A 57,671-nucleotide genomic window follows, 5' to 3' on the forward strand; every position below is an offset into this window, starting at 1 on the left:
GCATCGACGGCCATCACACACGCGCGCAGCAGCCACGCAGCGGTGGTGTGTGCGCTTCGGTATTAGACCACTGCGGCTTCTACCGCGACGGTGGAGAGCACCAGCCATGTCACCATGGCTGCAGGCAGCATGCCGTCGAGGCGATCCATCAGTCCCCCATGACCGGGCAGAAGCGTAGACATGTCCTTGATGCCGAGTTCGCGTTTGAATTGGGATTCGACGAGATCACCAAGCGTTGCGCAGATAACGAGCCCGAAGCCTAGGAGAATGCCGGCCCAGATCGAACCGGAGAGCAGCAGGGTGACGCAGAGGGCACCGGTGATCGTGCCGAGGACGATCGAGCCGGCGAAGCCTTCCCAGGACTTCTTGGGGCTCACCGCCGGCGCCATGGGATGCGAGCCGAAGAATACGCCGGCGGCGAAACCACCGACATCGGAGGCGACCACGCACAGCATGAAGGTGACCACGTACCACTTGGGGTCCGCCGGCCCATCGTTGAGTCTGGAGATGAGCGCGGCGAAGGTGCCGAACATGGGGATCCAGGTGAGCACGAAGATGCCCATGCTCATATCCCGGAGATAGTTCTGGGGGGCGGTGCTGCGGCCACGGTGAAAAAGCCGGCCAAACATCAGCGCGAGCACCGTGGTGACATAGGCGGCGGCCATCCCGTCAACCCCGAAGGGCCAGGACAGCCAGACCATCCCTTGGCCACCGATGATCAGCACCCAGTGCGGGACCACATAGCCGTGCTCGCGGAGGCGGTGCACCACTTCCCAGGTTCCGCCGGCGACGGCGAGCGCCACGAGTGGATACCAGCCATAAGGGATGAGGAAGATGCAGGCGAGCACGAGGGCACCGAGGCCCACTCCCACACCGATGGCGGTTTTGAGGTCACGGCCCGCCTTGTTTTTCGGCTTCGGCAGGTGCTCCCCGCTGAGACCAAGGGGATTTTTGATCAGCTCGCCCCGGTTCTTCTCTTCCACTGCCCCTCCAAAGTGTGCAGTTAACGCGCTGAGCGCCACGCACTACCCGCCGGTAGGGCCGCAACGCTCAACAGGAGGACACACCGGCGCTGCACTGGCCTCTTAGCGTGGCGGCGACTCGGCGATAAAGCGCTTCGGGGTGCCCTCAGGATTGTCCTGCGAGGTGAAGGCCTAAACCTCCATCAGCTCGCTTTCCTTGCGCTCGACGTGCTCGTCCACCTTGGCCACGTGCTTCTGGGTGATCTTATCCAGCTGCTGCTCCGCGGATTTCACTTCATCCTCGCCGGCGTCGCCATCTTTTTGAATCTTCTTCAGGTGCTGGTTGCCATCGCGGCGGATATTGCGGATGGCGATCTTGGCGTCCTCGCCCTTGGATTTAGCCAACTTCACCATGTCGCGGCGGCGCTCCTCGGTCAGCTGCGGAATGGTCACGCGCAGCACCTGGCCGTCGTTGGTGGGGTTTACGCCCAGATCGGAGTTGCGGATGGCGTTTTCAATCTCGCTCATCAGGCTCTGCTCATAGGGCTTGATCAGCAGCATGCGCGGCTCCGGAACGGAAATGGTAGCCATCTGGGTAATGGGGGTCATCGCCCCGTAATACTCGGCCATCACGCCGTTGAACATTGCGGGGTTCGCGCGACCGGTGCGGATAGTGGTGAGGTCCTCGCGGACATACTCCACAGATTGCTCCATACGGCCTTCGGCGTCGAAGAGGATCTCGTCGATCATCTCACTCATGGTGTAGTTCTCACTTCTCTATATGTGGGTGCGCGGACGTCCGCGCGGTGGGCGTTCACTAGAGCGAGCAACAGACCGACCCCGGCGCCGCGGCAGCTGAGGCGGTCTGCTACTCACAGGTTCATCGTCCCAATCTATCAGGATTGGACGAGAGTTCCGATGGACTCGCCCTTGATGGCGCGGGCGATATTGCCCTCCTGCAGCAGATTGAACACGAGAATCGGCATGTTGTTGTCCATACACAGGCTAAACGCGGTGGCATCGGCCACCTTCAGGCCACGCTCGATCACTTCGCGCGGGGTGATCTGAGTAAAGAGTTCGGCGTCGGGGTTGGTGCGGGGATCATCCGAGTACACTCCGTCCACGGCCTTGGCCATGAGCAGCACCTCGCAGTCGATCTCCAGGGCTCGTTGCGCGGCGGTGGTGTCGGTGGAGAAGTACGGCAGACCCATGCCGGCGCCGAAGATCACCACACGGCCCTTGTCCAGGTGGCGCTTGGCGCGCAGCGGCAGGTAGGGCTCGGCCACCTGCGCCATGTTGATGGAGGTTTGCACGCGGCAGTCGATGCCGGCGCGCTCCAGGAAGTCCTGCAGGGCGAGGCAGTTCATCACGGTGCCGAGCATGCCCATATAGTCCGAGCGGTTGCGGTCCAGGCCGCGCTGTTGCAGCTGGGCGCCACGGAAGAAGTTGCCGCCGCCGATGACCACGGCAACCTCCGCCCCCTCGCGGGCGACACTCGCGATCTGCTGCGCCACGTTTTCCACCACATCGGGATCGATGCCCACGGTGCCACCGCCGAACATTTCACCCCCGAGCTTCAGCATGACGCGCTTATATCCCTCACGAGTGGCACCCTCGGCCATAGTTGTCACCTTTCGTCGACGCGGTTGGTTCGTTTGCGTATTCTACCCGCCGCCCCAATAACATGCTCCACGCACTCGGCTTATCGACGCCACCCTCGCTCTTCCTGCTCTAAGGACAAGAAAAAACCTGCACCCCGTGGCTACGGGATGCAGGTCTACTCGGCGCTCAGCGCCTAGAGATTAAGAGGAGTGCTGGCCAACCTCGAGGCGAGCGAAGCCGGTGAGCTTCACGCCTGCCTCGTCCATGACCTGCTTGACGGTCTTCTTGTTGTCAGAAACAGAAGCCTGGTCCTCCAGGACGACGTCCTTGTAGAAGCCGTTCATACGACCCTCCACGATCTTGGCGATAGCCTGCTCCGGCTTGCCCTCTTCGCGGGTGATCTTCTCCTGGGTAGCACGCTCGGACTCGACGATGTCGGCGGGGACCTCGTCGCGGTTGAGGTACTGCGCCTTCATGGCGGCAACCTGCATAGCGGCGGCGTGAGCGGCCTGCTCGGCAGCCTCGCCCTCGCCGGTATAAGCCACCAACACGCCCACTGCCGGCGGCAGGTCGGCTGCACGCTGGTGCTTGTAGACGGCGATGTTCTCGCCCTCGAGGGTGACAGCGCTGGACAGCAGCAGCTTCTCACCGATCTTGGCGGAGAGCTCCTGGATAGCCTCGCCGGCGGTGGAGCCGTCCAGCGGTGCGTTGTTGAGCTCCTCAGCGGAGTTAGCCTTCACAGCGGCAGCGGCGTCAGCCACCTTGGCTGCGAATTCCTTGAACTCGGCGTTCTTGGCCACGAAGTCGGTCTCAGAGTTGACCTCGATCATCGTGGAACCGGAGACGGCAATCAGGCCCTCGGCGGCGGTGCGCTCGGCGCGCTTGCCCACGTCCTTAGCACCCTTAATGCGCAGCAGCTCGACAGCCTTGTCGAAGTCGCCATCGGTCTCAGAAAGAGCCTTCTTGCAGTCCATCATTCCGGAGCCGGTGAGCTCGCGGAGCTTCTTAACGTCAGCGGCGCTGTAGTTCGCCATACGTGACGATCCTCCTTGGTTTTGTTGGATGTTTAGTTGTCCACAACACGTGCGTTGCGGTCCCGCAGTATTCACGGGCCATCGCCCACTAACCCTAGATGAGAGCATGCCGCTCTGCAGTGAAGTGGAGTGGGCGTCGATACGCACTGCGAATGATGTGGTGTTGTTCAGGGCGAATAACACAGCCCCCACCGCACAACCAACGACAGTGAAGTTGTATCGCAGTGCGAGTGAGGGCTCTGTGTGAGTGTGAGCTCGGTGAAGTTACTTCTCTTCAGCCGATGCATCGGCAGCTGCTTCAGCAGCCTCGGATGCCTCAACCTTCGGTGCAACCTCTTCGCCGGCCTCAGCCTTGGGGGCAGCGTCCTTGTCCCCAGCGGCTTCCTTGGCTGCGGCGAGCTCGCGCTCTTCGCGTGCCTGCTTACCAGCGATCACGGCCTCGGCCACGATCTTGGTAAGAACGTTGATGGAGCGGATGGCGTCATCGTTACCCGGAACCGGGAACTGGACCTCATCGGGATCGCAGTTGGTGTCCAGGATGGCAACGACCGGAATGTTGAGCTTCTTCGCCTCAGCAACGGCGATGTGCTCCTTGTTGGTGTCTACAACCCACATGGCAGAAGGGATCTTCTTCATGTCGGCGATACCAGTGAGCACGCGCTCCAGCTTCTGACGCTCACGGGTGAGCATCAGGATCTCGCGCTTGCCGCGGCCCTTGTAGCCGTCCTCGGCCTGGTCCATGGCCTGCAGTTCCTTCATGCGGTGCAGACGCTTGGACACGGTCTGGAAGTTGGTGAGCATACCGCCCAACCAGCGGTGGTTGACGTAGGGCATGCCAACGCGCTCGGCCTCGTTCTGCACAGCCTCCTGGGCCTGCTTCTTGGTACCGACGAACAGAATGCTGCCGCCGTGAGCCACAGTCTCCTTGACGAACTCGAAAGCCTCGTCAATGTAGGTCAGGGTCTGCTGCAGGTCGATGATGTAGATGCCGTTGCGCTCGGTGAAGATGAAGCGACGCATCTTCGGGTTCCAACGACGAGTCTGGTGGCCAAAGTGCACACCAGCATCGAGAAGCTCGCGCATGGTTACAACTGCCATGGGAATGCTCCTTTTCTGGGAAAATCTAGATTCGGTTAGTGTCAATTGTGCAGGTTTTTATCCTGCACCCTAGCGGCCACTTTTCGCCTCACTGCACCCCGCACCTCGCGGTGTGGGGACCATGCAGCTGTGGCGGCACCCTTTAAAGGCAAGGGCACACGCGACCGCGCGTAGTCAGTAGGCCCGTCGGTGCATACGCAGCCGATGGACACACTGCTGGCTAAACATTAGCCCACGATGTGCGTGGGAGCAATTCCGTCTTTCTTTGTCGCAATCATGCGTGTGCACAGCTCAGCGGCGAAATCGTCACATGCGCACCACCATGCACAGATCGCGCCCATTCGAGAGGCGATAGAGGGAATCTCTCGGGCGAATCCCCCACCCTCGTGAGCATGACTCGTTTTCTTGTTGTTCTGGCCGTGATCGCGCTGCAGGTTGTCACCGCACCGGTGGCCGTGGCCTATGTGGACCCCACTACGGGCCTAGCCCACGCCTCGCGCGTGACTCGGCCCTTTGCGAAGCCCGCCCAGAATTGGCTCCCGGGTCACCGCGGGGTAGATCTAGCTGCCGATATCGGCGCGGCAGTCCGGGCCGCCGATGAGGGCGTGGTGGCTTTCGCCGGGGTGGTGGCCCGCACCCCTACCGTCTCGATCGATCATCCAGATGGAGTGCGCACCACCTATCAGCCCGTGCACTACACGGTACGGCGCGGGGATCGGGTGCGCGCTGGGGAGATTATCGGCAGACTCGCCGCCCCCACCACCCACTATCCGGGACTGCAGTGGGGTGCACGCCGCGATGGCGAGTACATCAATCCTTTAAGCCTTCTCTCCCGGCCTACGATCCGGCTCAAGCCCATTCGCGGGACGACCCAGCCTTAGTCCGCCCGGGGATGGGCGTGGCGGAAGGCCTCGTGCAATCGCGGCGTGGAGACGTGGGTATAGATCTGCGTGGTCTGCAGGGAGGCGTGCCCCAGTAGTTCCTGTACTTCTCTTAAGTCCGCTCCCCCATCGAGCATGTGGGTGGCGGCGCTGTGCCTAAGCTCGTGCGGACTGAGCGGCGCCAGACCGGCCTCCAGGGTGAGCGCTTCGACGACGCGCCGCACTTGGCGCTGATCGATGCGCTTGCCACGCACGCCCACAAAGAGTGCCGTCTCCTTAGACTGGGCGAGCTGCGGGCGACCCCGCTCCAGCCACTCGCGGAGCGCGCGGCGCGCGGGCGCCCCAAAAGGCACCACCCGCTGCTTATTGCCCTTACCCGTCACCGTGGCCTTCCCCGCCGGGATATCCAGATTCTCTCTATCGAGTGCGCACAGCTCGGCCACGCGCATACCGGAGGCATAGAGCAGCTCCAGCAGCGCCCTATCGCGCAGCTGCACCGGGGTGTCGGTGGGCAAGTCGCTCAATAGCTCCTCGGCTTGGGCAACACTGGCGACCGTGGGTAAATGACGCCCCGGTTTCGGGGTGTGGAGCTTATGACCCACATCCGTCGAGATATAGCCAGCCTTGTAGGCCCAGGTAGAAAAGGAGCGCAGTGCGGCGGTGCGGCGGGCCATGCTTGCCCGCGAGAGTCCTTGCTCGAGCGCCTCGGCGAGCCATAGCCGCATGGTGCTGAGACTAAAGTCTGACCACGTGCGTAGTCGAGAAAGATAGCCCACAAGATCGGAGCGATAGCCACGGACGGTGGCGGGAGATCGATCACCGACATAGGAAAGGTGATCGCAGTAGTCGTCAAGAGCGACAGTGAATGCTGGAGTCATAGTATGAGAACACGCCAGCGGAGACGTCGCGACAGGAGTATTCGACGTCTCCGCTGAGCGCTGATGTTCACCCATAGTGCACAGCTTAGCTATTAGCGGGAGTCAGCCCGAACCCGCTAACTTCTAACTTAGGCTGCCCTTGTATCGTAAGTTAAGGCATACCTAATGCGCAACCCCTTGGCTAAAACTTTTTTATTTTATTTTTCCGGAAATCCTCTTTGCCCAGTTCACGCCGTCTCTATGGGCGAGTCCGCGGCGCTGCAACTCCACTAAAAGATGCACTGTCAGCGCCACACTGAGCCCAGCACTCTCCGCCACCTGGGCTGCCGTGCGGCTCTGATCGCTACGGCAAGGAAGGCTGTCATAGACCTTGAGTTCATTGCGGCTAAGTTGCTGGATCGGGTCGCTGGGAAAGTCCAGTTCGCACTGCCCATCCACATCGACCTCCCCGATCCTGCCCACCAGCCCCATGATGTCGGCCGCACTGACAACCAATTGCGCATCGCCGCGCTTGATCTTGTCATGGCAGCCAAGGGAGCCGGCCCCGGTGATGGGGCCGGGCACCGCCATGGCTACTGCCCCGAGCCCCTGTGCCCAAGCGAGTGTATTCAGCGCGCCGGAGCGCCAGCCGGCTTCGACCACCACAGTGCCCGCGCTCAGCGCTGCCACCAGCCGATTGCGGGTGAGGAAGCGATGCCGCGCCGGCGGGGTCAGCGGCGGGTATTCACTCACCCAGCAGCCACCGGAGTGCACGATGCGCTCGAGCAGAGCCTTATTTTTCGCCGGATAGCAGCGTCCCGCCCCGTGGGCGCCGACGGCGACGGTGCATCCCCCAGCGTCGAGGGCCGCGGTATGAGCGGCGGTGTCTACCCCCAGCGCGGCGCCGGAAATGATGGTCCAGTGTTGCTCGGCTAACTGGCGGCTGATCTCTTCACTCGCGCGCTGCCCATAGGAGCTCATGGCGCGGGTACCGACGATCGCCACCGAGCGTGCCACCGCCGCAGAGAGATCGCCGCCGCGCACCCATAGGCCATGGGGTGCGACAGCATCGGCCGCATAGCTTCGCAGATGCTCCGAGGTGCCGGAGGCGGCGAAGCCGAAGGCGCGATCGAGTTGTTCCCGGGGCCACTCCGGATCATCGGGGCAGATAAAGCGGGTCTGCAGCTGCTCAGCCTGCCGCAGTAGTGCGTGTTCTTCACAAAAGTGTGCGCGCCGCTCGGTGCTGCGGGAAAGCTCACCCACCCACTGCTCCCCGTGGCGAATGCCGGCCGCTATTTTTTCTGGGCTGTGCCCTGCTGTGAGCAGCGCGTGCAGGGGCCGAGAGGGGCCTTCGAGAACGTAGTTGAGATACACCCAGGCGTGGAGGCGTTCGGAGTTTGTCATCGCTGCAGTTTTCCTTCCTCGGTGCGCAGTTCTAGGGCGCGGGCCATGTGGTCGAGGGTGGGCCGCGCGGCGGCTCCGTGTCTGGCCTCGTCGAGGTCTCGGAGCGTCCACGCCAGCCGCAGGGCCTTATCCACCCCGCGTTGGGAGATCTCCCCCGCACTCAAAAAGGCCCCCACATAGGCCATGGCTTCTTCATCCGCGGCATAGTGTCGTCGCAGCAGCGGCGCGGGAATCACAGCATTTGTGCACCCGTGCGGGTTCACCGGGGCCCAGCGCCGGGCCGCGATCTCCCGCGCGGCGGCGACGCGCTGGCGCACGATATCGGAACTTTCGGAATTGTTATCGCTGAGCACCCCGCCCACCCGGTGGGTGCGGGCGATCACGTCGATGCGATCGCGGATGGGGCCGGAAATATTGTTCAGATACCGGGCGCGGGCGGCACCGCTGCAGGTACACGCGGAATCGCTATCCGCCCCGCAGGCGCAGGGGTTAGCGGCAAGGACGAGCTGGAACCTGGCGGGCAGGGTGACGACCTTGTCGCTGCGGTTGAGCACCACGGCGCCATTTTCCAGCGGCAGGCGGAGGCTATCCAGCACGGATGGGGCGATCGCATTGGCCTCATCGAGAAAGAGCACGCCGTTATGGCTTAAGGAGATGGCACCAAGTTTGACCTTGCCGGAGCCACCGCCGATCAATCCCGCGCTACTGATGCTGTGGTGCGGGGCGATCAGCGGCGGCTGGGTGATGATGTCCTCGCAGCCGTGGGTGGAGACAGAGTGCGCGGCCGTGGTCTCAATCTGTTGGTGCCGGCTCAAGGGCGGCAGGATCGAGGGCAGCGCTGCGGCAAGCATGGATTTGCCGGAGCCGGCCGGCCCCACGAGAAAAAGGTGGTGTCCCCCAGCGGCGGCCACCTCCACGGCGTGTTTCGCTTCCTTTTGGCCGGCGATATCCGCAAGATCGACCGCGGAGCGGCTCGGCTGTGCGGTGTGCTCGGTGGGGCTTATCCGCTCGAGCCCGCCGCTACCAGTGATCCAGTCATAGACCTCGCGGAGGGTATCGGCCACTAGCACCGTGGGGGTATCGATGAGTTCGGCCTCCCGTGCGTGGGCGCGGGGAATCACCACCGTTTTCACTCCTACCTCGGCGGCTGCGCGCAGCATGGGAAGGATGCCGCGGCAGGGTTTGAGCTGGCCATCGAGGCCGAGCTCGCCGAGGAACATGGTGTGTTCCAGTGGCGTGGCAGTGCGCGCTCCCAGTATCGCCATGGCGAGGGCGAGATCGCATTGGGCGCCGGACTTGCGCACATTCGCCGGTGAGAGATTCACGATAATCCGTGTCTTGGGCCATGGCAGATCGCTATTTTTCACGGCGGTGCGGATGCGGTCGCGGGCCTCGTTAATGGCCGCATCGCCTAGACCGACTATGTCTGTGCGCGGCAGGCCGGGGCCAATGTGGGCTTCCACCGTCACGCTAAAAGCCGTGACGCCATCGAGGGCGGCGGAGATCGTCTTAGCGAGCGCCATGGTCCACCCCGCTGAACAATTCCACGCCCGCGGGGCTGATGAGCACGACATCGAAGCGGATCGGGGTATAGGGTTTGCGCTCAAGCCAGCGCAGCGCCGCGCGCTGCATGCGGTGTAGTTTGCGGGCGGTTACGGCCTCCGCCCCACCGTAGTGAGTACTGGTGCGGGTTTTGACCTCCACAAACACGATGGTGCCGTCGAGATCTTCCACGATCAGATCGATCTCGCCGCATCGGTAGCGCACGTTACGGGCCACCACGCGGGCACCGGTGGATTCATAGAGACGTGCGGCGTGCTCTTCTCCGGTGCGGCCGATCCGCGCGTTGTGTGTGGAGGAGGCCGGGGCGGGCCGCGGCGGGCGCTGGTGTGGGTGTAAGGAGCCGTCGCTGGACGTAGCTAGTGTCATCGAATTCTGCCTTCAGGTGTAGATATCAGGGGCACAGGTCAAGGCATCGCCTCGTTGTTGCGAGGATGCGCCCCTAGTCTGATTCCCGATCGAGCACCTGGCAGAAAAAGAAGAAAGATAAGAAAAAATCTGTGGATAGCGGGGTTCGCTATCCACAGAGGGCAGTACTACTCGCGGCCGCCGAGGCTATGAGCACGGCGGCGGCTCAGCTGTTAATCGATCATCATCATCTCTGGCTTATCCAGCTCTTCGATATTGACGTCCTTGAAGGTGATAACGCGCACGAAGCGCACGAAACGAGCGGAGCGGTACATATCCCACACCCACGCATCGGACATGCGCACCTCGTAGTAGACCTCGGCGCCCTCGGTGTGCGGGATCAGCTCCACGGCATTGGCGAGGTAGAAGCGGCGTTCGGTTTCCACTACATAGGAGAACTGGCTCACCACATCGCGGTATTCGCGGTAGAGGCTCAGCTCTACTTCTGCTTCGTAGTTTTCCAGCTCTTCGGCGCTCATCGCGTTTCCTTCCACGTGCTACAAGCTTCCTGAATGTTTCTGTAACTATAGCGATGAACTGGGCTGGGTCCTTTGAGGCGCACCGCATCCATGTGGAGTTTCGTGCCATAGCCCTTATGCCCGGCCAGTCCATAGCCGGGATAGCGCTCATCGAGCTCGAGCATGAGGGTGTCTCGTTCATGCTTGGCCAATACGCTGGCCGCCGCGATGCAGCGCGCCGCGGCGTCGCCGCTGATCACGCGCAAGCTGGGCCGGGCGAGCCCGGGCACGCGGTAGCCGTCGATAAGCACAAATCCAGGGGCGATATCGAGGGCGTAGATGGCGCGCCGCATCCCGGAAATATTGGCATGCTGCAGGCCGCGGGCATCGATATCGGCGGCGGAAATGTGGATCACTGACCACGCCAGGGCGTGCTGTTTAATCAGCGGCGCTAGCTGGGCGCGGGCGGCCGGGGTGAGTTTCTTGGAATCGGTGACCTCCGCTAAGGGGCGCAGGGGCCGATCGGGGAGCACGCACGCAGCGATGGTGATCGGGCCGGCGCAGGCTCCCCTCCCCGCTTCGTCAACGCCTGCGACTGGACCAAGGCCGGCTGCGGTGAGCTCTGCCTCGTAGGTGCGCAGGTATTTCTTTTTCCGCACGCTGCTGTGGGGCGGTGGGCTAGTCGACGCCGCCGATGCGGGACAGTGGCAGGATGATGAAGCGCACCTTGCCGATGATGTTCTCCTCGGGCACCGTGCCCTGGTGCTGATCGCCGAGGTGATAGCGGGAGTCGGCCGAGTTGGTGCGGTTATCGCCCATCATGAAGTAGTGCCCCTCCGGTACTTCGACGGGGCCGAAGTAGGCGCCACCGCAGGCATCGGAGCCATTGGCGCTATCCACCGGATAGGTCGGGGGATCAAGCACATAGGGATCATCCACCTTCGTGCCGTCGACCATCACGCCGGGATCGCCTTCTTGGCAGGACACGGTCTGTCCACCGGTGGCAACGATGCGCTTGACCATGTCATTCTCATCTGGGGCGACCACGCCCACAAACGCACCGATATTCTGCAGGCCGCGGATGAGGGTATTCGACGAGCGGGAGGACACGAAGTTCTGGTTCCAGGACTCCGGGCCCTTAAACACCACCACATCGCCCTGTTCGGGCTTGGTGAAGTCATAGGTGAGCTTGTCCACCACGATGCGGTCCCCCGTGCACTCGGGGCAGCCGTGCAGGGTGGGCTCCATCGACGCCGAGGGAATGAGATACACCCGGCCCACGAAGGTCTGGAGCACGAAGACGATCACCAGGGTCACGGCGATGACGAGAGGAATCTCGATGTACCACGGCTTGCCGCCATCGTCTTCCTCATCCTCCGCGTCCTCCGCGGCAGCCGTGTCCGCCGCGGTGGTGTCCTCGGCGGCTGTGGCTGCTGCGGTGTCCTCGCCGTGTTGGGGCTGAGGCTGATCCGAGTGAGCGGAACTGCCGGCTGCGGCATCCTTCGACGCAGCCGGAGGCGTCGGCGAGTCGGAAGGGGTCGCGTCTAGCTCGTGATCGGGGCGCTCAGTCATAGGGATAAATACTAGCAGCCGGACGCGACAGCCCTAGCCACCACAATCCGGCGCTGCGCAGAGCCAAAAAATGCAGTCCGCACCCGCCCCATGGCCTGCTCCGCGCTGCCTTCTGCTGCGGGCACTGGGATAAAAACAGACCGGCCGCCGCCCACCACGAAGGGGGACGACGGCCGGTGTCAGAGGCGACGCGCTAGTACTAGCGGCGCTCCTTGATCTTGGCAGCCTTACCGCGCAGGTTGCGCAGGTAGTAGAGCTTCGCACGGCGGACCTTACCGCGGGTGATCACGTCGATGTGATCAATGTTCGGGGAGTGCACCGGGAAGGTACGCTCCACACCGATGCCGAAGGACACCTTGCGGACGGTGAAGGTCTCGCGGATGCCACCGCCCTGGCGACGGATCACAACGCCACGGAAGACCTGGACGCGCTGGTTGCCGCCCTCGATGATCTTCACGTGCACGTCCACGGTGTCACCGGGACGGAAAGTCGGGATATCGTCGCGCAGCGATGCTGCATCTACCTTGTCGAGAATGTTCATGAAACAATCCTTTGAATCTTGTGCTGAATAGAGGAACCTAGCGGCTTTTCCCCACGTGCCGGGGCGCTCGGCTGGTTCGTATCCGAGACAGTGACAGAAGCTGCCATCAATGAGGCAGACAACTTTCGAGATTATGCCATGCTCAGCCAGCAATAACAAATGATCGACACAGCGTATTCTCCATGCGTGGCGCGCCCGCCAGCCCCCTTTGCTCCTATACTTCTATGGCATGAGGTCCCAGCTGCCCCGTAGACCGTTCCTGATCGCCTATCTGCTGCTGCCGCTGGCAATTATGCTGCCGGGGCTGGCGTGGGTTCTGCTCGCGCTGCTGCCCGAGCTTCCCGCGACCATCGCCACACACTGGGGCCTGACCGGCCCGCCCAATAACTTTGGTTCTCCACTGTCGCTGATTCTTATTCTGGCGGGGCTCTTCGGCCCCCTCGCCCTGCTCTTGGGCGGACTAGCGGTCCGGCGACGGGTATGCGGCCTCGGCGGGGCGGCGGTGCTGTCCTCTGGTTTTATGCTGGCGCTGCTCCTCGATGTCCTGCTGCCCCAACGCGGTCTCGATGAGACAGAGCTCGCGACGGTGCACACGGCGTGGCTGCCGGGTGTGATCACGATGCTGCTCTCGGTGTTTCTCGCAGCACTACTCCACGGCTGGGTGCGCCGCCAGACAATCGCGGCGCTGCACGTCGAGTCTGCGCCCCGTGTCTGGGAAGACCCCACCCGCCGCATCCCCTGGGGAACACTCCTCCTCTTGCTGCCGTCCCTGCTGCTGGTGCTCATCTCCCCCGCCACCATGATCTTCGTCCTCGGGATCATCATCACCACCGCGTATCTCGGCAGCCGCACGCGCATCGAGCTTGACGACGCCGCCCTGATCCTCCGCTCCCCCGAACTCATGGTGTTTCCCTACTCGGAGATACAGCAGGTCGAGACTATCGACCACGTCGGCTTCTGGGATTGTGGCGGCTATGGAATCAACCAGAATGGCTCCGACCTCTACGTTATCCTCGGCCCCGGCAATGCGGTGCGCGTGCAGCTGCAGCAGCAGCGCGCGACCATCGTGGTACCCGAGGGGCAGGCCGCAGAGATCGCCGCAGAGATCAACGCTCGGCTGAGCGAAACGAGCAACGCGAGCGACTAGAGCGCGTACACTAATCCCCATGCGCGGGTGCCTCGTCGCCGCAGTGGCGAGAGGCTGAGAACACACCGCTAGAACCTGCTGTGGTTAGCACCGACGAAGGAAGCATGCCTATGGGCGACACCGTTGATTATCGCTGTTATCTGGTCACCGCCGCCGACGATCCCGTGCGGGTCGTGGACACGGCGGTGCGCTGCGCTCGCGCCGGCGCGGGCGTCGTGCAAGTGCGCTCGAAGCCTATTTCTGCCCGCGATCTCTTTCATCTTTCCTGCGCCGTGGCCCACGCTGTGCACGAGGTGGCACCGACAACGCGCACGCTCGTCGATGACCGCGTTGATGTGGCCCTGGCGGCCCGTGCCGCGGGCGCGCCGATCGCGGGAGTGCACCTCGGCCAAGCCGATATCCCCGTCCGCGCCGCCCGCGCCCTGCTTGGCCCCGACGCCATCATCGGGCTGACCACCGGCACCCGCGAGCTCGTCGCCGCCGCGAATGAGGTGGCCGAGGTGATTGATTACATCGGCTGCGGGCCTTTTCGGCCCAGCCCCACCAAGGATTCCGGTCGCGCCCCCATTGGTCTAGCGGGCTATCCGGAGCTGGTAGAGCTCTCCACCCTGCCCGTGGTGGCCATCGGCGATGTCCAGCCCAGCGATGCCGCCGATCTTGGCGCCACCGGGGTGGCCGGCGTCGCGCTGGTGCGCGCCCTGCACCATGCTCCCGATCCCGGCGCGGCCGTGCAGCAGGTGCTGCAGGGGTTGAGCCATGTCTAAGGTGACGATCATTGGCGCCGGCATTGTGGGCCTGAGCACCGCTTTTAGTCTTGCGCGCCGCGGCCATCAGGTGCGGCTTTTCGATCCCTCCCCCGCCTCGGGGGCCACCCATTATGCGGGCGGGATGCTGGCCCCGGTGGCGGAGGTGCAGTACCGCCAAGAGGCTCTCTTTCCGCTCATGAAGGATGCGGCCCGGTATTGGCCGGAGCTCGTGGCGGAGCTTTCCGCGCACACCGAGCTACCGCTGGGATTCGATGATGCCGGCACCCTAGTGGTGGCCGCCGATCACGCCGATGGCCAGCATGTGGAAGAGCTCGCGCTCTATCAACACGCCTTCGAGATGCGCGCCACCCGCATCACTACCCGCCAGGCCCGCAGCGAGGAGCCGGCGCTGAGTCCGCGCCTGACGGGCGCGGTGAGCATCCCTGGGGATTTTCAGATCTATCCTCGCGTCTGCGCCCGCGCCCTGCTTGATGCCTGTCGCACGCTCGGGGTGGAGCTTCATTCCGAGGCGGTGACGCATCTCGATGCCGCGGAGCGCGTGCAGGCTTTGCACACCAGCGCCGCCACCTATGCGGTAGAGGAAAACGAGCAGGTGATTCTTGCCGCCGGGCTGGGCGTGGGGGAAATCACCGGCTGGGACAATCCGGTGCAGCTGCGCCCGGTCTACGGCGATATTCTGCGGGTGCGTGTGCCTGCTCACCTGCAGCCGTTGTGCACCAAGGTGATACGCGGCTTCGTGGAGGATCGCCCCGTCTACATCATTCCGCGCGCCGTGGATCAGACCATCGCTATTGGCGCGAGCACCCGCGAGGATCATCTGCAAGAGCCCAAGGTGGGGGCGGTCTATGATTTGCTTCGCGACGCCATCCGCATCATGCCCGGACTGGAGGAATGCGAGCTTATCGAGGCAGCCACCGGCGCCCGGCCCGGCTCGCCGGATGATCTGCCCTATCTGGGCCGCGCCCGCATGGGAAATCTCATCGTCTCTACCGGCTATTTCCGGCACGGTATTTTGCTCAGCTCCTGGGCGGCGCGCCGCACGGTCGAGCTCGTGGAAGGCGGCGAGCCACAGGATCTCGAGCACTGCAATCCTTATCGGCACGAACGACCCAGCACGTTGTGAGGAGTACATCCACCCCTATGTTCACCCTGACCATCAATGATTCGCCCCAGCGCTTCTCCTCCCCGATCACCGTGGCCGAGGTAGTGCGGCAGCACACCGGCTCCGCAGAGACCGCGGGCATCGCCGTGGCCGTGGACGCCACCGTGGTGCCGGCCGCGGAGTGGGCCGAGCATACGCTCTCCGCCGATCACACCATTGATATCCTCACCGCCGCCCAAGGAGGCTAGTTTTTATGCTGCGTATTGGCCCACACGAGTTTTCCTCCCACCTGATCATGGGCACCGGCGGGGCCACCTCCCAGGACATACTGGAGCAGGCGCTTCTCGCCTCCGGCACGCAGGTGACCACGGTGGCTATGCGACGCCACGCTGGGCGCACCAACACCAGTGGGGAGTCCATTTTCGAGCTGCTTTCCCGACTGGGGATCGCCACCTTGCCCAATACGGCCGGGTGTCGCACCGCCCGTGATGCCGTGCTCACCGCACGCCTCGCCCGGGAGGCCCTGGGCACGGATCTGATCAAGGTGGAGGTGATCGCCGATGAGCACACCCTGCTGCCCGATGTGGTGGAAACCCTCGATGCCTGTGAGCAGTTGGTGCTCGATGACTTCACGGTGATGGCCTATACCTCGGACGATCCGGTGGTGGCCCAACGCTTAGAGGATGTGGGGGTGCATGCCGTGATGCCGCTGGGCTCCCCGATCGGCACGGGACTGGGCATTGTCAATGAGCACAATCTCGAGCTGATCTGCTCCCGCGCCCAGGTGCCGGTGCTGCTCGATGCGGGGGTGGGCACGGCCTCGGATGCCGCCCGCGCCATGGAACTGGGCTGCGCGGGGGTGCTCTTGGCCTCGGCGGTCAACCGCGCCCAGGATCCGGTGGCCATGGCCACCGCGATGAAACTCGCCGTGCAGGCGGGCGCCCATGCCCGCGCCGCGGGACGGATCCCGCAGCGCCGCCACGCCCAGGCCTCCTCCTCGTTTGAGGGCCTGGCCAGCTGGGCGGACACCGTCCTCTAGGGCTGCGTGCGGCCCGCTTCGCCTAGAACCCGGCGCGTTTGAGCGCCTCGGCCATGGAGCCGTGGTCGCTGCGGCGCTGCGCGGAACCGGTGGAGCGGCGCTGCCCACCGCCCCGCTTGCCACCAGAGCGCCGCCGGGGCTTCGCGGCAGACCCAGATCCACCTGCAGCTGGGGTGGCTGGCTGCGAGGCGTCGTCGTCAAGCCGCAAGGACAGTGAGATGCGCTTGCGGTCTACATCGACATCCAGCACCTTCACCCGCACCACCTGTCCGGAGCGCACCACCTCGTGCGGGTCGGAGACATAACGATCGGCCATCGCCGAGACGTGGACCAGGCCGTCCTGGTGGACGCCCACATCCACGAAGGCACCAAAGGCCGCCACGTTGGTCACCGTGCCCTCGAGAACCATGCCGGGAGTGAGATCGCTGATTTTTTCCACGCCCTCCTTGAAGCGGGCGGTGGCGAACTCGGGACGGGGATCGCGGCCGGGCTTGTCCAACTCGGCGAGGATATCGCTCACCGTGGGCACACCGAAGCGATCATCCGCGAAATCGGCGGGTGCCAGGCGGGAGAGCACGCGGCTATTGCCGATGAGCTCGCCGACGCTCAAGCCCGTGGACTCGGCCATGCGGCGCGCCACGGAATAGGCCTCGGGGTGCACGGCGGAGGCATCAAGGGGATCTTTGGCCCCGTGGATACGGAGAAAACCCGCGGCCTGTTCGAAGGCCTTGGGGCCGAGCCGCGGCACCTTCTTCAACTGCGCCCGCGAGCGGAAAGCGCCCTCTTGGTCGCGATAGTGCACGATATTCTGCGCCACCGTCGAGGAGATCCCGGCGACGCGCTCCAGTAGCGGCACCGAGGCGGTATTAACATCCACGCCCACGGCATTCACCGCGGCCTCCACGACCCCATCGAGGCTGCGGGCCAGCGCCACCTGGTTCACATCATGCTGGTATTGCCCCACGCCGATGGATTTCGGGTCGATCTTCACCAACTCGGCCAGCGGGTCCTGCAGCCGGCGGGCGATCGAGACCGCCCCGCGCAGCGAGACATCCATCTCCGGAAATTCTGCGGCTGCTAATTCGGAGGCGGAATATACCGAGGCACCCGATTCAGAGACCACCACCGGGATGGGGCGCGTTCCGCCCGCCGCGGCGATCATGTCGGCGATCTCGTGGGCCAGCTTGTCGCTTTCGCGGGAGGCGGTGCCATTGCCCACCGCAATCAGCTCCACCCCATGCTCGGCGCACAGCCCAGCTAGCTCGGCGCGGGCGGCGTCCCAGCGGTTCTGCGGCTGGTGCGGGTAGACGATCGTGGTGGCGAGCACCGCACCGGTCGCCGAGACCACCGCCACTTTCACGCCATTGCGGTAGCCCGGATCCATCCCGAGCGTGGCCCGCTGCCCGGCCGGAGCGGCGAGCAGCACATCGCGCAGATTAGTGGAAAAGACCTCCAAGGCGCCCTTTTCGGCGACCTCCTTCAGCCGCATGCGCGCATCCAGCGAGGCCGAGACATAGAGCTTCGTGCGCCAGGCGAAACGCACCGCCTGCTTCAGCCACGCATTGTGGGCCACCGGGATATCCATGGCGGCGGCCACCATGGCCTCATAGTCGGCATCCTCGCCCGCCTCGATCGTGAGATTGAGAACGCCCTCCTTCTCCCCGCGCAGCAACGCTAGGATGCGGTGGCTCGGCAGGCTGCTCAGCGGCTCGGAGAAGTCGAAGTAGTCCTTGTATTTCGCGCCCTCGCCTGCCGCGCCCTCCACGACGCTGGCGCTCATCACGCCCTGGCGAAAGACGCGCTCGCGCACCTCGCCCACCAGATCGGCGTTGAGGGCGCAGCGGTCGATGAGGATGGCGCGGGCACCGTCGAGGATCTCCTTTTCCCCGGGATAGTCCGCGCTGGCATAAGCGCTGGTATCGATCGGCTGGGTGGGCGCGGCCAGAATAGCGTCGAGAAGCGGCTCGATTCCGGCGGCCCGCGCCTTGTCCGCCTTGGTGGTGCGGCGCTTCTTATAGGGAAGATAGAGATCCTCTAGGCGCGCCTTGGTGTCCACGGCCTCGATCTGGGCCCGCAGCGCCTCGGTGAGTTTCCCCTGCTCCGCGATGGCTGCGAGCACGGTCTCTTTGCGCTCGGCAAGCTCCCGCAGATAGCTCAGCCGCTCGGCGAGCAGGCGCAGCTGAGAATCGTCGAGCCCCTCGGTCACCTCTTTGCGATAGCGGGCGATAAAGGGCACGGTATTGCCTTCATCTAAAAGCGCGATGGTGGCTTCTACCTGCCTGGGCTTCAGCCCCAGTTCTTCAGCGATAGTGCGAGCAATCATTCGCGCTAGTTTAGCAATCGCAACCGCGTGCGCGCGGGGCTGGTGGACCAGGACGAGAACGCGGGGTGAGACAGCCGCGCTGCCGAAGGGGCATGATAAAAGCTATGTATTACGCCGATCTGCACGTCTTCTGCACCCCGGATGTTCTGCGCGCCGCGAGCAAGCTAGCCCCCTCCCGCATCGCCGGGCTGGTCTCGCTGCACACCGAAGCCGTGTCCTTGTCCTGCGAGCCGGATAATATGCTGCTCAACGAAGCGGGCGGACGGCCGGGCACCCTCTACCGCGTGGTGGTGCATGCCGCCGAGCCGCTGCGCACAGAGCAGGTGATGAGCTGTTTCGCCGAGGATACTCTGTGGTACGGCTCCAGCGGCACCGGGGAGATCGATCCGGGCGTGAGCGCGGCCTGCGCCTGGCGCTAGTGCTGGTCCTCCGCCGGCCACTGATCCACAAACGAGGCATTATCCGAGTGATCCGATCCCCCGGGCAGATATTGCTGCATGTGGAGGAACTCGAGATGCCGATCGTAGAGATCCAGGAGATTCGAGATCAGTTGCTGGCGGGTATAGCCATAGACGTCATAGCCCAGCGAGCCGCTCTGCGAGAACACCTCGAGCCGGTAGTAGACGGTCTCAGTGGTGTGGGCGAAGCTGGGGCTGAGCTCACGCACGGGATAGACCTGGTAGCGGAAGGACTTCTCCTCGGTACCGAAGTCCACCAACAAGTCGAGCTGGTTGATCCCCGTTCCCTCTACTTCTGAGGTGGTCAGCAGCGCATCGATGCCCTGTTCCCGCATCTGGGTGGCCACATCTTCAAGTGCGGGGCGGGCGATTGTGTCCACATACTCTTGGCTGCGCTGCTGATCCGGCCAGGTCGAGGCGCGTTGAATGCGGCTGCGCCAATCCTCCTCCGAGTTCCTGCCGGTGCGCGAGGAGATCGCCGAGTGCAGGGCCACCTTGCGGGACTGCTGCTCGAATACCTCGAGGCGCAGGGACTTGCTCAGACCAAACATCAATAGATACACCACGATGGCGAAGGGAATGCCCATGACGATCGTGGCGGATTGCAGCGCGGAAATACCGTTGATCTGCAGCATGGTCACGGTCAAAAGCCCCACCACGGCCACCCAGAACACGCGCTGCCACTTGGCGCCATCCTGTTGGGAGTCGGTGACATGCGAGGCGAAATTGCTCATCACCAGCGCCCCGGAGTCCGCGGAGGTGACGAAGAACAGCATGCCCACCAGAAGCGACAGGGCCACCATGACGGAGCCGTACGGGAGGGCGTCGAGAAGCACGAAAAAGCCCTGCTGCGGATTGTCGTTGGTGAGCAGGCCGAATTCCGTATCGCCGCCCATCACCCTATCGAGGGCGGTATTGCCGAAGATGGAGGCCCACAGCGCGGTGAAGGTGAAGGGCACAACCAGGGTGCCCACGATGAACTGGCGCAGCGTCCGGCCGCGGGAGATACGCGCCAAGAACAGTCCCACAAAGGGAGCCCATGCCACCCACCATGCCCAGAAGAACAGGGTCCATGTTTGCATCCACTCCCCCGTCTGCGCCGGCGTCGTGGAATAGGCAAAGGAGCTAAACGTCCAGTTCGGCAGCTTGGTGAGGTAATCGCCGATATTTTGCATCATGGCGTCGAAAAGAAAGGCCGTCTTGCCCGTGACCAAGACGTAGACCATGAGCAGCAGCGCCAGATAGACGTTGATCTCGGAGATGCGCTTGATGCCCTTATCCACCCCAGCCACCGCCGAGACGGTTGCGGCGAGGATGGCCACGGTCACCAGACCAATCTGGGCGGCGTGTCCCTCGGGGATACCGAAGAGGAACTGCAGCCCGAAATTCAGCTGCACCACGCCGATGCCGAGCGAGGCCGCCACACCAAAGACCGTGCCGAGCATCGCGGCGATATCCACGGCGTCTCCAATGGGCCCGTGCACCCGCTTGCCCAGAATCGGATAGAGGGCGGAGCGAATCGCCAAGGGCATATTGAGCCGGTAGGCGTAGTAGCCGAAGGCCATGCCGAGCAGCGCGTAGAGCGCCCAGCCGGACATGCCGTAGTGGAAGAAGGTCCACACCACCGCATCGCGGGCAGCAGCGTTGGTTTCTCCCGCTCCCTCGGGCGGGCCATAGTACTGGTTAATGGGCTCCGCCACGGAGTAGAACATCAATCCGATGCCGATACCGGCCGCAAAAAGCATCGCGGACCAAGAAAAGAGCGAGTACTGCGGCTTGGCATGATCCGGGCCAAGTTTGATGGACCCAGCCCGCGAGCAGGCGATGAACAGCATAAATATCAGGGCGGCCGCCACGGTGAGAATGAGGAACCAGCCGAAATTGGCGGTGATCCAGCCGGTGACGGTGTTGAGGGTGGATTCCGCGGAATCCTTATTTACCAATCCCCAGATGGACACCAGGATCACACCGATACCGGAGGTGATGAACACTATCCAATTGGGTTTCGGTGGCTGGCCGCCGCTATCAAAGGTGCCCGCCCTATAGGTGCCCACGATGGCGCGGCGATTCGTCGGCTCCTCGTGCGGCTGGCTGCTCTGCTTATACGTTCTTGGGGTATGGCTCGAAGACATCTCGCGACTCTCGTTATCGATGGCGTTGATCTCGTGCACGCCCACACCCGCACTGGCGCTACAAGCCCCCGCCCCGCCTAGCGACGCAGAAGCACGCACCACCTCCGCGCGACACCACAGAGTCCTCTCCGGTGCGCCGCTGCTGCGGGCGTATGGCGAATAACAGTGTAGACCCCGCCGCCGGCATCAGGTCGAGAGGGCAATATTATCGTCGCAGCGCACCGGCGCATGTTAAAGATTCAGCTCCGCGAGAAAGGCGCGATCAGCGGCGCTGAGCTCCACGTGCTCGAGCAGATCGGGCCGACGCTCCGCGGTGCGCCGCAGCGCCTGCTCCCGCCGCCATCTCTCCACCCGGGCATGGTCGCCGGAGAACAGCACCTCGGGAACATCCAGTCCCCGCCAGCTCCGCGGCTTGGTATAGCTCGGCCCCTCCAGCAGGCCGGTGGAGAAGGAATCATCCTCGTGGCTGTTCTTATTGCCCAGCACCCCGGGGATCAGCCGCACGATCGCCTCCGCCATCACGAGCACCGCCACTTCCCCACCGACCAGAACATAATCACCGATGGAGACTTCTTCTACCCGATAGCGCTGGCGGGCATCCTCCACCACGCGCTGATCGATGCCTTCATAGCGGCCGCAGGCGAAAACGATATGCTTCTCCCGCGACCAGCGCTCAGCATCGGCTTGTTGAAAAGGCCGTCCTGCCGGGGTGGGCACGATGAGCAGCGGCCGCTGCTCCGCCACCGTCTCATAGTCCTGCTCCACCACGGCCGGCCCGCGCACATGCCGCTGCGCGGAACTGAGCAATTCCACCTCGGCGGCGGGGCCGGTACCGGCGGCGACATCATCCAACGCCGGCCCCCACACCTCCGGTTTCATCACCATTCCGGGGCCGCCACCGTACGGGGAATCATCCACCGCCTTGTGATTGCCGCTGGCCCACTGCCGCAGATCATGCACACCCACCTGCACGATGTCGTGCTCAATCGCCTTGCCAATCAGGGCGTGGCGCAGCGGCTCCACATAACCGGGAAAAATGCTGAGAACATCGAGGCGCATCAGAGATCCAACAACCCTTCCGGCGGGGTCAGCGTGATGCTGCCGCCCTCCAGATCCACCTCGGGCACCATCGCCTCGACAAAGGGCACCAGGCTCTCGCCGCCGCTGCTGAGCCGAATGTTCAGCAGGTTATGGGCCACACCGCGCTCGACGCTCAGCACCTCGCCGATATGTGCGCCATCGACGTAGACGCGCAGGCCCTCGAGCTCATGATCGTAGAAGCTCTCGTCCTCGTCCTCCTCGCGGGGCTCGGCGACAAAGCGCATGCCGCGCAGGCTCTCGGCCGCGGTGCGATCGGCAATCTCTTTGAACTTCACCAGCAGCCGCCCCTTATGCACCCGTGCCGCCGCGATGGTGAGCTCAAGGGTTTTTCCAGTTTGCTGCCCCTCGAGCACCTCGCCGATAGCGAAGCGTTCCTCGGGAACATCGGTGGTGGGGTCGATGATCACTTCTCCCTTAATGCCGTGGGATTTGATCACGCGCCCAATCTGCAGCTTCTCATCCATGATTGTGTAGTTTAAAGCCCTTTCTGCCGTGGGTGAACTAGCGCCCATGGCATGCCCCGCAGCAGCGCTGCTGCGGCATGAGAAAACCGCACCACGCTTTCCCTGTGCACGATGTGCGGGGCGCGGTGCGGTTGGCGTCGATAAGCGCGCAGAGTTTACTCTGCAGCCTCCTCAGCCTCGGCCTCCTTGGCAGCCTCTTCCTCAGCCTTCTTCTTGGCCTCGGCCTCAGCAGCGTCCTTCTCTTCCTTGGCCTTGCGCTTCTTCTCGGTGATGGCCTCGGCGGTCGGGCCGTTATTGGCCTCGGAGAGGGCCTCGTTGAACAGCTCCAGCTTGGACTTCTTCTCCGGGGCAACCTTCAGGGTGCCCTCGGCGCCCTCGATGCCCTTGAACTTCTGCCAGTCACCGGTGACCTTCAGCAGGGCGAGAACCGGCTCGGTCGGCTGGGCGCCCACGCCCAACCAGTACTGAGCGCGCTCGGAATCAATGCGGATGACCGAGGGGTCCTCCTTGGGGTGGTAGATACCGATGTTCTCGATGACCTTGCCATTGCGGCGGGTACGAGCATCAGCCACAACCACGCGGTACTGCGGGGTGCGGATCTTACCGATGCGGGCGAGCTTAATCTTGACAGCCATGTATGGCTCCTTTTCTTCTTGTCACTTAGGCAGTACAGACGCGCCTACACAGATGGTGGGCGCCGGTTCAACCCTTGGATTTACCTGCGGGTGACACCATGGGGTCGCCAGGCGAGACGTACTCGGGGACTGGCAGTTACCGCAGACAACTCGAAGAATACTACCCGAGCCCCTAGACAGACACAAGCCGCTCCTAGGTACCGATCCTCTCCACCCGCGTCCCCGACAATGCTGGTGTCTTTTCGTCAAATGCGCCCGCGGTCGGTAGGCTAAACAGTCGATATCAGCCCCCTGCCACAGGCTTAGACCTTGTCACTGTATATTTTTTCGGTCGGCTTAAGCTGGGCGGAAAAGATGAGCATCTAAGGAGTCGAGTTCACCCAGTGTCTGAGAGCAATGCGCTGAAATCGGTGTCATATCGCTACGACCTCGACGGTTTGCGCGGTGTCGCTATCGCCTTTGTGGTGATCTTCCACGTGTTCGTCGGCCGTGTCTCCGGTGGCGTCGACGTCTTCCTGCTGCTATCCGGCTACTTCTTCCTCGGCTCGCAGCTGCGCTACGCCGAGAAAATGCGCGCCTCCCTGAACCCCTGGTGGCCACTATGGCGCACCATCCGCAGGCTGGTGCCCGCACTGGTGGTGGTGCTCGTCTCGGTGGCGGGCTTGGTGTGGTGGATGGTGCCCTCGCTGAAGGAGGGCACGCTGGTCAAGCAGCTGCTCGCCAGCCTGCTGTACTACCAAAACTGGGAGCTGGCCACCCAGGACGCCGACTATAACGTGGCCTCGGATAGCGTCAGCCCGCTGCAGCATTTGTGGTCCATGTCCGTGCAGGGCCAATTCTATGTGGCGGCTATCCTGCTCTCCCTCGGCCTGCTGGCGCTGCTGCGCCTGCTGCGCTTGCGCCGCACTCGGGTATCCACAGTGGCGGGCCCCATCCTCATTCTCATCACCCTGGCGTCCTTTATTTATGCGTGCATTCTGCACAACCAGGATCAGGGGCTGAACTACTATTCCACCTTCTCCCGCGCCTGGGAGCTCACCCTCGGCGCCGTCCTGGCTATCTATGGGCACCGGATTCAGCTGAATGAGAAGCTCCGCTCCGTCCTGGCCGTGCTGGGTCTGCTCATGGTGCTCAGCACCGGCCTGCTTTTCGACGGCGCGCAGGTTTTCCCCGGTCCGTGGACGCTTTATCCCCTCGGCGGTGCCGTGTTCATCATCCTCGGCTCCGGCCCGGTATCGACTCTGCTCAGCCGCCGCAGCATGCGCTGGCTGGGCGATATCGCCTATTCCCTTTATCTCTGGCACTGGCCGCTGTTGATCCTCTCGGTGATCTACTTCGATCTCACCGAGCCCAGCATCGTCCTCGGCGTGGCGGTGATCGCGCTGTCCGTGGTGCTGGCCCATCTCACCTACACCTTGGTGGAAAAGCCGCTGCGCCAGCACCGCTCCCGCCCGATGAGCGATGAGTATGTGGCGTGGAGCGCCTTCCAGGCGATGCAGAATAACTCGGCGGCGCGCCTGCGAGGACTGGGCGGCGCCAGCGTGGCCACCGTGTTCATCCTCCTGCTGTCCATGGTGCCGGCCTATAACCAGCAGCTCAGCAACGCCGAGGAGCAGACCCTGGACCCGCAGCTCTATCCCGGGGCGCTGGCACTCAGCGGGGCGGATGTGCCACAGGATGTGGACCCGCAGCCGGATCCGGAGCTGATTGGGGATCTCTACCCACAGATCGGCTGGGATCGCTGCATGGCCTTTTCTTCCCAGCCCCCGGCCTACTTCCCCACCACCGCCTCCAATCCCGATGGCGAGGATGGGCCCTGCGCCTATGGCGAATTAGAGAACTTCAACAAAACCATCTACTTGGTCGGCGGCAGCCACGCCGAGCAATATTCCTCGGTGCTCATCGAGATCGCCAAGGAAGAGGGGTGGCGGATCATCCCGCAGCTGCGCCAGGGCTGCCCGCTCTTTTTGCAATACGAGGGCGAATACGGCCCGGAGAATACGTGCGCCCGCTATAACCACAAGTCCCTAGATCTGCTGCTGGCAGCCCAGCCGGATCTGGTGCTCTCCACCTCCACCCGCCCGCAGTTCTTGAGCGGCGAGGGCCCCGACCATGTGCCCTTTGATTATGAGCGGGTATGGGAGGTGCTGGACGAGGCCGGTATCCCCTTCTTGGGCCTGCGCGATAATCCCTGGGGCTGGAATGAGGACGGTACGCCCTTCAACCGCACCCAGTGCATGGCCCAGGGCAATAGCGCTGAAGAGTGCGGCGTGGACCGGGACCTCGTCTACGCAGAGGAGGATCCCGCCAAGGAGATCCTGGACGGCTTCGACAATATGCGCTCGGTGGATACCGCTGATTGGTTCTGCGAGGAGGACTTCTGCCCGCCGGTGATCGGCAATGTGTTCGTCTACCGCGATCGCAACCACATCTCGGAGGCCTATGCCTACACCCTGAAGGAGAAGCTGCGGGCCGAGCTGAAAAAGATGTTTGCCGATATCGACCCCGACAAGCTCGGCGATCCGGACGTCACCCCCACCACCACCTTCTTCGACGAAAGCGATCCGGTGAACATGCGCTAGGCGCCCGCGCCCTAAGCGCGACGGGCACATAGCCAACAGCAGGCGGCCTGCCTTCCTCCTTCGAGGGGAAGCGCAGGCCGCCTGTGGGTTATCGGGCCGCAGCAACAGCCGCGGCCCGGGTTAGCTATTTGCCTTTACCAAAGTCCAGCTTGCTCAGATCGATATCTTCCATGCCCTTCGGCATCTTCGGCATACCGGGGAAGCCACCGCCCATGCCGCCCATTTGCTGCTGCAGCTTTTCCAATTCTTCTTGGGAGGGCATGCCGCCACCCATGCCGGGCATCCCGCCCATTCCGGGCATGGCGCCCCGCTTCGGCCCGCGGTTTTTGCCCTTATTGGTGCGCTTGCCCTTCTTATTCTTGCGCCCCTTCGGCTTCTTCTTCGTGGCCGAGCGGCCGCCGCCCATGCCCGGCATGCCGAATTGGCCGGCCATTTTGCTCATCATCTTCTTCGCCTCAAAGAAGCGCTCCACCAGCTGGTTCACTTCCGAGACGGCCACACCGGAGCCCTGGGCGATGCGCTTGCGGCGGGAAGCGTTGAGGATCTTCGGGTCCTCGCGCTCGGCGGGGGTCATGCCGCGGATAATGGCCTGGATGCGGTCGAGCTGCTTCTCATCCACCATGTCGGCCATCTGCGACATCTGGGAACCACCGGGCAGCATCTTCAGGATGTTGCCGATCGGCCCCATGCGGCGGATCATGAGCATCTGATCGAGGAAGTCCTCCAGGGTGAGCTCGCCAGTGCCCAGCTTGGAGGCGGTTTTCATCGCCTCTTCCTGGTCCAGCTTCTGCTCGGCCTGCTCGATCAGGGAGAGCATATCGCCCATGCCGAGGATGCGGCTGGCCATGCGCTCCGGGTGGAAGACATCGAAATCTTCGAGCTTCTCGCCGGAGGAGGCGAACATAATCGGCTTGCCGGTGACCTCACGGATCGACAGCGCCGCACCACCGCGGGCATCGCCGTCCAGCTTGGTCAGCACCACGCCGGTGAAGTCCACGCCATCGCGGAAGGCCTCGGCGGTGTGCACCGCGTCCTGACCAATCATGGCGTCGATGACGAAGAGCACTTCGTCCGGGTTCACGGCATCGCGGATATTGCGGGCCTGCGTCATCAGCGTCTCGTCGATACCGAGACGACCAGCGGTATCCACGATCACGATGTCGTGCTGGGCCCGCTTGGCCTCCGCAATACCCTGACGGGCCACATCCACGGGGTCGCCGTGGGAGGTGCCCATCTCGTGCTCGCTGCCGAGGGCGGTGCCGGGATCGGGGGCGAAGGTGGGCACACCGGCGCGCTCACCGACGATTTGCAGCTGCTGCACGGCGCCGGGGCGCTGCAGATCGCAGGCCACCAGCATGGGGGTGTGCCCCTGTCCGGCGAGGTGCTTGGCCAGCTTACCGGCCAGGGTGGTTTTACCAGCACCCTGTAGACCGGCGAGCATGATCACCGTGGGCGGGTTCTTGGCCAAGTTCAGTCGGCGGGTCTCGCCACCGAGAATGTCAACGAGTTCCTCATTGACGATCTTGATCACTTGCTGCGCCGGGTTGAGCGCCTTAGAAACCTCCGCGCCGGTTGCCCGGGACTTGATGCGCTTGATAAAGCCGCGCACCACACTCAGCGAGACGTCCGCCTCGAGCAGCGCCAGCCGGATCTCGCGGGCGGTGGCATTAATATCAGCTTCAGTGAGCTTGCCTTTGCCGCGTAGATCCTTAAGCGCCCCTGTGAGCCGGTCTGATAGTGATTCAAACACGAAAAGTTTCTCCCCTAGATGTACGTCTTGTCTCGCTATACATTACCTATACCGGATTTATGCTAGCCGTTGAGCAGGCAGCGCGTCACGTCACGTTCGATCTGCGCGGAGTCATACTCGCCGGCGAGACAAAACTGGGCAATACAGGTGGCACCGGGCCGGCGCAGGCTCAACCACTCCACCTCGGGCAGCACGCTCAGTAGTGTGCCGAGGATGCCGTGCACATCGGGCGCTCGCACCTCCACGGTGCGGCCATACCAATAGGTGGCCACCATGGAGGTCTGCACCTGCGGCGGGGTGGTGTGCACTCCCGACTTATAGGACTGCACAAAATGCTGAATGTCGAGCTCCGTGCCGAAACGCGGCCGCGCCTTCAGCGCCACGCAGTCGCCATTGACGCCGGCTTTGCGCAGCCGCAGGCCACTGGCATGAACGGTGGCCAACAGCGTCATCAGCTGGCCGCGGTTCGGAATACGCGCCAGGATCCGGTAGTGCGCGCCGCGACGCACGACGTCGATGGTGTCTACCTGCTCAATCTGCGGCGGCTGCGGCACCACACAGGTAAGCATCCGCTCGGCATTGCGCACAAGAATGTCCATGCCATAGGCCAGCGTGGAGCTATATACCCCCGGCCCGGTACCGCGCGCATCTGCCTTGGTCAACAGCGCCAAAAGGTTGAGGATGAGCTGATCGTAGTGCACCGCATCGAGCAGCTTATCGACGCTGTCCTCGCTACTCACATCCGTGGTGGTGGCCAATTCCGCAAGCGTGGTGTGCTCGAGCACCAGGGTGCGCAGCACCTCCACGTCGGCCGCGGCGAAACCCATGCGCTGGGCTTGTGCCACCACCATCTCCGCGCCCACGATGGCGTGCGGCCGGCCGCAGCGCTTGCCCATGTCGTGGAAGAGCGCGGCCAGAAGCAGCAGGTCTGGGCGTGCCGCCGCAATGGTTTCGCTGGCGCAGTTTTCCACCACGGCTATGGAGTGACGGTCGATGGTGTGAATATGCGTGGGTTCTTTGGGCATGAGACCCCGCACTCTCTCCCACTCCGGCACGAGCGGGCTGAATAATCCGAAGCGGTCCATGGACCGCACCACTTCGAGGGTGTGCTCGGGGCTGGAGAGGACGGTAAAGAAGTCCTCGACTGAGGGCTTTGGCCACGGCTCCGGCAGCGGCGGGCAGGTGCGCAGCGAGGACCACACGGCCGTGGACACCCGCAGCCCGTAGCGGGCGGCTGCGGCGGCAACGCGCAGCGGCAGACCGGGATCTTCGAAGTTGGTATCGCGCGCTAAGGAAACGTGATCGCCCTGGGCAAAAACATCTAAGTCCACCGGCTGGCGGCGGCTGCGGGTCAGCGGGACGCGGGTGATTACATCGCGGGCGCTATCGAGGGCCCGGGTCAGGGCCACATCCACATTGTGGGCGGCCTCGGCGATGGCGCTGGAGAGCTCATAGCGATCGGCAAAGCCGAGCTTATCGGCCACATCCACGGCGAACTCGGGGTCGAGGACATCGCGGTGCCGATGGGCGGCGGTGTGCAGCAGCGTGCGGGCGTCGATAAGCAACCGGCGCTCGCGGGAAAGATCGGGGGCGTCCACGAGATTGCCGAGGGCGAGCGCGCGCAGCAACTCGATATCGCGCAGCCCGCCGTGCCCGTTTTTCAGATCCGGCCGAGTCATGGACACGCATGAGCCCGAGCGCCGCCAGCGCTTAATGGCCTCATCGGCGATGTGATCGAATTTGCGCGGCAACACTTGCCGCCAGCGATGCCGCACCGCGCGGATGGTAAAAGCGGTGAGCTCCTCATCGCCGCTGACATGGCTAAGATCCAGCAAAGCGAGGCTGGCGCTGGGTTCGCTGGCCAGCACCGAGAGGCAGTCGGCGGTGGTGCGCACGCTGTGGTCGAGGGCGATGCGCGAGTTCCAAATGGGATACCACACCTCGGAGAGGTCGCCGTCGAAATCATCGGGAATGAGCAGCACCAGATCGAGATCGGAATGCGGCGTCATTTCTCCGCGCGCGAAGGAGCCGGTGGCCGCGAGAGCGCAGCCCGGGGGCACCTGCACCGTGGCCACCGTCTGGTGCACGGAATCGAGGGTGTCGCTGCGAAACACAGCGGCGGTATGAGAGAGCTTCATAGTCATCAGCATAAAAACAGCCCCCGGTACCCAATGCACGTGGGCCCGGAGGCTGGAGAAAAGAGCGGCGTGAATTTACAGGGCGTCGGAGCCGCGCTCGCCGGTACGCACGCGCACGAGCTGCTCGATCGGGCTCACCCAAATCTTGCCGTCGCCGATCTTGCCGGTGCGGGCGGCGCTGGCGATGGTGTCGAGCACCTCGTCCAGCTGGGAATCGTCCACAATGGTCTCGATTTTGATCTTCGGCACGAAGTCGATGGCATACTCGGCGCCGCGGTAGACCTCAGAGTGGCCCTTCTGCTGGCCATAGCCCTGGGTTTCGGTCACGGTCATGCCCAGCACGCCGATCTGGGAGAGGGCTTCTTTAATGTCGTTGAGAGTAAAAGGCTTAACGATGGCGGTAACAAGCTTCATGGGACAGTCACTCCTTGGAGATAGCGGTATCGGTGTCCGCGCCGAGCTGTCATCGATGGGCCTCGTATGAGGTCGATGCGCTCCGCGCCGTCGCCGTGCACGCGGCGCCAGGGCCGCGTAAATAGGTTGTGCCTACAGAGTGTAGTTATTTCTCATAGTCTGCGTCGGCGGCACCGGATCCGCGATGGACTCCGGTGCCACCTACCGGGACTGCGCTAGAAGCGCATCGAGGAGGTCTCGTAGGCGGTCTCGCCGTGGATGCGGTAATCGATACCGGTTTCCTCATCGGTTTCTTCAATGCGCCAGCCCATGGTGCTGCGAATAATCAGAGCCATGACCACGGTGACTGCAGCGGAGACAATCATCGCCGCGAGTGCCACTGCGAACTGCACCACCAGCAGTTTGAAGCCATCGGCACCGCCGCCATAGAAGATGCCGATATTCGTATCCAGCAGCGCCAGGCCGATGGTGCCCCATAGGCCAGCGACTAGGTGCACACCCACCACATCGAGGGTGTCATCGAGGCCGAAGCGGTACTTCCAGCTCACTGCCCACGCTGCGAGACCACCGCCAACGGCGCCGAGAACGAGGGAGCCCACCGGATCGAGAGCACCGGCGGCCGGGGTGATCGCCACCAGGCCTGCCACCACGCCCGAGGCCGCACCGAGGGAGGTCATGTGGTGATCGCGGATACGCTCCACCACCAGCCAGCCCATAATGCCGGCGGCAGCTGCGGCGGCGGTATTCATCCATGCCAGACCGGCCAGACCATCGGCAGCAAAGGCGGAGCCGGCGTTGAAGCCGCACCAGCCGAACCAGAGCAGACCGGAGCCGATCATCACCATGGGCAGGTTGTGCGGGCGGTGCACGTGGCGCGGGAAGCCCCGACGGCGTCCGCTCACCACGGCCAGCACCAGCGCCGCGGTGCCCGCGGCAATGTGCACCACGGTGCCGCCGGCGAAGTCCACCGGCCCGATGAGAGCGTCTTCGCCCTCGGTGCCGAACATCCATCCAGCAATGGAGTGGGAGGATTCGGAGAGCAATCCGCCGCCCCACACCATGTGCGCCAGCGGGAAATAGGCAAAGGTGACCCACAGGCCAGCAAAGACCAGCCAGGAGGAGAACTTCACGCGCTCCGCGATGGCACCACTGATGAGGGCCACGGAGATCACGGCGAAGGTCACCTGGAAGGCGACGTCGATAATCGCCGGGTACCCGGCGTCACTCATCACGTACTCGCCGGCGCCATCGGTCATCACATTGCGCAGGCCGAAGTCCGTGAAGGGATCGGCCACAATACCGGCGAGGTCCTTGCCGCCATAGGACATGGACCATCCATAAAGAATGAAGATGGGGATGACAACCCCCATCGCCCCAAAGGACATCATCATCGTGTTCAGCACGGACTTCTGGCGGGACATTCCTCCGTAGAACATGCTGAGTGCAGGAGTCATGAGCAACACCAAGGAAGCGGACATGAGCATCCAGCTTGCGTTTCCCTCCATGTTTTCTTCCTTTCTTGCTGCTGTGTCTCGTTATCGTCGGGTGTGTATCACCAACAAAAAATAACTATAGGCCAATAGAAAAATAAATTCTATTGCTCTATAGAAAGCGGTACCCCCTCATAGGAAAACCGCCCCTATCTGCACAGATAGGAGGCGGTAATCATGCGGTTGCGGGGGTAGCTCTAGCCCAAGAGTGCGTCGACGAAACTTTCCGGCTCGAAGGGCGCAAGATCATCTGCTCCCTCGCCCAAGCCGACGAGCTTCACCGGCACACCCAGCTCTTCCTGAACTTGGAACACGATACCACCCTTGGCGGTGCCGTCGAGCTTGGTAAGAACCACACCGGAGATATCCACAACATCGCGGAAGGTGCGCGCCTGAATCAGACCATTCTGGCCCACGGTGGCATCCAGCACCAGCAGCACCTCGTCCACCTCGGCCTTCTTCTCTACGACGCGCTTGACCTTGCCCAGCTGATCCATCAGGCCCTGGGAGGTGTGCAAACGCCCAGCGGTATCGATGAGCACCACATCGGCGTGCTGCTCAATGCCCTGCGCCACGGCGTCGAAGGCCACCGATGCCGGATCGGCGCCTTCCTTGCCGCGCACGGTGGTCGCGCCCACTCGGGTACCCCAAGTATCCAGCTGGTCGGCGGCGGCCGCACGGAAGGTATCGGCGGCACCCAGCACCACGTTGTGGCCCATAGACACCAGCACGCGCGCCAACTTGCCGGTGGTGGTGGTTTTACCGGTGCCATTGACACCCACCACCAGCACCACGGCCGGCTTGCCCTCATTGGGGATGGCGCGAATGGAGCGATCGAGCTCCGGCTGGCAGGCCTCAATGAGGGTCTCGCGCAGCATGGCCCGCGCCTCCTGCTCGCTAGAGACACCGCGGGCGGCGATCTTCTCCCGCAAATCATCCACGATCTTCATCGTCGCCGTGGAGCCGAGATCCGCCATGATCAGCGTGTCCTCGATCTCCTCCCAGGCATCCTCATCCAGATCACCGGCGGAGAGAATACCCAGCACAGACTGGCCGATCACATTCTGCGAACGCGACAAGCGACCACGCAGCTTGCCCAAACGGCCCTCGGCGGGCGCGATGTCCTCGCGCTCGACCTCGGCCGGCTCGGGCTCCACCACGGCGGTATCGGACTCCTCCGCCGCCGCAGCAGGCTTATCGACGCCCTCTCGCTGCTCAGCATCGTCCGCGGCGGCAGTCTCGTCCGCGGCGGCAGTCTCGGGCTCGGGCACGACCGGCTGCTCATAGCTTTCGGACGAGGCGGACTGGGTCAGCGGCGCCGGCCCGTCACTGACGCTGCGGGCTTGATCCTCCGTAGCGGCCGGGGCGTCCTCCACGGGTGCGGGCGCCGGCTGCTCGGTGGCCTTTTCGGCCTCCACCCGATCGACCTCGGCATCCTCGACGGAGCTGATCTGCTCCGCCGCGGTCGTGGGCGCGCTATCAGCCGGGGTCTCAGGCTCGGCCGGGATTTCGCTATCAGTCGGAGCCTCGGGCTCGGTGGCCGGAGTCTCGGCCGGGGTCTCGGCGGGACGCGGCGGCTGCGCCACGGCGTCCTGCTCTACCCGATCAACCTCGCCCTCCTCGACGGAGCTGATCTGCTCCTCCGCCGCACTAGGCTCGCTCGGCTCCGCTACAGGCTCCGGCTCAGGAGCCGCGGTGGGCTCGGGCTGCGGAGTCTCCTGCGGGGTGGTAGAGGGTTGCGGGCTATCGAGGCGTTGGCCGTCGAGAAGCTCGGGCTCCTTCTTCTTTGGGGTAGAACCACTACCGGCGGCGGGGGCGAAGTTAAAGCCGCCCTGCGCCTGATAGTTACCGGATTTCTCCTCGCGGGTGAGCTCCTTGGTCTCCTCCTCTTCTTTCTCGAAGGAGACAGTCTTGGCCTGCTTGCGCTTCAAGCCGATCACAATGAGCGCGATCAGCAGCAGCAGAACAACAACAACCGCCGCAATAATATAAGTGGTATTCATAGCGTCAATCCTCACTAGTGGGTCTGTATTGGGATATCCCCGTCCACGTTAGTATCTCTAGCTCGCCAGCGACGGGTACTTTTCTGCCAGTACCATCGCCTCGCTCGAGACCACATCGCCGGTCACGAGATCCGGCACCACGGTGGCCATCTCGGCCCAGCCCGGGCCCACCTCATCCAATAGCTTGGACTTGCCCAGCATGTCGTGGGCGTGCATGCGCGCCGCGAGAGCGAAAATCATGGACACCACCGGCGCCAGCGCCCATAGATCCTGCGGGTTATCGGTATCCACGCCATCCAACTTGTCGAAGCGGATGCGCGCCGAGTTATAGAGTCGGCGCTGCGCGCCCTTGATACCGCGCATCAGCGTCAGGGCAGGCTTGATCAGCTTGTGCCGCACCAAGATCTCAGAGAGCTGCTCGCGGTGCTTGAAGGTTTCAAATACCGCCATCAATCGCGTGGAATCCGCCATCATCGGCCCCGGCACGATCTCCGCTTGGGAGAAGAACATCTCCAGCAGCATCTCCTGCTGGGCGGGATCCATGTGCGCGATCTGCACCGTCGAACGATCAATGCAGGCGGTGTCCAAGGTGGCGTCGCGGCCGGTGCTCAGCGTCTCCACCAGGCGCTTGCCGGCGGCGTCCTCCAGCTGCTTCATCACGGCCCGCAGCCGCTGTCGCGTCTCGGGGCTTATGGTCTCTTCCTCGAGGGCTGCTGCGAGCTCCGGCAGACCAGCCAGGGTGCTGAGCACACCAATCCACGCATTGCGGTGAATCTCCGTGGCATCCACGGTGGCCTCGGTCCCCTCCTGCGCCCCAGACATCGGGGTGGCCACCAAGCCAGAGGAGACCACACAACCCGGCTGCAACTCACTGGGCACCAACGAGGAGGCCAGCCCTGATAGGGCCTGCTGCGGATGGGTACGCACCACCGCGGTGATGGCACGCCGCATCGGGGTATCGCCGCTTTCCTCGGAGGCGAGGAAGTCCCAGAGCATCGGCATAATCGCGGGATCATCGGGAGCGGAGTCGGACTCGCCGGCAAGAAATGCGGAGAACTCGGTAAAGCCCGCCGAGCCGCTGCGATAGTAGCCCTCCTGGGCGATGGTCGTTGCCGTGTCTGCGGGAGTGCGCGCGGGACGCTGCACGCTATAGGGATCCGAGGAAAAGAGCTGAATGGCTAGGTCACCGGCACCCCGATAGGCCTCCGGCAGCGGGGTCTGGGCGTCGATCTCGTCGATCGTGCTCGCCAGCGCCCACGGCGCCGTCAACGGCCAGATCCAGGCACCCACGCGATGATCGCTCGGCAGATCGCTGCAGTGCAGGGTATCGTCGACAAGCTCAATCCCAGAGGTCAAGGGAGCAGGGTTGATATCGGCGAGGCCGACGGAGACCTTCCGATCCACGGCCTTATCTACCCACTCCAGATCCATACGGCCGGCGGGCATGGCGTTCATCGAGCCCACAAGGCGCGACATATCCGCGGCGAAGGTGTAGTCATCCAGGCGCGTCATCTTCGCGGTGCGCAAGGGGGTGCCGTGGTTATTCCGCACGGAAATACTCGGCTGGCTCACCCCACCGCCGGCGGGCACGCGCAGGCGCACCATGCCCTGCGGATCAAACTCAGTGGGCTGGACGCGGGCGCGGGTGGTGCGCCAAGAGGCCGGTTGGGTCTGGAGCGGCAGCTCAAAGAGCAGCCGCGGCGGGGTATAGCGCAGCGGCAGCTGATCGCCTTCCTCGGTGGTGATGGCGAAATCCACGCCCGCAGCGTCGGCGGCCACCTCCACCCGAGAGGGCACCACAGCAAAAGGTTTCTCGCCGTGGCTGATGCGCAGCGTCGCCGGGGAGAGCCCACCCTGGGCAGGGATACGGAACGTCAGGGAACCACCGGCCACCTCGCTGTCGGTGTGCAGCCCCTCCACCAGGGCGCACTCGTGGCGGAAGGACTCATTGCGGGGGCCGCGCAAACGAATGAGGTACTCCCCCACCCACGGCGACTCCCACGCGGAAGGATCAAAGATATCGAAGACGCCGCCCTCAGCGGGCACTTCCAGCGGCTCGGCGGGGGCCACCTCCATGCCTTCCTCACCGATACCGGCAAAGGCCGAGATGGTCAGATACCAGGTTTCTGCCTGGCCCGATACCGTGGGCGGGAACTCCGCCAGCAACGATTCGGAATGCACCGGCAGGCCGCTGGTGGTGCGCACGCAGGCGGCGGCCGGCGAGGGATCGCGGAAGATCACGCGCTGCCGGGCATCCACGCAGCGCACATTCTGCTCACCGGCGCCCTCGCGGTCGATCTTCAGGCTCGCCGCATCGGAGGTATCTACCCGCACGCACTGCCACTTATCCCAGCCCTCAACCGCTACCGTGTCGATGATCGGCAGGTCGCGGCCGGTGACCACGTCCACCACCTGGGCATCGTTCGGGCAGACTACGCACAGCTCCGGATAGTGCAAGGAGGCCTTGTCGGTGACATTCGCGCCCTTGGGGGTAAAGATCAGGGCGGGATCCTCCGAGTCGATCACCGGCACCACCCAGTTCAGCTCGGTGGTGACATCGTGGATGGCGATCTCGCGGGTCTGGTGCTCCACCGCGATATCGAGCGCCTGAGAATAGGGGCGCTGCTCGCCCCAGGGGCGGCCGGTGCGGTAGACGGTGGTGGTGCCGTCGATAGACACCCGCCATTGAATCTCCTCATTCGGCTGGTTCACCACCTTTTGCTCCGGCAGGCGCAAACACACCTTCCGGCGGGCGGCGTTCCACATGATGCGGGGGCGCAGCTCGCGGGTGCCCACGCCCACGGCGTGCTGGCGGTCCTCGGTGCCCACCGGGCGCTCGCGCAGCTCGGCGATCACATGCTCGGCCACGGGCTGCACCATGGCGGGGCTTGGCCACTCGTCACTACGCACCCGCCACGTCGCGCCTTGGGAGGCGGTGAACTGGCGGAAGGTCTCCACCGCATGCAGCACCTCCGCAAGCAGCTCGGGGGCGGCCTGGGCCACCGCGGCCGTGACAGGAAGCTCCTCCGCCTCCGCTAAGAAGGCCACGTCTACCTCGCCATCCTGGGCGTCGAGCAGCTCGAGCAGCCCAGGGATCTCGGCGGCAGTCACACCGACGTGGGCGGCAAGCACCAGCACCGGAGACTCCGCCATGCCCTCGGGCACGGTGGTCTCGGTGGCTGCGATCACCCGGCGCGCCGCGCTATCGGCGGCGGCCACCATGTCCTCGGTGGTCGGCAGCGCCATGCCGGAGAGGTATTCGATGAAGAAGCTCTCGGCGTCAATCATCGTGGAGGCGCGGTTGAGCAGGGTGGCCAGCGCGAGGTTCGGCGAGGAGACCATGAGCTCCTCTAGCTGGGCGCCATCGGCGAGCTGCCGCGATAAAAATGCCCCGTAGAAGCGCTCGATGCGCTCAAGGGCATCCGAGCTCAGTGCCCGGAGCGGAAAGGTGGGGGTGTGTTCGAACTCCTGCTTGAGTTCCAGCTCGGTGCGGAAGGCCCACCCGAGAAGAAATTCCGTGGAGGAGGAATCGGCGGCTGTGTTGGTTCTACTACCGGCGCCGGTGCTCATAAGTTGGTGTGGTCCCCTTCTACTGCTTGATCACATACTGTGCGGTACTCGACGCAGCGCGTGGCATGCCTGCGCTAAGAGTCTTAGCGTAGTCCACGTACCAAGCCAGTTCAGCACGACTCCCACTTGCCGGTGCTGCCGCGCCCGTAGCAGCTAGGTCGTGGGCTCGCCCACGGCGGGATCGACGCTGCGGGGCTCGCTGTGCGGGCTCATGCGCTGCGAGAGCACCTGGGTGACGCCATCGCCACGCATGGTCACTCCGTAGAGCACGTTGGCGATGTCCATGGTGGGTTTTTGGTGGGTAATCACGATCAGCTGCGAGGTTTCGCGGAGATCCTCAAATAGCGCGATGAGGCGCCGCAGGTTGACGTCGTCAAGCGCCGCCTCGACCTCGTCCATGACGTAGAACGGCGAGGGCCGGGCTTTGAAGATCGCGACGAGCAGCGCCACCGCGGTCAGCGATTTCTCGCCACCGGAGAGCAGCGAGAGCCGCTTCACGCGCTTGCCCGGCGGGCGGGCTTCCACATCGATGCCGGTGCCGAGCATGTCGGAGGGGTCGGTGAGCAGCAGCCGTCCTTCGCCCCCGGGAAAGAGGGTGGCAAAGACGGTGGGGAATTCCTGTTCCACGTCCCGCCATGCCTCGGTGAACAGGGTGAGGATCTGATCGTCCACCGATTCGATCACATCCTCCAGATCCGCCCAGGCCTGTTCCACATCGGCCAGCTGGGAGCTGAGATAGTCATAGCGCTCCTCCAGCGCCTTGTACTCCTCAAGGGCCAAGGGATTGACCTTGCCCAGGGCAGCCAGCTGCTTTTCTGCCTGCTTCAACTCGCGGGTGGTGGCGGCGCGATCAAAGCCTGGGCCGGGGGCGTGCTCGCTGCGCAGCGTCGCAGCATCCAGCCCAGTCTGCTCGCTGAGCTTGACGACGCTTTCCTCCAGCCGCACCCGCGCCGTGGACAGCGCCATCTCCGCCTCGTGGCGGGCATCGCCGAGGCGCGAGGCTTTGTGGGTAGCCGCGGACAGCTCCTCGCGCGCCTGGCGGGCGCTGCTGACCACCGAGGCCTTGCGCTGCTCCAGCTCATGGCGCTGGGTGGACACGGCTTCCCGTGCCGCCGCCACCCTGTTGCGCATCTGTTCGCTCAGCTCCGCCACCACGGCGGCCAGGCGCGTCTCCTGCTTGCGCTTTTCCAGCCGTGCCTCGTGCCGGGCGCGCTGCTGCTCGGCCTGCATCGCCTGCGATTTCAGTGCCGCGGCCCGGCCGAGGGCTGCGTTTTCGCGCTGCTCGAGCTGGCCCAGCCGCAGCCGCGCCTCGGTGTCCATGGAACGCAGCTGCTCCACATGCGCAGCCAGGTTGTCTTTCTCGGCGCTGGAGACCTCGGCGGGGCTGTCCTCATCCTCTGCCGAGGCCAATAGCTCCGAGACGGTGCGATACTCCTCGCGCGCCTGCTCCAGCTCCTTGCTGGCCCTATCGAGCCGCTCATAGAGGGTGGTGTGCTCCCGCTCTTGGTTGTCGGTGGCCTTGATGAGCCGATCGACCTCGGCGGCCTTGGTTTTATCCACCGCGTCGAACTCGCGCAGCGCGGCGGTGGTGGCAGCCACGTTCACGCGGGCATCCTCGGCGGCCTTCTTGGTGCCGCTGAGGGTGCCGGCCATATCTTCGCGGCGGCGCAGCAGAGTGGCCAAGGTCTCCTCGGTATCGCTGATCTGCTGGGCGATCTCCACGCTGGTGGAGCCCACAGCCGCTGCATCGCCACTGCCGCTATCGGTGATGAGCCAGCCATGCCCCAGCACCGCCCCGGCAGGGGTGACGGCGCGGAGCCGCGGATCGGCTTCCACCAGCTCCCGCCCGGCGTCGATATCGGGCACGATCACCACATCCACCAGCATTCGCGTCAGCGCCGAGGACACCACGGTGGATAGCTCCACCTCATCCAAGAGCCAGCGATGCGGGCCGATATCGGCGTCAAGGCGCCAAGGATCGGCCTCGCCGTTGGCGATAAAGGCCGTGGCGGTGGTGTTCTCGGCGGCGAGCCGGGCCCGCAGCTCGGCATCGGGTAGCTCGCCCACGAGCGCCTCGGCGTGGCAGCCGAGTGCCGCCGCCACTGCCGGGGCGAGGGCGGTATCAACCCGCACGTGTTCGGCGAGCTGGCTATAGTCTGCGGCGACGTCCGCAGCCAGTGCAGCACGGGGACGCTGCTGGTTTAATACCTCTACCTTGGATTCCAGCCGGGAGATGGCCACGTCGAGTTCGCGATGCTCGGCGCTGACCTCCTCGAGTCGCTGCTCGGCGGCGTGGGCCTCGGCCTGCGCCTGGCGGGAGTCCTCCACCAAGGGGGCGCGTTGCAGCGTGGTGTGCTGCAGAGCCTTCTTCGCCTGCGCGAGCTCCTTGTTCAACTCGTCGAGGGAGCTGGCAGCCTGGCGCACCTGTTGTTCGCGTTCCTCGACGCGCCGTTCGGCGGCGGCGATGGCTTTGTGCGCACTATCGACGCGCTCGACCAGACGCGCGACCCCGGCTTGGTGATCGGCGATGGCGGCGATACGGGTGCGGTGCTCGCGTTCGGCGCGCTCGTAGTTTTCCCGTGCCACGGCCAGCTCGCCGGAGATCTCCTCGAGTTGGGCGGCCGCCATCTCTTTGTCTTCGGAGAGCTCATAGGCTTCTTCCTCGGCCAGCTCGGCTTTCTCGCGTATCTGCGCGGCATCCGGGCCCTGATAGGCCTCCTCGGCGGCGCGGCTGGTGCGCTCCCGGGCGATGCGTAAGGTGGCGTCCACCCGCTCGGCGAGGGAGGACAGCTCGAACCACAGGTTCTGGGCCTGCTCGAGCTGCGGGGTCACCTCTTCTACCGCGGCGTCCCATTCAGCGGCGGCGGCCTGCACCTGCTCTAGATCCGCACGTGCCTGGGCGTGGCTATCGATAGCGCGGCGGTGGTGTACTTCCGCATCGGCGCAGGCGGCGTCCAGGCGGGTGATGGTATCGCCTGCCAGCTGCAGCCGGTTGTGCCGCACCGTCGCCTGCACCGTGGCGGCCTTCTGCGCCGCCTCGGCCTGACGGGCCAGCGGGCTGAGCTGCTTGCCCAGCTCCTCGGTGAGGTCACGCAGGCGATCCAGGTTGGACTGCATCCCTACCAGCTTGCGCTGCGCCTTTTCCTTGCGGCGGCGATGCTTGAGCACCCCGGCGGCCTCTTCGATATAGGAGCGGCGCTCCTCCGGGCGGGATTCGAGAATCTCGGCCAGTTTTCCCTGGCCGACGATAATGTGCATCTCTTTGCCGATGCCGGAATCACTGAGCAGCTCTTGAATATCCATCAACCGGGCGCGCGAGCCGTTGATCTCGTATTCGGAGGCGCCATCGCGGAACATGCGGCGGGTGATAGACACCTCGGAGTAGTCGATGTCGAGGGCACCGTCGGAGTTATCGATCGTCAGCGTCACCTCGGCGCGGCCGAGGGGCTTGCGCCCGCCGGCGCCGGCGAAAATGACATCGTCCATCTTGCCGCCGCGCAGGCTTTTCGCGCCCTGCTCCCCCATCACCCAGGCCAGCGCATCCACCACATTGGATTTGCCGGAACCATTGGGCCCCACGACAGCACAAATGCCGGGCTCGAACTTCATGGTGGTGGCGCTGGCGAAGGACTTAAAGCCCTTCATAGTCAGCGACTTCAAATACACCTTGAATTCCTCCCGGCATGGCCCCAGCTCGCGCTCCTCACTAGGCAGCGGCGCTGGGCTGCCCATCCACGAACTGCCCCGATAGGCAGCCCGCGGAAGGGCCAGCGTGCGATGATCACCGCACAGATTTTAGCGGGTGTGAAAACCGCTCGCCCCGCGCGGGTCGGTGTAGTGCGGGATCACCGTCTCCACCGAGCCGGGCCGGTGATGCTTACTGGGCTGCTCACTCAGTCGCTGCACCAGCTCTGCCACGGCCGTCTCCGTGCCTTCGGCCACCACGCAGACTCGCCCGTCCACGAGGTTTTTCGCATATCCAGCGAGCCCGAGCTCTTTCGCGTTTTGCAGGGTCCACCAGCGAAAACCGACGCCTTGGACGTGGCCGTGCACCCAGGCTGTGACCCGAGTGCCGGCAGCGTCTGCGGTGTGGGAGGCGTCAGGCTCGCTGCCGGCCGCTGCTGCTGAGGAGTGATCCTGCGACGGACACATCGATTAGAAATCCTTTGCCTTTTCTTCGCGGTGGGTCAGCGGATCGGAGCCGTCCCAGCATTCCATGCCGTCCCAGCCGCGCAGGCCGGGCACATCGTCGCGGTGGAAGACGGGGTTCTGGCCCTTGGCTCGCTGCTCGGAGAAGTTCTTGAGCACGGCCACAGCCACGCCACCGAGCGGGATGATAACCACCAGGTTGATCGTGGCCATCAAACCGGAGAACACATCGGCCAGCGACCACACCAGCGGCACAGTACCCAGCGCGCCACCGAAGACGCACAGGCCCACCACGACGCGGTAGATGGTAAGCGCCTTCGGCGACTTGGTGAGGAATTCGATATTGGACTGGCCATAGTAGTAGTTACCGATCACCGAGGAGAAGGCCAGGAAGATGATCACCACGGTGAGGAAGTGGATGCCCCACGTGCCGACGGTGGAGGCCAGCGCGGTTTGGGTGAGCTCGATGCCGCCATCGCTGGCCGCGTAGTCGCCGCGGGAGAGCAGGATGATGAAGGCGGTGATGGTACACACCACGAGGGTGTCGAAGTAGACGCCCAGGGTCTGGATCAGGCCCTGCTTGGCGGGGTGAGAGACACTCGCGGTCGCGGCGGCATTGGGCACCGAGCCCATACCGGCTTCGTTGGAGAACAGGCCGCGCTGCACACCCCTCATGATGACTGCACCGAGGGTGGCGCCGGCGAACTCGCGGATACCGAAGGCGTTGAGCACGATATTTTCCAGCATGCGGGGCACCTCGGTGATGTTCAGCGCCACCACGATGAAGCCCATGAGGATATAGGCCACGGCGATCACCGGCACCACCACTTGAGTGAAGCCACCGATGCGGCGAATGCCGCCGAAGATCACCACGTAGGTCGCCACCGCCATGAGGGCGCCGACGATCATCTTGGCCGCCATGGTGTCCATACCGAAGGACAGGGTGACGGCCGCAGCGATGGAGTTGGACTGCACCGCATTGAACACGAAACCATAGGTGGTGACGATGGCGATGACATAGAGCAGCGCCAGCCAGCGGGCCTTGAAGGCCTTGGTGATGTAGTAGGCCGGGCCGCCGCGATAAGAATCCTCATCGCGCACCTTATATACCTGCGCCAAGGTGGACTCCACGAAGGCGGTGGCACCGCCGAGCAGCGCAAATAGCCACATCCAGAACACCGCACCCGGACCGCCAGTGGCGATAGCGATGGCCACACCGACGACGTTGCCGGTGCCCACGCGCGAGGCCGCGGAGATGGTGAAGGCCTTAAACGCGGAGACGCCCTGTTTGCCTTCCGAAATATCGGAGGGCTTTTCGGTGATGGACTTGAACATCTCCGGCACGAACCGGAGCTGGACGAGCACGGTGCGTACACCGAAGTACACGCCAGCAATGACCAAAAGGGCGATGACCAGGTACCAGAAGTACTCATTAAATGAGTCAATCGCAGCGGTTAAAGATTCCATGAGGAAAAATATACCGCCGGACACGAATTCTTCCTACCGTAATGCTTCTCACTTAGGCGGTTAGTGCTGGCAGCGGCCACAAAAATAGGTCGAGCGACCCACCACTGTGATTCTTCTTATCTCGGTACCACAGCGCGCACAGGGTAGCCCCTCTTGCCCATAGGCGTTGAGCGATCGCGCGAAATAGCCGGATGCACCATTGACGTTCACATAGAGATCATCGAAACTGGTGCCGCCTTGGGCGAGGGCCCGCTGCATCACCTGCTGCCCTGCCTCCAGCAGCGCCCGCAGCCGCTGCAGGCTGATGCGCTGGGCCGAGCGCGTCGGCGCAACCCCTGCCGCCCACAGCATCTCATCAGCATAAATATTGCCAATACCGGAGACGATGGTTTGTTCCAGCAGCAGTGCCTTGATCGGGCGCGCCCGCTGCTTCAACGCCGCCGCCGCCTGCGGCAGCGACACCTCGGGATCGAGCAGATCGCGAGCGATATGGCTTATCGACGCCGGTATGCGCTGCCCCAGCTCGCCCAGAGGCACCAGCTCATCCAGGCGCCAGTAGCCAAAGGTGCGCTGATCCACAAACCACACGGCAGGCCCGTCCTCCAGCTGCAGGGCGGCCCGCAGGTGCGGATGGGTGTCATGGGCATGGGGATCGGTACTGAGCAGCATCTGCCCCGACATGCCGAGGTGCACCACTACTGCTTGGTGGCTATCAAGACGCAGCCACATGAACTTCCCCCGCCGGGAGACCGCCTCGATCCGGCGGCCACACAGCCGGGCGGCGAACGCCTCCAGCGAGTCCTCATTGTGGCGGATAGCCCGCGGATGCAGGATGCGGGCCGCTGCGATGCGGCGCTGTTCCAATCGTGGCGCCAGGCCGCTGCGCACCACCTCTACCTCGGGGAGTTCCGGCATGGGGGTACTAGTCCACGCTGGCGGCGTCGAAAAGCGGCAGGGTGTCCCAGTCGTGCTCGAGGGCAGGCACCGCTTCGCGGGCGGCCTGCTGCTCGGCAGATTTCTTATTGGGGCCTTCTCCCCTACCCACGAGGCGGCCCTCGATCACGGCATAGGCCGTGAAGTGGCGCTCGTGATCCGGCCCCACTGCGGTGCAGTGATACAGCGGTGCTTCCCGCTTATTCTCTGCGGCGCGTTCTTGCAGCGCCGTCTTATAGTCCACGTGCAGCCCCGTGCTGCGGGCGGTTTCAATCTTGCGCCCGAAGAGGGTGAGCACCACCTGCTCGGCCACGGCGAAACCATGCTCGATATAGATAGCACCCAGCAGCGCCTCGGTGGTATCGGCCAGGATGGAATCTTTATTGGCGCCATCGGTCATCAGCTCGCCCTTGCCCAAGAGAATATGGGGACCGAGATTGATCTCGCGGGCGATATCCGCCAGGCCATAGCGGGAGACAATAGAGGCCCGCATCTTCGAGATATCGGACTCGGGGCTGTGCGGATAGTTGTGATAGAGCCGAGTGGCCACGGACAGCCCGAGGACGGCGTCGCCAAGAAACTCGAGCCGCTCATTATTGGGCAAATGCTCGTGCTCATTGGCAAAAGAACGGTGCGTCAGCGCCAGCTTCAGGCTGTCATCGGAAAGCTCCACACCGAGCGCCTGCAGCAGCGGGGCGTGATCGACCTCGTGAAAACGTTGCTCCCATGCCTTTTCGCGGGGAATACGCTGTTTACGACGACTCACTGAAACTTCTCCAATCCTGCCCACCGCGGATCAATGCGGTCTTCCTCTTCTTCGCCCGATACCCCATCCGGGGCAGGCACGAGATCATAATCGCACTCGTCGCCGTAGTCCTCGCAGGTGGGGCTAAAGGGTAGCTCAAGGCCCACCGTAGTGGTCAGGGCATCCAATAAATCGATGCGGCCGGAATCAATGTGGCCGAGAGAATCTTGCAACTCCTCGGCGGCATCCTCGTCATCGGCGGCGTCATCATCAATAAAGTCGGCGGATTCGGAATAGACCCGCGAAATACGGAAGTCCTGCTCCACGCTCAGCGGCTCGAGACACCGGGCACACTGCCCGCTCAAGGTGGCGTGGACGGTGGCATCAACCATGATGGCATCACCCAAGGGGGCCAAGGTGGCGTCGACGGCCAGCTCCGAGCCCTGGTCAATAGCAATCAATTCCAGCCCGATGCGCTCAGGCGCGGGGCCGGTGGTGGATTGATAGTCCGTATTCGCCGAGGGCGAAAGCAGATGTGCTACATCGAATGTCAGTGGTGATGTCATGCACTCTAGACTACGTTGCTTGCCCCGCGCGGGCGAAAGCGCGGGAGTCAGCGACGGCTGCGGGCTAGAGCTCCTCGCCGTAGTCGTAGCGCTGGTTATCGCTCGAGCGGCCGCTTCCTACGGCACCGGCGCCGCGTCGCAAAGCGGTGCGGTCCCGGGAGACCACACGCAGGGTGGCGTTGAGGCTGTCCTCGAACTCGGCCAGCTTGGCATCCACATAGTCATCGCACTCAGCGCGCAGGCGGTTGGAATCAGCATGGGCGGCATCCACCACGCGATGAGCTTCCTCGTTGGCGCGGCGCACCACCTCGGACTCAGACACCAAGCGCTGCTGCTCCGCCAGGCCCTCGGACACGGAGCGATCATAGGAGTCATTGCCCTGGGCTACGAGGCGCTCTGCCTCGGCCTCAGCGCGATCAATGCGATCCTCCGCCTCACGGTGGGCATCGTCGGTCACCCGGCGAGCCTCATCCTCTGCCTCGGCTACGAGACGGTGGGCGCGATCCTGGGCGTTATTAACCATGGCCTCGGAATCGCGGTTAGCGGTATCCATAATCTCGTTGGCATCGGCCTGCGCCTCGCCGACGATGGCATCAGCCTTGGTAGTGGCCTCGTGCACAATCTCGTCACGCTTATCCAATACGTCCTGCGCATCGTCAATTTCTACCGGCAGGGCATTACGTAGCTCATCAAGCAGCATGAGCATGTCATTGCGCGGCACCATGCAATTGGGAGTCATAGGCACGCCATAGGCCTGCTCTACGGTTTGGACCATTTCATCAAGGGTTTCAAAGACGCGATACATGGCCCTTAGTTTAGCGTGACATAGCCGCCACAGCGTGGAGTGACATGGGCGTATGCAGGCGAAGAAAACGGCACTACGCTTTCTTAACCCTGCAACGACAGACACCCTGCCCGCGGCCACAAGGACCGGAGGACAGGGTGTGTCAGTAGCGGGATAGCATCCCGCGGGCAGGGTGTTAGATAACGCCCTGCGCCAGCATGGCGTCGGCAACCTTCTTGAAGCCGGCGATGTTCGCGCCGATAACGTAGTCGCCCTCGTGGCCGTACTCCTCGGCGGTACGCTTACATGCGCGGAAGATATTGCGCATGATCACGTGGAGACGCTCGTCGGTGTACTCGAAGGACCAGGAGTCGCGGGAGGCGTTCTGCTGCATCTCCAGTGCGGAGGTAGCAACACCACCGGCGTTGGCGGCCTTACCGGGGCCGAAGGCGATCTTCTTCTCGCGGAAGACCTCAACAGCCTCCGGGGTGGAGGGCATGTTGGCGCCCTCAGCAACGTACTTACAGCCGTTGTCGATGAGCTTCTGAGCGTGCTCACCGTTGAGCTCGTTCTGAGTAGCGCAGGGCAGGGCCACATCGCACTCGAGATCCCAGATGGAGCCGTCAGAGTGATAGGTAGCACCCTCGACCTCGTCGGCGTAGGCGGAGATGCGGTCGCGGCGGACCTCCTTGATCTCCTTCAGCTTGGCCACGTCGATGCCGTTCGGGGTGTGGATCCAGCCCTGGGAATCGGAGCAGCCGATCACCACAGCGCCGAATTCCTGAGCCTTCTCGATGGCGTAGATAGCCACGTTGCCGGAACCGGACACGATCACCTTGGCGCCATTGAGGGACTCGCCGTCGGCAGCCATCATTTCCTTGGTGAAGTACACCAGGCCATAACCGGTGGCCTCGGTACGCACCAGGGAGCCGCCCCACTCGAGGCCCTTGCCGGTGAGAACGCCGGACTCGTGCTGGTTAGCCAGACGACGGTACTGACCGAAGAGGTAGCCGATCTCGCGGCCGCCCACTCCGATGTCACCGGCGGGGACGTCGCGGTACTCGCCGATGTGGCGGTGCAGCTCAGTCATGAAGGACTGACAGAAACGCATGATCTCAGCGTCGGACTTGCCCTTGGGGTCGAAGTCGGAACCACCCTTGCCGCCGCCGATAGGCAGGCCGGTGAGGGAGTTCTTGAAGATCTGCTCGAAACCGAGGAACTTGATGATGCCCAGGTTCACGGAGGGGTGGAAACGCAGGCCGCCCTTGTAGGGGCCGAGTGCAGAGTTAAACTGCACGCGGAAACCACGGTTGACCTGAACCTCGCCCTGATCATCAACCCACGGCACGCGGAAGATCAGCTGACGCTCCGGCTCGCAGAGGCGCTGGATCAGGCCATAGTCCGCATAATGCGGATCATTGTCGAGGACGATCTTGAGGGATTCCAGAACCTCGAGCACCGCCTGGTGGAACTCGGGCTCGCCGGCGTTACGCTGGCACAAGCGGTCGTAGTACTCCGAGATCTGTGCGTCTACAGACTGCACATCATCGTTCTTGGTGGCGGTATTCGTCATAATTCTCCAATTCCCATATCCCTCGTGAACTCGAGGGATGAATTTCTATCGTCTTACCGATATCCAGTCTCTTGCTCAGGGGGAATATGCGCAACTTAGCCATGTGTTACGTATGTCACACCTTCAGAGTTTGCCGTATCACCCCTCAGTTTCCGCAGGTTGTCCACCACAATCAGCTCGGGCATGTCGAAGCCGAGAGGAACCGGCCGACAGTCAATCTCCCCCCATTCACCCCCGCTTTGCCAATTGTCCAATAGGTTTAACACCGCGCTGAGCACAGTCGGGTTGTAGGGAGAGTACATATGCCCACCGAGATTCTGCGGGCACACCTCCTGCAGCACCAGATTCTGCGTGTTCGGGCCGTAAATCTTTTGCACGTCCACATCCCAGATCATTTCGTCCATCCGCGTGGAAATAGTGGTATAGCGCGGCCCGGGCACGGTCTCTGCTGGGGTGTTCTGCTCCTTGATCGCCTGGGAGTCGCGCAGGAGTTGCTGCAGGCTCGGCTGCAGCACGCGATCGAGGCCGCGGCTGAGTGCTGCGCTCGACTCCCCCGCCGCCTGCTCGTGGAGATGATCCACCACGGTGCCGAGATGCGCCGGGCCACCGCCGCGCGTCGGCGAGGCGATTCCGATCCAGCTGCGGGTGAGCTCACCCCGATCGATAGCGTTCACCCACATGCGGGCCACCGAGGCGCCTTGGGAAAAACCAATGATGTGCACGCCCGTGGCCCCAGAAGTGGCCAGCGCCGCGCGCACCAGCTCATCCACCTGGGCCGCCGATTCTTCAAGCGGGCGATAGCCGAAGCCCCGATCTGGATCGGGCCCCATGCCATAGTCCAGTCCAAATACACACCAGCCATCGTCCACGAGCCGTGGCCCTAATTCCGCGTAGTCGCCATAGAAGGTGGAATCCGTGCCATGCACCAAGATCACGGCCTCCTGCCGCTCTGCGGTGGCGCGACAGGAAGGATCATTAGTCCCCTGCGGCTGCAAGGGGCGAACCTCGGAGTCGAGCAGCACCCGTTTCGCGAGAGAGGGCCGCGCCACGCGGGGGCCATCCACACCCGTGCTCGCGGCTGCGGGAGGTGCTGCAGCTGCGGGAGTCGCGCCGGCGGGAGGTGTTGCGGCTGCGGGAGTCGCGCCGGCGGGGCTGAGAACCGCCCCGGCCACAGCCATGACCGCCAGAACCGCAGCCACCGCCCTCGTGTGCCCCATCGCCGCTGCGCGCCGCGTGCGCCATCGTGTATTTATCATCACCGCTCCTTATAAGAACCACGGTCGAGATTTCTCTGCTCCTGCGCTGCATCGTTGCTGCGCAGCGCCGTGTACTGACGTTCTAGTGTGAATAATAATCCTGTGCAGCGCAGAGGGCGCCGAAAGCGTGCCCGTGGGAAGCGGTGGGCCTTATACACTGTGAAGCTATGACTGATCGCCCGATGACGTTTCTTCTGGCCCCCGATTCTTTTAAGGGCACTGCCACAGCCCAGCAGGCCTGCGCCCATCTTCGCGCCGGCATCCACGAGGCGCTTCCGGACGCCGATGTCATCGCCGCCCCCATGGCCGATGGCGGCGAGGGAACATCCAGCCTCTTTGCCGGAACCCCGATCACTCTGCCCACAACCTCCGCCGATGGCAGGCTTATCGACGCCACCTACACCTTCATTCCGGCCCAAGACTCTACCCCGGCCACTGCGGTAATCGACGTGGCCGCCGCCTCTGGCCTGCCCCAGGTCGGCGAGGGACACAGCCCGCTGAGCTCGGATACCTATGGCACCGGCGTGCTCATCGCCGATGCGGTGGAGCGCGGCGCGCAACGCATCGTGCTCGGCTTGGGCGGCACTGCCACCGTCGATGGCGGCACCGGCATTCTCGTCGCCCTCGGGGCGGCGCCCATGGATCACCGCGGCTATATGCTGCGCCAGGGCGGCGGGGATCTACGCAATCTCGATGTCATCGATACCGCGCAGCTGAACGTGAAGGCCGCCGCCGTGGACTGGGTGCTGCTGGCGGATGTAACAAACCCCGCCACCGGAGCGCAGGGGGCGGCGGCAGTATTTGGGCCGCAAAAGGGTGCCAGCGACGCAGATATCGAGGTCCTGGACGCCGGTATTGCGCAGCTGTGCTCGGTCTGCGATGTGGACCCTGCCACCGCCGGGCTTGGCGCTGCGGGGGCACTCCCAGTGGGCCTGAGCTGGCTATCGGGGCTGATCCACGGCACGAACGAGCACATTCAGCTCGTACCCGGCGCGGAGTTTGTGGCCGCCCACCACGGCCTTGGCGAGAAGATTGCTGCCGCCGATGTGGTGGTCACGGGCGAGGGCCGAGTGGACGATACTTCCTTCGGCGGCAAGGTGGTAGGCCATATTAGCGAGTTGGCTGCGGCAGCTGATACCACCGCCGTAGTGGTGTGCGGGAGCTATGAGGCACAGCAGCGCCCAGCGATGGTGCAGGAACTCGCCCCAGGGATGGATGTGGCCGAGCAATTGCGCGCCGCCGGCAGGCAGCTCGCCGCAGACTGCGCTCGAAGCTAACCGCGGCGGCGTTGAGCTTAGAGCCCCAGCTGGCCCATCAGGTCCTGGTACTGCTGCTCCCAGTCCTCGATGCTCTCCCCGGTGATGTCATTGAGCCCTTCAAGGGTGTCGAGGCCGCCGAGGTCACCAAAGAGGTCGAGGCCGCCGTCACCAAAGAGTGATCCCACGAGGGAGTCCACTCCGTCTTCATAGGCCTCGCTTAGCTGCCGCATATTCACATAAGGATCACACACGAGCCAGGCCCCATCCTCCTTTTTCAGCAGGGTGGGGTATTTACTGTCCTCAAAGCGGATGCGCTGGCGATCGTCTCCCACAAAATGCAGTTTTTCCACGGTCACGGCCTCCATGCCCGGCTCCGCCTCAGTGTCTCCCGCCAGCTTATCGAGCAAAGCGAGGTGATCAGTGTTGCCCTTGTGCTCCTCGCACATGTACTCATTGGCTTCCACGAAGGTGCTTGCCGAGTCATAGGCGGTGAGTGTCTCTTGGATGCCGTCGACCTCTGCGGCAAGGGCGCGTTTCTCGCTGCCGGCCATCATCCACGCGGCGATACCAACGACGAGTGCCACCACGAGACCGATGGCGAGTCCGATGAAAAAGGGGCCGAAGACAAATCGGCCGCCGGACGCCCCGCCAGCCCTACCCGGCCCTTGGGGACCGGTCGGCCCACCTGGCCCACCTGGCCCACCGGGGCCGCCGGCGGGAGCAGGTGTATCCCACTGGCCGTCATAGGCCTGGTTGCTCGTACCCTGCGGCCCAGGCTGGCCGGGGCGGGGTAAAAATTGGGTGTCCTCTGCTGCGTTCTGGGGACGATATGCGTCCTCGCGGCCATTCCACGAGTTCTGGGGTGCCATGAAATATCCTTGTTCGCGCTGTGCTCGGAATGTCGGTTGTGGCCCAGATAACGCGGTCTAGATACCGTGGTCTAGCTCCGCACTTGTTTGAGCCACAAACGCACAGTGTAGCGCCCCTCACACGCGCTGGCAGCGGTATCGCTAGCGAGCGAAGAAAACAGAACAGGGCAGAACAGAACTGCAGCGATGGTTAGGGATGGACCTGCACGGTCCAGGGATAGCGGGCCGGCAGCTCGAAAGCCATCTCGTTTTCGAGAGCAGCGGGATCGCGCGGCAGCGTGGCGGCGGGGGTGAAGAGCCGGGAGAGAACCATAACCAGCCCGTTGAGAGAGTGGGCGGGGCGCTCAATATGCATGAGCATCCGAATCACCTCAGCATTGGCGAGCTCTCGCCCCTCGTGCTGTTCGGCGTAGGTGTCGCGCAACGCCTTTTCCACCCCCTCGAGAAGGGCTGGGTTCTGCTCGACGGCGCGGAGCTGGGCTTCTCCTACTTTGTTGTACTCGATGAGGCGAGAAAGTAGCAGTTCACAGCGCTGCTTGAGCTCGGGAATCTCTGCGGTGGGAACGAGACAATCGAAGATGACCTGTGCCATGCTTGCATGCTAGTCGAGGGTGCAGCTAATACGCTAGGGTCTATGAGTTCTCCCATGTATTCTCGGCCCGCCCCCTTGCAAACGATGGCGGACGGCACAATCAAGCAGATTAACCCGTTCTCCGGCACGGAGGTGTGGACGGTGCCCGGCCGCGGCAATCGCCCACTCGCCGTGCCGAAGGTGGAGACCAAGCCCCTACAGGACGAGGACCGGGATACCTCCTGCGCCTTTGGCGCGGCCCGCCTGCTCGAGACCCCGCCGGAGAAATCACGCATCGTGCGCACCGATCTCGGCTGGGAGATCAAGCGCGGGCTGCTGCCGAGCGAGCTGGATGAGAATTACGCCTTCCGCCGGGTGCCGAACCTCTTCGAGATCCTGTCCTTTGATTATTGGCAGGCCAATTATGACCTGACCATCGATGAGGAGATCTCGCAGCGCATGCACACCTATATCGCGGATCCCGCGGGGCGAGAGCATGTGCTCAATATTGTGCGGACCCGTATGCGCGCCTCCGGTATCCCCGAGGCCCAGGTGATGGCCACCACCGAGGAGGACTTGCTGGCCAAGGCGCCGGGCTATTTCGCCGGCGGCCATGACGTGATTATCGGCCGCCGCCACTTCCGAGACGACGCCACCGACACCTCGGGGCTGGCTTCGTCGGGCACCCTCAGCGTGGATGAGCACCGCGCCTTCATCCGTTTCACCGTGGACTCCATGCAGGATCTCTACCGCCACAACCGCTATGCCCCCTATGTGGCGGTGTTCCAGAACTGGTTGAAGCCTGCCGGCGCCTCCTTCGATCACCTGCACAAGCAACTGGTGGCCATCGATGATCGCGGGGTGCAGGCAGAGGGCGAAATCTCGCGGCTGCGGGCGAATCCCAATATGTATAACGAGTGGGCTGTGGATTATGCCCACCGCCACAATCTTGTGATCGCCGAGAATGATCACGCCGTGTGCTTTGCCGGGTTCGGGCACCGCTACCCCACTCTCGAGATCTTCTCTAAGTCGGCGCGCTCCGAGCCGTGGAATCACACTGATGATGAGCGCGATGCCATGAGCGATCTCATCCACGCCTGCCACGCCGCCACCGGCGCCGAAGTTCCATGCAATGAGGAGTGGCACCATAAGCCCATCAACCTAGATTTGCCGATGCCGTGGCGCGTGATGATCAAATGGCGCGTCTCGACGCTTGCCGGTTTTGAGGGCGGCACCAAGATTTATCTGAACACCATGTCGCCCTACACGGTGCGCGATCGGGTGGTCTCCCGGCTCTACGAGCTGCGGGAGAAGAAAAAGGTGGCCTCTAACCTGCGCATTGCCACGGAGGTGGAGCTGCGCCCCAACCCGCTGCGCTATACCCCCTCTTTGCCCTAGACAGCCGAGAAGGCGGCGCTGCTCGGCGCTTATCGACGCTTTATTGCCCGCTCTCCTGCTCGCCGCGCAGTCGCGCCCAGGTGTGCTCGGCCTCGGGCGCGGGCTGGACGTTGATTCCGTCTGGGGCAGGAACAAAAGGCATGGTTTCTGCCTGCACCGAGCCATTACGGGTGGCCGAGAGCGCCTTGGTGGCGTTGTTCATCGAGATCAGCCCCTCCGAGGTGGTGATGTGCGGCCCTAGGTCGTGGACAATATCCATCAGCTCTGGGATATCCCAAGGCACGCGCTTTTCCGATAGGCGCGCGGCAAAGGCCTCGATGAGCATGTGCTGGCGATCAATGCGGGCGATATCCGACTCATTGTCGATGCCATAGCGCGCTTGGGAAAAAGCAAAGGCCGTGGCGCCGTCGACGGTATGGCAGCCCTCTTTCAGTCCCGCGATGGCGGCAGCATGCGCCGCCGAGGCGCACAGCTCTACCCCGCCGAGACGGTCGATGGCCGTCTCAATAGCCTTCGAATCCAGCACCATCGAGCCTTCCACGCTGATACCAGAGAGATCGTGCACTGTTTTCTCGGCGCAGGCGATTCCATAGGGGGAGGCTTGGGCGGCGCTATCGCTCGAGGCACCGAAGGCATAGGCGGCGTTGATCTTGGTGTACTGCGGCTCTGTGCTGCTGCCATCAGAGCGCTTACATGCCGGAATATCCACCAAAGTATCGCGCGGGATCGACACCATCTCGATCGGGGTGCCCGACTTCAACCGCGCCAGCACCATGACATCGGTACGGCCCACATCACTCGGGCGTTCGCTGCGGGAGTTCAGCAATTCGGCGTTGCCCCCGGCGCGCGTATCTCGCACCATCACGAGGTAGATGCCGTTGTGGCTCGGTGCTGCGGCTGTGTCGGTTGCCGTGCGCTCGGAGTTCGCGGTCTGATAGCCGGAAAACATCCAATACGCAGCGCCCAAGGCCACGATGGAGCCGATTATAAGAAGCACGAACACTGCTACAAGGGCAATAAGTCCACGTCGTACCATCCGGTGCATAACTGTCATGCTAACACCTCGGATAAGTGATCCCGCGCTTTACAGCCGGCATCATTTACCCTCACCTTGGGGTGCCCTAAGCACTCGGATACGCAGCCTCTATGCACCCATAGTGGGGCTATTCTGGGCGTTTTCCACCCCACGCGCAATGCCCATTTATGGCAAAAAATTCAATACGTCACACTGAGCTGAAACTTTGACATGTCTGAGTAAATTTTCGATAAGATCACCGTGTTCCACATCCGCACCGTCTACAACGTTTGGTGGCCGACCACATGCTTGACGCGATACGGTCTGTATCGACGAACAGGAAGCCCTCGCCTACAGAAAATTATTCCGAGCCTGTCCCTTCGCGGCTGAGCATACGTCAGGCCCAACACAGTCTGCGCCAGCGCATAGTGATCATGGATGCGGTGAGCGTGGCCATAGCCGTAATCTGCGCGGATTTAGTGCGCTTTGGCACCCGCGATTCTTATGCCCAAGCAGGCGCGCAACAGATTCCCTACCTGCTCATCACCCCCTTGATCGCCATTGGATGGTTCATCACCCTGCGCATCATCCAGGCCGCCGATGAGCGCGTGATCGCGGATGGTGCGGAGACCTATACGCGGGTGCTCCACTCCACCTTCATCGTCTTCGGCCTGATCTCCATCACGAGCGTGCTCACCGAAACCGATCTCTCTCGCGGCTATCTCTTCGTGGCCCTCTCCCTCGGGCTGACGCTACTTTTCCTCACCCGCTGGTTCTGGCGGCGGCGTTTGTGGCGGAGCTACATTAAGGGGCGCTGCGAGCGCCGCGTAATTGCCGTCGGCAGCTCCACCCTCAGCGAGCTCCTCAACACCGTTGTCAGCAACCGGACCACTCCATGGCGCATCGTGGGCCTGTGTACCACCGGCGCCGCCGAGGAGCTCCAGCAGCTGCCGGGGGTTACCTCCTCCACGCCGACGGTATCGAGCTGGCGCGATATCAAACACCTCGCGGAACGCACCGGAGCCGATACCGTCGCCATCGCCGGCGCGTACACCATCGGCTTGCAGGGTATGCGCGAGCTCAGCTGGGACTTGGAAGAACTCAATGTGGACATCTTGGTGGCACCGGGCATTATCGACGTCGCCGGGCCGCGCATGATGATGCGCCCTGTGGCGGGTATCCCGCTGATTCACGTCGATAAGCCGCGCTATCGTGGCGCCAGCAGGCTGGGCAAGCTGCTGCTGGACAAGATCGGCGCGTTCCTGCTCATTCTGCTCTTCTCTCCCCTGCTGCTGATCTGCGCCCTCGGAGTAAAGCTCACCAGCCGCGGCCCGGTGTTCTATGTGGCCGAGCGGCTCGGGATGAATAACGAACCCTTCGGCATGATCAAGTTCCGCTCCATGGTCGTGGATGCGGACAAGATGAAAGACAAGCTGCGGGAGCAGAATGAAAGCGATGGTGGGGTGCTCTTCAAGATGAAAGACGATCCCCGCATCACACCCTTCGGTAAGTTCTTGCGCCGCTTCAGCTTGGATGAGCTTCCCCAGCTCTTCAATGTTCTCGGCGGCAGCATGAGCCTGGTCGGTCCTCGTCCACCACTGCGCGAGGAAGTCATGCAATACGATCCCTTCGTCGCCCGCCGTATGCTCGTCCGCCCCGGTATGACTGGGCTATGGCAAGTCTCGGGCCGGTCCAATCTATCGTGGGAGCAGTCCGTACGCTTGGATCTGTCTTATGTTGAAAACTGGTCGCTGTTGGAAGACATCCACATTTTGTGGAGCACCCTGCGTGCTGTGCTCTCCCGCGACGGCGCCTACTAGCCCCGTTCCCCGACGGTGTGCCCTGCCCCTCCTCGGCCCACCACCTGCTGCCCTAGCCCACCGAAACATCTGTCAAGGACGCCCTTCATGACTTTCACTTCATTCAAGAGTTTCTTTTCTCACCGTTGGTGGATCATCCTGCTGGTGATGTTGCTTGGTATCCCCGCCGGTCTCGGCGTCTCCTATCTGCGGGAGGATCGCTACGTCTCCCAAGCCACGGTGTACATCTCGGTGAACCAAGCCACCGGCGAGGCCGCCAACCCCTACCAGGCCAGCTTGACCTCGCAGCAGATGGTGAAGTCCTATGCGGAGCTGGTAACCAACGCCGCTGTCACCAACAAGGTGGTTGATCGTGTGGTGCCGCCGATTTCCCGCAAGGAGGTGGAGCAGGCGCTCTCTGCCAGCGCCAATGCCAATTCGGTGCTGCTGGAAATCTCCGCCACCACCGACCAAGCGCAGCTGTCCAAAGACATCGCCGATGCCACCATCGAGGTATTCACCAACATGGTGAAAAAGACCTCCACGCCCGAGGGACAGTCCCTGCCTACTATCTCCGCGAATGTGGTGGCACCTCCGTCACTGCCGGAGGAACCGAGCAACCCCAGCCCCGTGGCCTTCGCCCTCGCCGGCGCTTTCCTCGGTCTCGCGCTCGGCCTGCTCATCGCCCTGATTGTGCACATGACCGACCGTCGCCTGCGCACCCACGATGACGTCGCCGAGATCACCACCCTGCCGCAGCTGGGCACCATCCCCGAGGACAAGCACATCAACGAAAACAAGCAGATCGACTTCAGCGGCGGCTTCTCCCGCACCGCGGAGTCCTTCCGCACCCTGCGCACGAACCTGCAGTTCTGCGCCATCGATAACAACCCGCGGATCATCCAGATCACCAGTGCGCTCGCCGGCTCCGGTAAGTCCATCACCGCCCTCAACCTGGCCGCCTCGCTGGCTGAGCAGGGCGAGAAGGTCTGCCTCATCGAGGGCGACCTGCGCCGCCCCCGCCTCACCGAGTACATGGAGATCGACGCCCCTGTCGGTTTGACCAATGTGCTGCGCCGCGAGATGGACCTCGAGGATACGCTTATCGACGACGCCTCCGGGGTGACTCTCCTCGCCTCCGGTCCGATCCCGCCGAACCCGGCCGAGATCATTGGCTCCAATGCCATGTCCGAGCTGCTGCAGCAGCTCAAGGACACCTACGACTATGTGATCGTGGATTCAGCACCCGTGCTGCCGGTCACCGATGCCGCGCTGCTGGCCCGCATCGTCGATGGCACCGTGATGATCGCCCGCTGGAACACCACCACCCGCGATAACCTCACCTCCTCTATCGACGCCCTCGAGAAGGTCAACGCCCAGCTACTCGGCGTGGTGCTCAGCCGCACCGTGGAGTCCGGCCGCAAGTCGGACTACAACCACTACTACGACCGCGTGGACGAGGCGAAGAACACGGAAGAAAGCAGCGAGGAAAACTCCGAGTCCTCCACCCCGAAGACGGAAAGCTAGGCCTGTGGCATCCACCAAAGACCGCATCATCAGCGTGCTTCCCCAGCCCGTATTCCAGCTGCTTCGCCGCGGCCGGGCCACGGCGCTGAACCTGCGCGATCACGACCGCGCCCTGGCCGGCTATAGCGCCAGCGATCGGCGCGTCTTCTCCGCCCACCCGGCGGAGCACTCGCAGCAGCGGCGCGGCACCGTGCTCATCGCGTCGACGGGCGTGGCCAATATCGGCGACCAAGCCATGCTCACCGCCGCCCTGCAGACAGTGCCCGGC

Annotated in this window: 49 protein-coding genes and 1 riboswitch (1 of these 50 cut by a window edge); of the genes, 13 read left to right on the forward strand and 36 right to left on the reverse strand. The window is 63.6% G+C overall.

The annotated features are described in order from the left end of the window. Positions 1–62 precede the first annotated feature (62 nt). The 5 genes from KR227_RS01800 to rpsB all read right to left on the reverse strand — a co-directional run bounded on the left by KR227_RS01800 (position 63) and on the right by rpsB (position 4,696). Positions 63–983 (reverse strand): phosphatidate cytidylyltransferase, encoded by a 921-nt coding sequence (locus tag KR227_RS01800; protein ID WP_370625131.1) that lies wholly within the window; start codon positions 981–983, stop codon positions 63–65. 171 nt (positions 984–1,154) lie between these two features. Further along, positions 1,155–1,712, reverse strand: coding sequence for a ribosome recycling factor (gene frr / locus KR227_RS01805; protein ID WP_218363670.1), 558 nt, complete (start codon positions 1,710–1,712; stop codon positions 1,155–1,157). 146 nt (positions 1,713–1,858) lie between these two features. After that, the gene (gene pyrH, locus KR227_RS01810) at positions 1,859–2,584 is read right to left on the reverse strand and encodes a UMP kinase (RefSeq protein WP_192796087.1); all 726 of its coding nucleotides are present in this window, start codon (positions 2,582–2,584) and stop codon (positions 1,859–1,861) included. 180 nt (positions 2,585–2,764) lie between these two features. Next, positions 2,765–3,598 (reverse strand): translation elongation factor Ts, encoded by an 834-nt coding sequence (gene tsf / locus KR227_RS01815; RefSeq protein ID WP_151528531.1) that lies wholly within the window; start codon positions 3,596–3,598, stop codon positions 2,765–2,767. A gap of 264 nt (positions 3,599–3,862) precedes the next feature. Further along, on the reverse strand, positions 3,863–4,696 hold the full coding sequence (rpsB, locus tag KR227_RS01820; RefSeq protein ID WP_151528530.1) for a 30S ribosomal protein S2: 834 nt from the start codon (positions 4,694–4,696) through the stop codon (positions 3,863–3,865). A gap of 392 nt (positions 4,697–5,088) precedes the next feature. On the opposite strand from rpsB, the gene KR227_RS01825 reads away from it, so the two are divergent. Beyond that, positions 5,089–5,577, forward strand: coding sequence for a M23 family metallopeptidase (locus tag KR227_RS01825; RefSeq protein WP_218363457.1), 489 nt, complete (start codon positions 5,089–5,091; stop codon positions 5,575–5,577). On the opposite strand, the gene KR227_RS01830 is transcribed toward KR227_RS01825, so the two are convergent. The 8 genes from KR227_RS01830 to rplS form a co-directional block, all read right to left on the reverse strand. After that, complete coding sequence (locus tag KR227_RS01830; protein ID WP_218363458.1) at positions 5,574–6,455, reverse strand: tyrosine recombinase XerC; 882 nt, start codon at positions 6,453–6,455, stop codon at positions 5,574–5,576. The genes KR227_RS01825 and KR227_RS01830 overlap by 4 nt on opposite strands. Positions 6,456–6,647: 192 nt before the next feature. Beyond that, positions 6,648–7,838 carry a DNA-processing protein DprA gene (gene dprA, locus KR227_RS01835; protein ID WP_218363459.1) on the reverse strand — a complete coding sequence of 397 codons (1,191 nt, stop codon included), beginning with the start codon at positions 7,836–7,838 and terminating at the stop codon, positions 6,648–6,650. Then, positions 7,835–9,361: a YifB family Mg chelatase-like AAA ATPase gene (locus tag KR227_RS01840; protein WP_218363460.1), complete on the reverse strand. Its 1,527-nt coding sequence runs from the start codon at positions 9,359–9,361 to the stop codon at positions 7,835–7,837. The genes dprA and KR227_RS01840 overlap by 4 nt, the downstream gene beginning before the upstream one ends. Further along, the gene (locus tag KR227_RS01845) at positions 9,348–9,767 is read right to left on the reverse strand and encodes a YraN family protein (RefSeq protein WP_218363461.1); all 420 of its coding nucleotides are present in this window, start codon (positions 9,765–9,767) and stop codon (positions 9,348–9,350) included. The genes KR227_RS01840 and KR227_RS01845 overlap by 14 nt, the downstream gene beginning before the upstream one ends. Before the next feature lie 212 nt (positions 9,768–9,979). After that, entirely contained in the window at positions 9,980–10,285 is a 306-nt protein-coding gene (locus KR227_RS01850) for a DUF2469 domain-containing protein (RefSeq protein ID WP_151528524.1), read from the reverse strand. Beyond that, positions 10,282–10,923 (reverse strand): ribonuclease HII, encoded by a 642-nt coding sequence (locus tag KR227_RS01855; protein ID WP_218363462.1) that lies wholly within the window; start codon positions 10,921–10,923, stop codon positions 10,282–10,284. Before KR227_RS01855 ends, KR227_RS01850 begins: the two co-directional genes overlap by 4 nt. 19 nt (positions 10,924–10,942) lie before the next feature. Continuing rightward, the gene (lepB, locus tag KR227_RS01860; RefSeq protein WP_255549009.1) at positions 10,943–11,836 is read right to left on the reverse strand and encodes a signal peptidase I; all 894 of its coding nucleotides are present in this window, start codon (positions 11,834–11,836) and stop codon (positions 10,943–10,945) included. Between the two features lie 199 nt (positions 11,837–12,035). Next, positions 12,036–12,377 (reverse strand): 50S ribosomal protein L19, encoded by a 342-nt coding sequence (gene rplS / locus KR227_RS01865; RefSeq protein WP_018019112.1) that lies wholly within the window; start codon positions 12,375–12,377, stop codon positions 12,036–12,038. 229 nt (positions 12,378–12,606) lie between these two features. Here rplS and KR227_RS01870 point away from each other — a divergent pair, with 229 nt between their 5' ends. From KR227_RS01870 to KR227_RS01890, 5 genes are all read left to right on the forward strand, one after another. Further along, the gene (locus KR227_RS01870; protein ID WP_218363463.1) at positions 12,607–13,524 is read left to right on the forward strand and encodes a DUF1648 domain-containing protein; all 918 of its coding nucleotides are present in this window, start codon (positions 12,607–12,609) and stop codon (positions 13,522–13,524) included. Positions 13,525–13,537: 13 nt separating this feature from the next. Further along, positions 13,538–13,643: riboswitch (TPP riboswitch) on the forward strand. Further along, a complete protein-coding gene (locus KR227_RS01875) occupies positions 13,635–14,288 on the forward strand; it encodes a thiamine phosphate synthase (RefSeq protein ID WP_218363464.1) in 654 nt (217 codons plus the stop codon). Its footprint overlaps the riboswitch before it by 9 nt. Further along, the gene (thiO, locus tag KR227_RS01880) at positions 14,281–15,414 is read left to right on the forward strand and encodes a glycine oxidase ThiO (protein ID WP_218363465.1); all 1,134 of its coding nucleotides are present in this window, start codon (positions 14,281–14,283) and stop codon (positions 15,412–15,414) included. Before KR227_RS01875 ends, thiO begins: the two co-directional genes overlap by 8 nt. Positions 15,415–15,431: 17 nt before the next feature. Further along, the gene (gene thiS / locus KR227_RS01885) at positions 15,432–15,641 is read left to right on the forward strand and encodes a sulfur carrier protein ThiS (RefSeq protein ID WP_218363466.1); all 210 of its coding nucleotides are present in this window, start codon (positions 15,432–15,434) and stop codon (positions 15,639–15,641) included. Between the two features lie 5 nt (positions 15,642–15,646). Further along, a complete protein-coding gene (locus tag KR227_RS01890) occupies positions 15,647–16,432 on the forward strand; it encodes a thiazole synthase (RefSeq protein ID WP_218363467.1) in 786 nt (261 codons plus the stop codon). A 22-nt stretch (positions 16,433–16,454) separates the two neighbouring features. Here the strand turns inward: KR227_RS01890 and KR227_RS01895 are convergent, their stop codons facing one another. Next, on the reverse strand, positions 16,455–18,755 hold the full coding sequence (locus tag KR227_RS01895) for a Tex family protein (protein WP_218363468.1): 2,301 nt from the start codon (positions 18,753–18,755) through the stop codon (positions 16,455–16,457). 92 nt (positions 18,756–18,847) lie between these two features. Between KR227_RS01895 and KR227_RS01900 the strand changes: the two genes are divergently transcribed. Next, positions 18,848–19,174: a hypothetical protein gene (locus KR227_RS01900; RefSeq protein ID WP_218363469.1), complete on the forward strand. Its 327-nt coding sequence runs from the start codon at positions 18,848–18,850 to the stop codon at positions 19,172–19,174. On the opposite strand, the gene betT is transcribed toward KR227_RS01900, so the two are convergent. From betT to rpsP, 4 genes are all read right to left on the reverse strand, one after another. Next, positions 19,171–21,345: a choline BCCT transporter BetT gene (gene betT, locus KR227_RS01905; protein ID WP_218363672.1), complete on the reverse strand. Its 2,175-nt coding sequence runs from the start codon at positions 21,343–21,345 to the stop codon at positions 19,171–19,173. The genes KR227_RS01900 and betT overlap by 4 nt on opposite strands. Positions 21,346–21,576: 231 nt before the next feature. After that, positions 21,577–22,404 carry a tRNA (guanosine(37)-N1)-methyltransferase TrmD gene (gene trmD / locus KR227_RS01910; RefSeq protein WP_218363470.1) on the reverse strand — a complete coding sequence of 276 codons (828 nt, stop codon included), beginning with the start codon at positions 22,402–22,404 and terminating at the stop codon, positions 21,577–21,579. Beyond that, positions 22,404–22,910, reverse strand: a complete 507-nt coding sequence (gene rimM, locus KR227_RS01915) for a ribosome maturation factor RimM (RefSeq protein WP_218363471.1) — start codon at positions 22,908–22,910, stop codon at positions 22,404–22,406. The genes trmD and rimM overlap by 1 nt, the downstream gene beginning before the upstream one ends. Before the next feature lie 155 nt (positions 22,911–23,065). Further along, entirely contained in the window at positions 23,066–23,545 is a 480-nt protein-coding gene (gene rpsP, locus KR227_RS01920; protein ID WP_151528513.1) for a 30S ribosomal protein S16, read from the reverse strand. Between the two features lie 383 nt (positions 23,546–23,928). Here rpsP and KR227_RS01925 point away from each other — a divergent pair, with 383 nt between their 5' ends. After that, a complete protein-coding gene (locus KR227_RS01925) occupies positions 23,929–26,127 on the forward strand; it encodes an acyltransferase family protein (protein ID WP_218363472.1) in 2,199 nt (732 codons plus the stop codon). Between the two features lie 124 nt (positions 26,128–26,251). Here KR227_RS01925 and ffh read toward each other — a convergent pair whose 3' ends face one another. The 15 genes from ffh to KR227_RS02000 form a co-directional block, all read right to left on the reverse strand. After that, positions 26,252–27,877: a signal recognition particle protein gene (gene ffh, locus KR227_RS01930; RefSeq protein WP_218363473.1), complete on the reverse strand. Its 1,626-nt coding sequence runs from the start codon at positions 27,875–27,877 to the stop codon at positions 26,252–26,254. A gap of 62 nt (positions 27,878–27,939) precedes the next feature. After that, the gene (locus KR227_RS01935; RefSeq protein WP_218363474.1) at positions 27,940–30,015 is read right to left on the reverse strand and encodes a [protein-PII] uridylyltransferase; all 2,076 of its coding nucleotides are present in this window, start codon (positions 30,013–30,015) and stop codon (positions 27,940–27,942) included. Between the two features lie 75 nt (positions 30,016–30,090). Further along, positions 30,091–30,429 (reverse strand): P-II family nitrogen regulator, encoded by a 339-nt coding sequence (locus KR227_RS01940; protein ID WP_151528509.1) that lies wholly within the window; start codon positions 30,427–30,429, stop codon positions 30,091–30,093. Between the two features lie 215 nt (positions 30,430–30,644). Next, positions 30,645–31,934: an ammonium transporter gene (locus tag KR227_RS01945; RefSeq protein ID WP_218363475.1), complete on the reverse strand. Its 1,290-nt coding sequence runs from the start codon at positions 31,932–31,934 to the stop codon at positions 30,645–30,647. A 182-nt stretch (positions 31,935–32,116) separates the two neighbouring features. After that, positions 32,117–33,922, reverse strand: coding sequence for a signal recognition particle-docking protein FtsY (gene ftsY / locus KR227_RS01950; protein WP_255549010.1), 1,806 nt, complete (start codon positions 33,920–33,922; stop codon positions 32,117–32,119). Between the two features lie 57 nt (positions 33,923–33,979). Then, positions 33,980–37,492 carry a hypothetical protein gene (locus tag KR227_RS01955; RefSeq protein WP_218363476.1) on the reverse strand — a complete coding sequence of 1,171 codons (3,513 nt, stop codon included), beginning with the start codon at positions 37,490–37,492 and terminating at the stop codon, positions 33,980–33,982. Between the two features lie 153 nt (positions 37,493–37,645). Next, positions 37,646–41,158, reverse strand: coding sequence for a chromosome segregation protein SMC (gene smc / locus KR227_RS01960; RefSeq protein ID WP_218363674.1), 3,513 nt, complete (start codon positions 41,156–41,158; stop codon positions 37,646–37,648). A 129-nt stretch (positions 41,159–41,287) separates the two neighbouring features. Beyond that, complete coding sequence (locus KR227_RS01965; RefSeq protein WP_218363477.1) at positions 41,288–41,644, reverse strand: acylphosphatase; 357 nt, start codon at positions 41,642–41,644, stop codon at positions 41,288–41,290. Between the two features lie 3 nt (positions 41,645–41,647). Next, complete coding sequence (locus tag KR227_RS01970; protein ID WP_218363478.1) at positions 41,648–43,108, reverse strand: sodium:alanine symporter family protein; 1,461 nt, start codon at positions 43,106–43,108, stop codon at positions 41,648–41,650. Positions 43,109–43,168: 60 nt separating this feature from the next. Beyond that, the gene (gene mutM, locus KR227_RS01975) at positions 43,169–44,023 is read right to left on the reverse strand and encodes a bifunctional DNA-formamidopyrimidine glycosylase/DNA-(apurinic or apyrimidinic site) lyase (protein ID WP_218363479.1); all 855 of its coding nucleotides are present in this window, start codon (positions 44,021–44,023) and stop codon (positions 43,169–43,171) included. A 7-nt stretch (positions 44,024–44,030) separates the two neighbouring features. Then, positions 44,031–44,807, reverse strand: coding sequence for a ribonuclease III (rnc, locus tag KR227_RS01980; protein WP_218363480.1), 777 nt, complete (start codon positions 44,805–44,807; stop codon positions 44,031–44,033). Next, positions 44,804–45,352, reverse strand: a complete 549-nt coding sequence (locus tag KR227_RS01985; RefSeq protein ID WP_218363481.1) for a DUF177 domain-containing protein — start codon at positions 45,350–45,352, stop codon at positions 44,804–44,806. The genes rnc and KR227_RS01985 overlap by 4 nt, the downstream gene beginning before the upstream one ends. A 64-nt stretch (positions 45,353–45,416) precedes the next feature. After that, a complete protein-coding gene (locus KR227_RS01990; RefSeq protein ID WP_151528499.1) occupies positions 45,417–46,157 on the reverse strand; it encodes a DivIVA domain-containing protein in 741 nt (246 codons plus the stop codon). 175 nt (positions 46,158–46,332) lie between these two features. Beyond that, positions 46,333–47,709 carry an NADP-specific glutamate dehydrogenase gene (gene gdhA / locus KR227_RS01995; RefSeq protein ID WP_255549012.1) on the reverse strand — a complete coding sequence of 459 codons (1,377 nt, stop codon included), beginning with the start codon at positions 47,707–47,709 and terminating at the stop codon, positions 46,333–46,335. A 95-nt stretch (positions 47,710–47,804) separates the two neighbouring features. Then, the gene (locus KR227_RS02000; protein WP_218363482.1) at positions 47,805–48,965 is read right to left on the reverse strand and encodes a triacylglycerol lipase; all 1,161 of its coding nucleotides are present in this window, start codon (positions 48,963–48,965) and stop codon (positions 47,805–47,807) included. 167 nt (positions 48,966–49,132) lie between these two features. Here KR227_RS02000 and KR227_RS02005 point away from each other — a divergent pair, with 167 nt between their 5' ends. Beyond that, positions 49,133–50,242 (forward strand): glycerate kinase, encoded by a 1,110-nt coding sequence (locus KR227_RS02005; RefSeq protein WP_218363483.1) that lies wholly within the window; start codon positions 49,133–49,135, stop codon positions 50,240–50,242. Positions 50,243–50,259: 17 nt separating this feature from the next. Here KR227_RS02005 and KR227_RS02010 read toward each other — a convergent pair whose 3' ends face one another. After that, positions 50,260–51,093, reverse strand: a complete 834-nt coding sequence (locus KR227_RS02010) for a hypothetical protein (protein WP_218363484.1) — start codon at positions 51,091–51,093, stop codon at positions 50,260–50,262. A 190-nt stretch (positions 51,094–51,283) separates the two neighbouring features. Beyond that, positions 51,284–51,685 carry a hypothetical protein gene (locus KR227_RS02015; protein WP_151548825.1) on the reverse strand — a complete coding sequence of 134 codons (402 nt, stop codon included), beginning with the start codon at positions 51,683–51,685 and terminating at the stop codon, positions 51,284–51,286. 42 nt (positions 51,686–51,727) lie between these two features. On the opposite strand from KR227_RS02015, the gene KR227_RS02020 reads away from it, so the two are divergent. Beyond that, on the forward strand, positions 51,728–53,062 hold the full coding sequence (locus KR227_RS02020; protein ID WP_218363485.1) for a DUF4921 family protein: 1,335 nt from the start codon (positions 51,728–51,730) through the stop codon (positions 53,060–53,062). 40 nt (positions 53,063–53,102) lie between these two features. Here KR227_RS02020 and KR227_RS02025 read toward each other — a convergent pair whose 3' ends face one another. Beyond that, a complete protein-coding gene (locus KR227_RS02025) occupies positions 53,103–54,059 on the reverse strand; it encodes an LCP family protein (protein WP_218363486.1) in 957 nt (318 codons plus the stop codon). A gap of 452 nt (positions 54,060–54,511) precedes the next feature. On the opposite strand from KR227_RS02025, the gene KR227_RS02030 reads away from it, so the two are divergent. From KR227_RS02030 to KR227_RS02040, 3 genes are all read left to right on the forward strand, one after another. Continuing rightward, positions 54,512–55,897, forward strand: a complete 1,386-nt coding sequence (locus KR227_RS02030) for a sugar transferase (RefSeq protein ID WP_255549013.1) — start codon at positions 54,512–54,514, stop codon at positions 55,895–55,897. Positions 55,898–55,984: 87 nt separating this feature from the next. Beyond that, complete coding sequence (locus KR227_RS02035; RefSeq protein WP_218363488.1) at positions 55,985–57,403, forward strand: polysaccharide biosynthesis tyrosine autokinase; 1,419 nt, start codon at positions 55,985–55,987, stop codon at positions 57,401–57,403. Positions 57,404–57,407: 4 nt separating this feature from the next. Continuing rightward, on the forward strand, positions 57,408–57,671 hold the start of the coding sequence (locus KR227_RS02040; protein ID WP_218363489.1) for a polysaccharide pyruvyl transferase family protein. The gene runs 1,005 nt beyond the window's last position; 264 of the gene's 1,269 nt are visible here — the first part of the coding sequence; it begins with the start codon at positions 57,408–57,410; its stop codon lies beyond the right edge, outside the window.

This window comes from Corynebacterium sp. TAE3-ERU30 (assembly GCF_019209925.1).
Lineage (GTDB): Bacteria > Actinomycetota > Actinomycetes > Mycobacteriales > Mycobacteriaceae > Corynebacterium > Corynebacterium megadyptis.

What these genes read in the sequence shown, in the direction of transcription:
- frr (WP_218363670.1), bottom strand. Translation starts at nt 1,712, where the DNA reads ATGATCGACGAGATCCTCTTCGACGCCGAAGGCCGTATGGAGCAATCT.
- pyrH (WP_192796087.1), bottom strand. Translation starts at nt 2,584, where the DNA reads ATGGCCGAGGGTGCCACTCGTGAGGGATATAAGCGCGTCATGCTGAAG.
- tsf (WP_151528531.1), bottom strand. Translation starts at nt 3,598, where the DNA reads ATGGCGAACTACAGCGCCGCTGACGTTAAGAAGCTCCGCGAGCTCACC.
- rpsB (WP_151528530.1), bottom strand. Translation starts at nt 4,696, where the DNA reads ATGGCAGTTGTAACCATGCGCGAGCTTCTCGATGCTGGTGTGCACTTT.
- KR227_RS01825 (WP_218363457.1), top strand. Translation starts at nt 5,089, where the DNA reads ATGACTCGTTTTCTTGTTGTTCTGGCCGTGATCGCGCTGCAGGTTGTC.
- KR227_RS01830 (WP_218363458.1), bottom strand. Translation starts at nt 6,455, where the DNA reads ATGACTCCAGCATTCACTGTCGCTCTTGACGACTACTGCGATCACCTT.
- dprA (WP_218363459.1), bottom strand. Translation starts at nt 7,838, where the DNA reads ATGACAAACTCCGAACGCCTCCACGCCTGGGTGTATCTCAACTACGTT.
- KR227_RS01840 (WP_218363460.1), bottom strand. Translation starts at nt 9,361, where the DNA reads ATGGCGCTCGCTAAGACGATCTCCGCCGCCCTCGATGGCGTCACGGCT.
- KR227_RS01845 (WP_218363461.1), bottom strand. Translation starts at nt 9,767, where the DNA reads ATGACACTAGCTACGTCCAGCGACGGCTCCTTACACCCACACCAGCGC.
- KR227_RS01850 (WP_151528524.1), bottom strand. Translation starts at nt 10,285, where the DNA reads ATGAGCGCCGAAGAGCTGGAAAACTACGAAGCAGAAGTAGAGCTGAGC.
- lepB (WP_255549009.1), bottom strand. Translation starts at nt 11,836, where the DNA reads ATGACTGAGCGCCCCGATCACGAGCTAGACGCGACCCCTTCCGACTCG.
- rplS (WP_018019112.1), bottom strand. Translation starts at nt 12,377, where the DNA reads ATGAACATTCTCGACAAGGTAGATGCAGCATCGCTGCGCGACGATATC.
- KR227_RS01870 (WP_218363463.1), top strand. Translation starts at nt 12,607, where the DNA reads ATGAGGTCCCAGCTGCCCCGTAGACCGTTCCTGATCGCCTATCTGCTG.
- KR227_RS01875 (WP_218363464.1), top strand. Translation starts at nt 13,635, where the DNA reads ATGGGCGACACCGTTGATTATCGCTGTTATCTGGTCACCGCCGCCGAC.
- thiO (WP_218363465.1), top strand. Translation starts at nt 14,281, where the DNA reads ATGTCTAAGGTGACGATCATTGGCGCCGGCATTGTGGGCCTGAGCACC.
- thiS (WP_218363466.1), top strand. Translation starts at nt 15,432, where the DNA reads ATGTTCACCCTGACCATCAATGATTCGCCCCAGCGCTTCTCCTCCCCG.
- KR227_RS01890 (WP_218363467.1), top strand. Translation starts at nt 15,647, where the DNA reads ATGCTGCGTATTGGCCCACACGAGTTTTCCTCCCACCTGATCATGGGC.
- KR227_RS01895 (WP_218363468.1), bottom strand. Translation starts at nt 18,755, where the DNA reads ATGATTGCTCGCACTATCGCTGAAGAACTGGGGCTGAAGCCCAGGCAG.
- KR227_RS01900 (WP_218363469.1), top strand. Translation starts at nt 18,848, where the DNA reads ATGATAAAAGCTATGTATTACGCCGATCTGCACGTCTTCTGCACCCCG.
- betT (WP_218363672.1), bottom strand. Translation starts at nt 21,345, where the DNA reads ATGTCTTCGAGCCATACCCCAAGAACGTATAAGCAGAGCAGCCAGCCG.
- trmD (WP_218363470.1), bottom strand. Translation starts at nt 22,404, where the DNA reads ATGCGCCTCGATGTTCTCAGCATTTTTCCCGGTTATGTGGAGCCGCTG.
- rimM (WP_218363471.1), bottom strand. Translation starts at nt 22,910, where the DNA reads ATGGATGAGAAGCTGCAGATTGGGCGCGTGATCAAATCCCACGGCATT.
- rpsP (WP_151528513.1), bottom strand. Translation starts at nt 23,545, where the DNA reads ATGGCTGTCAAGATTAAGCTCGCCCGCATCGGTAAGATCCGCACCCCG.
- KR227_RS01935 (WP_218363474.1), bottom strand. Translation starts at nt 30,015, where the DNA reads ATGAAGCTCTCTCATACCGCCGCTGTGTTTCGCAGCGACACCCTCGAT.
- KR227_RS01940 (WP_151528509.1), bottom strand. Translation starts at nt 30,429, where the DNA reads ATGAAGCTTGTTACCGCCATCGTTAAGCCTTTTACTCTCAACGACATT.
- KR227_RS01945 (WP_218363475.1), bottom strand. Translation starts at nt 31,934, where the DNA reads ATGGAGGGAAACGCAAGCTGGATGCTCATGTCCGCTTCCTTGGTGTTG.
- ftsY (WP_255549010.1), bottom strand. Translation starts at nt 33,922, where the DNA reads ATGAATACCACTTATATTATTGCGGCGGTTGTTGTTGTTCTGCTGCTG.
- KR227_RS01955 (WP_218363476.1), bottom strand. Translation starts at nt 37,492, where the DNA reads ATGAGCACCGGCGCCGGTAGTAGAACCAACACAGCCGCCGATTCCTCC.
- KR227_RS01965 (WP_218363477.1), bottom strand. Translation starts at nt 41,644, where the DNA reads ATGTGTCCGTCGCAGGATCACTCCTCAGCAGCAGCGGCCGGCAGCGAG.
- KR227_RS01970 (WP_218363478.1), bottom strand. Translation starts at nt 43,108, where the DNA reads ATGGAATCTTTAACCGCTGCGATTGACTCATTTAATGAGTACTTCTGG.
- mutM (WP_218363479.1), bottom strand. Translation starts at nt 44,023, where the DNA reads ATGCCGGAACTCCCCGAGGTAGAGGTGGTGCGCAGCGGCCTGGCGCCA.
- KR227_RS01985 (WP_218363481.1), bottom strand. Translation starts at nt 45,352, where the DNA reads ATGACATCACCACTGACATTCGATGTAGCACATCTGCTTTCGCCCTCG.
- KR227_RS01990 (WP_151528499.1), bottom strand. Translation starts at nt 46,157, where the DNA reads ATGTATCGCGTCTTTGAAACCCTTGATGAAATGGTCCAAACCGTAGAG.
- gdhA (WP_255549012.1), bottom strand. Translation starts at nt 47,709, where the DNA reads ATGACGAATACCGCCACCAAGAACGATGATGTGCAGTCTGTAGACGCA.
- KR227_RS02000 (WP_218363482.1), bottom strand. Translation starts at nt 48,965, where the DNA reads ATGATAAATACACGATGGCGCACGCGGCGCGCAGCGGCGATGGGGCAC.
- KR227_RS02005 (WP_218363483.1), top strand. Translation starts at nt 49,133, where the DNA reads ATGACTGATCGCCCGATGACGTTTCTTCTGGCCCCCGATTCTTTTAAG.
- KR227_RS02010 (WP_218363484.1), bottom strand. Translation starts at nt 51,093, where the DNA reads ATGGCACCCCAGAACTCGTGGAATGGCCGCGAGGACGCATATCGTCCC.
- KR227_RS02015 (WP_151548825.1), bottom strand. Translation starts at nt 51,685, where the DNA reads ATGGCACAGGTCATCTTCGATTGTCTCGTTCCCACCGCAGAGATTCCC.
- KR227_RS02020 (WP_218363485.1), top strand. Translation starts at nt 51,728, where the DNA reads ATGAGTTCTCCCATGTATTCTCGGCCCGCCCCCTTGCAAACGATGGCG.
- KR227_RS02030 (WP_255549013.1), top strand. Translation starts at nt 54,512, where the DNA reads ATGGATGCGGTGAGCGTGGCCATAGCCGTAATCTGCGCGGATTTAGTG.
- KR227_RS02035 (WP_218363488.1), top strand. Translation starts at nt 55,985, where the DNA reads ATGACTTTCACTTCATTCAAGAGTTTCTTTTCTCACCGTTGGTGGATC.